The 57,671-nt window shown below is 61.7% G+C and carries 44 protein-coding genes, 1 tRNA gene and 1 pseudogene (1 of these 46 running past the window's edge); 30 read left to right on the top strand and 16 right to left on the bottom strand.

What is annotated here, in order from left to right; genetic code table 11:
* Positions 1–331 carry the beginning of an asparaginase gene (locus HMPREF2874_RS08340; RefSeq protein ID WP_070649929.1) on the bottom strand. Its footprint begins 779 nt before the window's first position, so only the first 331 of its 1,110 coding nucleotides appear in the window; the start codon lies at positions 329–331; its stop codon lies off the left edge, out of view.
* A gap of 583 nt (positions 332–914) precedes the next feature.
* Between HMPREF2874_RS08340 and HMPREF2874_RS09550 the strand changes: the two genes are divergently transcribed.
* The 3 genes from HMPREF2874_RS09550 (at position 915) to HMPREF2874_RS08325 (ending at position 3,872) form a co-directional block, all read left to right on the top strand.
* Positions 915–1,244: a hypothetical protein gene (locus tag HMPREF2874_RS09550; protein ID WP_070649928.1), complete on the top strand. Its 330-nt coding sequence runs from the start codon at positions 915–917 to the stop codon at positions 1,242–1,244.
* 150 nt (positions 1,245–1,394) lie between these two features.
* A complete protein-coding gene (purD, locus tag HMPREF2874_RS08330; protein WP_070649927.1) occupies positions 1,395–2,678 on the top strand; it encodes a phosphoribosylamine--glycine ligase in 1,284 nt (427 codons plus the stop codon).
* Between the two features lie 267 nt (positions 2,679–2,945).
* The gene (locus HMPREF2874_RS08325; RefSeq protein WP_049340964.1) at positions 2,946–3,872 is read left to right on the top strand and encodes a phosphoribosylaminoimidazolesuccinocarboxamide synthase; all 927 of its coding nucleotides are present in this window, start codon (positions 2,946–2,948) and stop codon (positions 3,870–3,872) included.
* A gap of 119 nt (positions 3,873–3,991) precedes the next feature.
* Here the strand turns inward: HMPREF2874_RS08325 and HMPREF2874_RS08320 are convergent, their stop codons facing one another.
* Together HMPREF2874_RS08320 and HMPREF2874_RS08315 are read right to left on the bottom strand one after the other, a co-directional pair.
* A complete protein-coding gene (locus HMPREF2874_RS08320; RefSeq protein ID WP_070649926.1) occupies positions 3,992–4,894 on the bottom strand; it encodes a FadR/GntR family transcriptional regulator in 903 nt (300 codons plus the stop codon).
* A 209-nt stretch (positions 4,895–5,103) separates the two neighbouring features.
* Complete coding sequence (locus HMPREF2874_RS08315; RefSeq protein WP_070649925.1) at positions 5,104–6,777, bottom strand: L-lactate permease; 1,674 nt, start codon at positions 6,775–6,777, stop codon at positions 5,104–5,106.
* An 805-nt stretch (positions 6,778–7,582) separates the two neighbouring features.
* Here HMPREF2874_RS08315 and HMPREF2874_RS08310 point away from each other — a divergent pair.
* The 3 genes from HMPREF2874_RS08310 to HMPREF2874_RS08300 are packed head-to-tail and all read left to right on the top strand — an operon-like array spanning position 7,583 to position 10,669.
* Positions 7,583–8,377, top strand: coding sequence for a (Fe-S)-binding protein (locus HMPREF2874_RS08310; RefSeq protein WP_049331619.1), 795 nt, complete (start codon positions 7,583–7,585; stop codon positions 8,375–8,377).
* 16 nt (positions 8,378–8,393) lie between these two features.
* Entirely contained in the window at positions 8,394–10,022 is a 1,629-nt protein-coding gene (locus HMPREF2874_RS08305) for a LutB/LldF family L-lactate oxidation iron-sulfur protein (protein WP_049343183.1), read from the top strand.
* The gene (locus HMPREF2874_RS08300; protein ID WP_049331623.1) at positions 10,022–10,669 is read left to right on the top strand and encodes a LutC/YkgG family protein; all 648 of its coding nucleotides are present in this window, start codon (positions 10,022–10,024) and stop codon (positions 10,667–10,669) included. Before HMPREF2874_RS08305 ends, HMPREF2874_RS08300 begins: the two co-directional genes overlap by 1 nt.
* Positions 10,670–11,084: 415 nt before the next feature.
* Here HMPREF2874_RS08300 and HMPREF2874_RS08295 read toward each other — a convergent pair whose 3' ends face one another.
* Positions 11,085–12,644, bottom strand: coding sequence for a molybdopterin-dependent oxidoreductase (locus HMPREF2874_RS08295; protein ID WP_049347398.1), 1,560 nt, complete (start codon positions 12,642–12,644; stop codon positions 11,085–11,087).
* A 590-nt stretch (positions 12,645–13,234) separates the two neighbouring features.
* Entirely contained in the window at positions 13,235–14,737 is a 1,503-nt protein-coding gene (locus tag HMPREF2874_RS08290) for a cation:proton antiporter domain-containing protein (RefSeq protein ID WP_070649924.1), read from the bottom strand.
* Positions 14,738–15,039: 302 nt separating this feature from the next.
* Here HMPREF2874_RS08290 and HMPREF2874_RS08285 point away from each other — a divergent pair, with 302 nt between their 5' ends.
* A complete protein-coding gene (locus HMPREF2874_RS08285; RefSeq protein ID WP_070649923.1) occupies positions 15,040–16,173 on the top strand; it encodes a hypothetical protein in 1,134 nt (377 codons plus the stop codon).
* Between the two features lie 136 nt (positions 16,174–16,309).
* On the opposite strand, the gene HMPREF2874_RS08280 is transcribed toward HMPREF2874_RS08285, so the two are convergent.
* From HMPREF2874_RS08280 to HMPREF2874_RS08260, 5 genes are all read right to left on the bottom strand, one after another.
* Positions 16,310–16,383: transfer RNA gene (locus HMPREF2874_RS08280), tRNA-Pro, on the bottom strand.
* Between the two features lie 128 nt (positions 16,384–16,511).
* Positions 16,512–18,374 carry an ABC transporter ATP-binding protein gene (locus tag HMPREF2874_RS08275; protein WP_070649922.1) on the bottom strand — a complete coding sequence of 621 codons (1,863 nt, stop codon included), beginning with the start codon at positions 18,372–18,374 and terminating at the stop codon, positions 16,512–16,514.
* A complete protein-coding gene (locus HMPREF2874_RS08270; RefSeq protein ID WP_070649921.1) occupies positions 18,374–20,428 on the bottom strand; it encodes an ABC transporter ATP-binding protein in 2,055 nt (684 codons plus the stop codon). The genes HMPREF2874_RS08275 and HMPREF2874_RS08270 overlap by 1 nt, the downstream gene beginning before the upstream one ends.
* Positions 20,428–21,441 (bottom strand): metallophosphoesterase, encoded by a 1,014-nt coding sequence (locus HMPREF2874_RS08265; protein WP_070650023.1) that lies wholly within the window; start codon positions 21,439–21,441, stop codon positions 20,428–20,430. The genes HMPREF2874_RS08270 and HMPREF2874_RS08265 overlap by 1 nt, the downstream gene beginning before the upstream one ends.
* A 26-nt stretch (positions 21,442–21,467) precedes the next feature.
* Positions 21,468–23,624 (bottom strand): transglycosylase domain-containing protein, encoded by a 2,157-nt coding sequence (locus tag HMPREF2874_RS08260; protein ID WP_049331635.1) that lies wholly within the window; start codon positions 23,622–23,624, stop codon positions 21,468–21,470.
* 188 nt (positions 23,625–23,812) lie between these two features.
* On the opposite strand from HMPREF2874_RS08260, the gene HMPREF2874_RS08255 reads away from it, so the two are divergent.
* The 3 genes from HMPREF2874_RS08255 (at position 23,813) to HMPREF2874_RS08245 (ending at position 25,905) form a co-directional block, all read left to right on the top strand.
* On the top strand, positions 23,813–24,016 hold the full coding sequence (locus HMPREF2874_RS08255; RefSeq protein WP_049331637.1) for a hypothetical protein: 204 nt from the start codon (positions 23,813–23,815) through the stop codon (positions 24,014–24,016).
* A 217-nt stretch (positions 24,017–24,233) separates the two neighbouring features.
* Positions 24,234–24,716 (top strand): RidA family protein, encoded by a 483-nt coding sequence (locus HMPREF2874_RS08250; protein WP_049343191.1) that lies wholly within the window; start codon positions 24,234–24,236, stop codon positions 24,714–24,716.
* Positions 24,709–25,905 (top strand): NUDIX hydrolase, encoded by a 1,197-nt coding sequence (locus HMPREF2874_RS08245; protein ID WP_070649920.1) that lies wholly within the window; start codon positions 24,709–24,711, stop codon positions 25,903–25,905. The genes HMPREF2874_RS08250 and HMPREF2874_RS08245 overlap by 8 nt, the downstream gene beginning before the upstream one ends.
* A gap of 233 nt (positions 25,906–26,138) precedes the next feature.
* Here HMPREF2874_RS08245 and HMPREF2874_RS08240 read toward each other — a convergent pair whose 3' ends face one another.
* A complete protein-coding gene (locus tag HMPREF2874_RS08240) occupies positions 26,139–26,816 on the bottom strand; it encodes a Crp/Fnr family transcriptional regulator (protein WP_005504653.1) in 678 nt (225 codons plus the stop codon).
* Between the two features lie 327 nt (positions 26,817–27,143).
* Between HMPREF2874_RS08240 and HMPREF2874_RS08235 the strand changes: the two genes are divergently transcribed.
* Positions 27,144–28,319, top strand: a complete 1,176-nt coding sequence (locus tag HMPREF2874_RS08235) for a MarP family serine protease (RefSeq protein WP_070649919.1) — start codon at positions 27,144–27,146, stop codon at positions 28,317–28,319.
* Positions 28,320–28,511: 192 nt separating this feature from the next.
* On the opposite strand, the gene aroQ is transcribed toward HMPREF2874_RS08235, so the two are convergent.
* Entirely contained in the window at positions 28,512–28,952 is a 441-nt protein-coding gene (gene aroQ, locus HMPREF2874_RS08230) for a type II 3-dehydroquinate dehydratase (RefSeq protein ID WP_049343193.1), read from the bottom strand.
* A 141-nt stretch (positions 28,953–29,093) separates the two neighbouring features.
* Here aroQ and nth point away from each other — a divergent pair, with 141 nt between their 5' ends.
* Together nth and HMPREF2874_RS08220 are read left to right on the top strand one after the other, a co-directional pair.
* The gene (nth, locus tag HMPREF2874_RS08225) at positions 29,094–30,020 is read left to right on the top strand and encodes an endonuclease III (RefSeq protein ID WP_049343194.1); all 927 of its coding nucleotides are present in this window, start codon (positions 29,094–29,096) and stop codon (positions 30,018–30,020) included.
* 110 nt (positions 30,021–30,130) lie between these two features.
* Positions 30,131–30,886: an NUDIX hydrolase gene (locus tag HMPREF2874_RS08220; RefSeq protein ID WP_049343195.1), complete on the top strand. Its 756-nt coding sequence runs from the start codon at positions 30,131–30,133 to the stop codon at positions 30,884–30,886.
* A 97-nt stretch (positions 30,887–30,983) separates the two neighbouring features.
* Here the strand turns inward: HMPREF2874_RS08220 and HMPREF2874_RS08215 are convergent, their stop codons facing one another.
* Complete coding sequence (locus tag HMPREF2874_RS08215) at positions 30,984–33,014, bottom strand: bifunctional 3'-5' exonuclease/DNA polymerase (protein WP_070649918.1); 2,031 nt, start codon at positions 33,012–33,014, stop codon at positions 30,984–30,986.
* Between the two features lie 525 nt (positions 33,015–33,539).
* Here HMPREF2874_RS08215 and HMPREF2874_RS08210 point away from each other — a divergent pair.
* The 5 genes from HMPREF2874_RS08210 to HMPREF2874_RS08190 all read left to right on the top strand — a co-directional run bounded on the left by HMPREF2874_RS08210 (position 33,540) and on the right by HMPREF2874_RS08190 (position 38,025).
* Positions 33,540–35,036: a TadA family conjugal transfer-associated ATPase gene (locus HMPREF2874_RS08210; RefSeq protein WP_141754246.1), complete on the top strand. Its 1,497-nt coding sequence runs from the start codon at positions 33,540–33,542 to the stop codon at positions 35,034–35,036.
* The gene (locus HMPREF2874_RS08205; protein WP_049346975.1) at positions 35,033–36,241 is read left to right on the top strand and encodes a type II secretion system F family protein; all 1,209 of its coding nucleotides are present in this window, start codon (positions 35,033–35,035) and stop codon (positions 36,239–36,241) included. Before HMPREF2874_RS08210 ends, HMPREF2874_RS08205 begins: the two co-directional genes overlap by 4 nt.
* Before the next feature lie 87 nt (positions 36,242–36,328).
* Positions 36,329–37,018 carry a DUF4244 domain-containing protein gene (locus HMPREF2874_RS09075; protein WP_049343198.1) on the top strand — a complete coding sequence of 230 codons (690 nt, stop codon included), beginning with the start codon at positions 36,329–36,331 and terminating at the stop codon, positions 37,016–37,018.
* Between the two features lie 79 nt (positions 37,019–37,097).
* Positions 37,098–37,565, top strand: a complete 468-nt coding sequence (locus HMPREF2874_RS08195) for a TadE family type IV pilus minor pilin (protein WP_070649916.1) — start codon at positions 37,098–37,100, stop codon at positions 37,563–37,565.
* Positions 37,513–38,025, top strand: a complete 513-nt coding sequence (locus HMPREF2874_RS08190) for an Rv3654c family TadE-like protein (RefSeq protein WP_083309875.1) — start codon at positions 37,513–37,515, stop codon at positions 38,023–38,025. Before HMPREF2874_RS08195 ends, HMPREF2874_RS08190 begins: the two co-directional genes overlap by 53 nt.
* A 29-nt stretch (positions 38,026–38,054) precedes the next feature.
* Here HMPREF2874_RS08190 and HMPREF2874_RS08185 read toward each other — a convergent pair whose 3' ends face one another.
* Entirely contained in the window at positions 38,055–40,802 is a 2,748-nt protein-coding gene (locus HMPREF2874_RS08185) for a DEAD/DEAH box helicase (protein WP_083309874.1), read from the bottom strand.
* Positions 40,803–40,969: 167 nt separating this feature from the next.
* On the opposite strand from HMPREF2874_RS08185, the gene HMPREF2874_RS08180 reads away from it, so the two are divergent.
* From HMPREF2874_RS08180 to HMPREF2874_RS09545, 7 genes and pseudogenes are all read left to right on the top strand, one after another.
* A complete protein-coding gene (locus HMPREF2874_RS08180) occupies positions 40,970–41,881 on the top strand; it encodes an oxygen-dependent tRNA uridine(34) hydroxylase TrhO (RefSeq protein ID WP_049331667.1) in 912 nt (303 codons plus the stop codon).
* Positions 41,881–42,378 carry a GyrI-like domain-containing protein gene (locus HMPREF2874_RS08175; RefSeq protein WP_049331670.1) on the top strand — a complete coding sequence of 166 codons (498 nt, stop codon included), beginning with the start codon at positions 41,881–41,883 and terminating at the stop codon, positions 42,376–42,378. Before HMPREF2874_RS08180 ends, HMPREF2874_RS08175 begins: the two co-directional genes overlap by 1 nt.
* 306 nt (positions 42,379–42,684) lie before the next feature.
* Positions 42,685–43,785, top strand: a complete 1,101-nt coding sequence (locus HMPREF2874_RS08170; protein WP_070649915.1) for an LLM class flavin-dependent oxidoreductase — start codon at positions 42,685–42,687, stop codon at positions 43,783–43,785.
* An 871-nt stretch (positions 43,786–44,656) separates the two neighbouring features.
* On the top strand, positions 44,657–45,610 hold the full coding sequence (locus HMPREF2874_RS08165) for a hypothetical protein (protein ID WP_070542851.1): 954 nt from the start codon (positions 44,657–44,659) through the stop codon (positions 45,608–45,610).
* A gap of 792 nt (positions 45,611–46,402) precedes the next feature.
* Complete coding sequence (locus HMPREF2874_RS08160) at positions 46,403–46,762, top strand: Cd(II)/Pb(II)-sensing metalloregulatory transcriptional regulator CmtR (RefSeq protein WP_049331677.1); 360 nt, start codon at positions 46,403–46,405, stop codon at positions 46,760–46,762.
* A complete protein-coding gene (locus HMPREF2874_RS08155) occupies positions 46,759–47,403 on the top strand; it encodes a cation diffusion facilitator family transporter (RefSeq protein ID WP_049331681.1) in 645 nt (214 codons plus the stop codon). The genes HMPREF2874_RS08160 and HMPREF2874_RS08155 overlap by 4 nt, the downstream gene beginning before the upstream one ends.
* Positions 47,404–47,441: 38 nt before the next feature.
* A pseudogene (locus HMPREF2874_RS09545) lies at positions 47,442–47,528 on the top strand (luciferase); the annotation flags it as partial.
* Positions 47,529–47,775: 247 nt separating this feature from the next.
* On the opposite strand, the gene HMPREF2874_RS08145 reads toward HMPREF2874_RS09545, so the two are convergent.
* Together HMPREF2874_RS08145 and HMPREF2874_RS08140 are read right to left on the bottom strand one after the other, a co-directional pair.
* Positions 47,776–48,324 carry a pyrimidine dimer DNA glycosylase/endonuclease V gene (locus HMPREF2874_RS08145; RefSeq protein WP_049343205.1) on the bottom strand — a complete coding sequence of 183 codons (549 nt, stop codon included), beginning with the start codon at positions 48,322–48,324 and terminating at the stop codon, positions 47,776–47,778.
* 2 nt (positions 48,325–48,326) lie between these two features.
* Entirely contained in the window at positions 48,327–50,087 is a 1,761-nt protein-coding gene (locus tag HMPREF2874_RS08140) for a DUF7059 domain-containing protein (RefSeq protein WP_246823800.1), read from the bottom strand.
* Between the two features lie 99 nt (positions 50,088–50,186).
* Here HMPREF2874_RS08140 and HMPREF2874_RS08135 point away from each other — a divergent pair, with 99 nt between their 5' ends.
* The 5 genes from HMPREF2874_RS08135 to HMPREF2874_RS09245 all read left to right on the top strand — a co-directional run.
* Positions 50,187–50,633 (top strand): pyridoxamine 5'-phosphate oxidase family protein, encoded by a 447-nt coding sequence (locus tag HMPREF2874_RS08135; protein WP_049343207.1) that lies wholly within the window; start codon positions 50,187–50,189, stop codon positions 50,631–50,633.
* 303 nt (positions 50,634–50,936) lie between these two features.
* Positions 50,937–53,753 (top strand): type I DNA topoisomerase, encoded by a 2,817-nt coding sequence (topA, locus tag HMPREF2874_RS08130; protein ID WP_049346902.1) that lies wholly within the window; start codon positions 50,937–50,939, stop codon positions 53,751–53,753.
* 264 nt (positions 53,754–54,017) lie between these two features.
* A complete protein-coding gene (locus tag HMPREF2874_RS09250; protein WP_141754245.1) occupies positions 54,018–54,893 on the top strand; it encodes a hypothetical protein in 876 nt (291 codons plus the stop codon).
* A gap of 318 nt (positions 54,894–55,211) precedes the next feature.
* Positions 55,212–56,183: a Ppx/GppA phosphatase family protein gene (locus tag HMPREF2874_RS08125; RefSeq protein WP_070649913.1), complete on the top strand. Its 972-nt coding sequence runs from the start codon at positions 55,212–55,214 to the stop codon at positions 56,181–56,183.
* A 197-nt stretch (positions 56,184–56,380) separates the two neighbouring features.
* On the top strand, positions 56,381–57,671 hold a 1,291-nt coding region (locus tag HMPREF2874_RS09245), incomplete at its 3' end, for a hypothetical protein (RefSeq protein ID WP_168165164.1).

The raw sequence follows: 57,671 nt of genomic DNA, 5'->3' as shown, positions 1-57,671 counted from the left end.
CCTGGGTGAGTACGTCCTGTACAGCGCGCATCTGCTCGAAGGTGCCGCGGTGCGAGCCGCAGGCGATGGCGACCTGGGAGCCGCGCAGGGGTGCGCCCGCTTTCATGGATCCGATGGCCTGCAGCGGTTTGGCGGCGGAGCGCAGGTAGAAGGGTTCGTGAATGTCGCCGAGGGCAAGCTGCACATCGCCGTCGGGGCCTAGCAGGATGAGGCGGCCGCGGTGGCGTGCCTCAATGAAGTTGTTGCGGGTGAGCTGCGCGAGTTCTACGTCGAAGGCGCTGCTGTGGTCGGTGGTGTGAGTGGTTGCCTGTGGGGTGGTGCTGTTGGTCATTCTTCTAGTTTAAACTGGGTGCGCGGCTTGACCCTATTTGTGTCTGGTGGCGCGGAGCTAGGGTGGGCTGGCGCGGTCGAGGGAGAGCCGTGTGAAGAGATTCACGTTTACTGCGAGTTGAAGTTATGAGTAACTCATTTTTATAATTGAAGGGTGCTCAAGCGCAACGGGTAAGACTAAGGTAAGTGAGCGAGGCACAGCCCGCACGAACCGAAAAACCCAGCACCGCATAGGACCGACCACGATTGACGCCCGACGAACCATTCCGGCGCCTCGACGTACCGCCTCATGAATATGGCGATGACCAAGGCAGCGGCAGATGAGCAAAACCCCACCCCGTCAATCGATGAGCTATGAGTGTATCCACGGTTCACCATCTCTGACATGCCCCAATATGCAGTCTGAGAACGGGCGTATGTATCCAGTTAGGAAATTGATGCGGTCCCGGGGTCCTATATCTAGGCGAAACTAGCCAGGCACAACTAGTCAGGCGCGTCCCGGTACGAGTATGCATCCTTAATGCCCCTTACCCCTCAACTCACTCTTGATTGGTGAGCGGCAAACCATGTAAAGGAGTACATCCATGGCAAAGCAAAACAACACCTCCGCACAGAACACCTCCCACAAGGGCGGCGTGGGCGCAGATTCCGAATTCCACGCAAAGTTCTTCCCCATCCTGGCTCGCGTTGCTTCTGTGACCGCAGTGCTCATGTACGTCTTCTACTTCCCGCAGATTATCGGTAACCTGAACGGTCACAAGGGTGACTGGATCCAGCCCCTGGTCGCTGCCGTGAACTGCACCCTGTGGGTTCTGTACGGTCTGTGGCGCCCCAAGAAGGATGTTCCGATTATCATTGCGAACGCTCCCGGTATTCTTTTCGGCGGCCTGGCTTCTATTACCGCCCTCATCTAAGGCTTTAGCTTGATTCGGTAGCTTCGGTTACCGCGCTGTGCGGCTCTTCTCTAGCGTGCATTCTTGCGAATGTGCCGCTACATGAGAAGAGCCGCATTTTTAGTGAGCCCAGCTCACATTTTTAGAGTGATACCGGGTACCCTGAATAGCATGAAGGTTTTGGTACTGGGCCCCGGCGGCCGCGAACACGCAATTATTCGAGCGCTTCTGCGCGATCCTGAGGTGACTGAGGTACACAGCGCCCCCGGCAACGCCGGTATTGCTCAGGATGTTCCCGTCCACGCAATTGATGCGAATGATCCCGCCCAGGCAACTGCCCTGGCACGCGAACTGAACGCCGACCTGGTCGTTATTGGCCCGGAGGCGCCGCTGGTCGCAGGTGTTTCTGACGCACTGCGTGAGGCGGGTTTTGACGTTTTCGGCCCCTCCGCGGCTGCCGCTCAGCTGGAGGGTTCCAAGGCCTTCGCGAAGAAGGTCATGGAAGAGGCCTCCGTACCGACCGCGCGTGCCCACGAGGCACGCACCCTCCCCGAGGCTGAGGCCGCCCTGGACGAGTTCGGCTCCCCCTACGTGGTCAAGGATGACGGCCTGGCTGCCGGTAAGGGCGTTGTGGTGACCGAGGACCGCGCCGTAGCGGTTGAGCACGCGCGCGCCTGCTTCGAGGCCGGCGGCTCCGTAGTCATCGAGGAATACCTGGATGGCCCCGAGGTGTCCCTCTTCGTCATCTCCGACGGTAAGAACGTTCTGCCGCTGTCCCCGGCCCAGGACTTCAAGCGCATTTTCGACAACGACGAGGGCCCGAACACCGGTGGTATGGGCGCCTACACCCCGCTTCCCTGGCTGCCCGAGGGCTTCGTGCAGGAGGTCGTGGAGAAGGTTGCCCGCCCGACCGTAGCGCGCATGGCTGAGCGCGGCACCCCGTTCGTGGGCGTGCTCTTCTGCGGCCTGGCTGTGACCAACCGCGGCGTGCGCGTTATCGAGTTCAACGCCCGCTTTGGCGACCCCGAAACCCAGGCGGTTCTGGCGCGTCTGCGCACCCCGCTGGGTCAGCTGCTGCGCGCGGCTGCTCGCGGCGAGATTTCTGAGAGTACCGAGCTGGATTGGGATCCCCGCACCGCGGTTGACGTGGTTATGGCTGCTGAGAACTACCCGGACACTCCCCGCAAGGGTGACGCTATCTCCGGCCTGGATAAGGCGAACGCCCTGGAGGGCGTGCACGTGATTCACGCGGGCACCGTGGTTTCCGGCGAGGAAATCCACACCGCCGGCGGCCGCGTGCTGGCCGTCGTGGCGCTCGGTGAGAACCTGGGCGCCGCCCGCGACGCCGCCTACGAGGGTGTTCGCGCTATCTCTTGGGCTGGCGCGCAGTACCGCACCGATATTGCGCTGAAGGCCGTGGAGAACCGCATCCACATTCCCGCCCCGCGCGACTAAAACCTAAGGTGACCGGCTTCCCCGCTTGAGGGTGGGGGAGCCGGTCGCTTCTTTGCCACTCGCTTCTTTATTCCTCGCCGCCTCAGCTTTTCCCGGGTTCATTTCCTCAGCTCGGGGTGCTGTCGGCGGCGACCGGGGCAGGTTGGGCTCTCAAGATTGTGCCGTATTGATGACTGATGGCACTATCGGGAGCCGCGCCTGTCGCGGTATTGTAATTACACAGACTTTTTGCATCCACATCACACCACCTCATCAGGAGAAATTCTCATGACTTCTCGTTCTAACCCCGTGGAAATTCCGGGCTGGACTCACATTTATTCCGGTAAGGTCCGCGACCTGTACGTTCCGAATGAGGAACGTTTTGACGCTACCGGCTTGACCGTCAATGATGACGCTGAGCTCCGTGCCGGTTCGGTCATGGTTGTTGCCTCGGACCGTATTAGCGCTTTTGACCGTATTCTGCCCACCGAGATCCCGGATAAGGGCAAGATTCTGACTCAGATGTCCCTGTGGTGGTTTGAACAGCTTAAGCAGGTTCCGAACCACGTGCTGTCCACTGACGTTCCGGATGTTGTGGCTGGTCGCGCGATGATTTGCCGCTCCCTGAACATGTTCCCGGTGGAATGCATTGTGCGCGGTTACCTGACCGGTTCGGGTTTGGCTGTGTACAACGAGACCGGTGAGATTGCTGGTGTGAAGCTGCCTGCGGGCTTGGTGGATGGTTCCCGCCTGGAGACCCCGATTTTCACTCCGACCGGTAAGGCTGAGGTGGGTGAGCATGATGAGCTGGTGACCCGTGAGGAGCTGTACGCTGAGGTGGGTCAGCCGGTGGGCGAGCGCCTGGAGGAGCTGAGCCTGAGCCTGTACACCACTGCGGAGAAGATTGCTCGCGAGCAGGGCATTATTCTGGCGGATACCAAGATGGAGTTCGGTACTGATTCGTACCGCGGCGAGATTACTCTGGGTGATGAGGTGCTGACCCCGGATTCTTCGCGTTTCTGGGACGCTCAGCAGTACGAGCCGGGTCATGCCCAGCCGAGCTTTGATAAGCAGTATGTGCGTGACTGGCTACGTTCCCCGGAGGCGGGTTGGGACGGTTCGGATAACGTGCCGCACCTGCCTGAGGAGGTTGTGGAGAAGACTCGTGCCCGTTACGTTGAGGCGTATGAGCGTCTGACCGGCACGAAGTTCTAAACTCAATATTTCGGGCCGAAATAAGTCTTTGAGATAGCTAAAGGGCGGTGCCCCGGAAGGTCATTCTTCCGGGGCACCGCCCTTTAGCTATATGGGTTTATGCGGTTGAGGGGCGAAGCCTAGCCGGCGTGAACGTCTTCATCGTGTACGTTCTCGTGGCACAAATCCTCGTGCAGAATATCCCGCGCCGGATGCTGCCGCGCCCGCTCCTCCGCAGCACGATCAGACAGCGAATAGAACCACGTAATATGCTCGCACACCCGCTCATAGGCGGCCTGCTCATCGTGCGAAGTGATCGCCTCAATAATGCCGTAATGCTGCTCCTGCAACGTGCGCTTGACCGCCTCCCAATCCTTCAGGAAAGGAACCGCCTCCTGCACATAACTCATCGTTGCCATGTGCAGGGAGTCAATGACCGTATCAAGCACAATATTGCCGCCGAGCTTCGACAGTTCATAGTGAAAACGCGTATCGCAGAAATGGAAACGCTCATCACTAATCTGCTCATCCATCTCCGTAAGGTGCACGCGCGCCCGCTCCAACGCCGCTTCACGCTCCGGGGAATCCGGTGCAACCGCCGCCGCACGGGCGGCAGGGCCTTCCAGCAGCAGGCGGGTTGAGACAACGTCCTTCACCGGCAGGCTACGGGTCGCAATGTGCATGCGCAGCGCCCAGCTGAGCGCATCCGAAGGCTCCGAAATGATGATTGCACCCGACTTCGGGCCCGAACCCGTGCTCGAGCGAATCAGACCCAGCGCATTTAGAACCCGCAGCCCCTCACGCACCGAGGGGCGGGAAATGCCGTACCGCGCCGCCAGCTCACGCTCGGAGGGGAGCTTATCGCCCACGCGTAGCTCACCCAGACGCAGGCGACGCTCAAAAGTCTCCAGAACGATGCTGTAGCTGCGGTCCTTCAGTATTGGTTCATGAGCGTGGAGCCGCGCAGGCTGAACCGGCTTGGACGCTGTCGCATCGGATGGGGAGGCACCGGGCCGAAGGTCATCCTGAGAAGTCTGCGGCATGAAATCTCCTAATAACGAGGGGGAGTATGGAAGAGCGGAAGCTCCGAGCGGCTGAAGCGAAGTGAAGGGAAGCCGAGGGACAAAGAAAGCGGGGCGGCAGAACCGAGAAGGTTCGCCGCCCCGCCGTGGCCACCGGAAAATACCGGGGCGAATGTCCTACGGCCCTTGAGGCTTTCACCTCAAGAACTCTCTAAGGGGTGAGCCTCAGATTAGGGAACCAGGAAGGACAGAACGTTGGTCTGCAGGAAGACCAGGACGCAGACGAACAGGAGCATAGCGAAGGACCAGGGGAGGACAGCCTTGAGGATGTCGGATTCCTTGCCTTCCATGTCCACGGAGGTAGCAGCAATAGCCAGCGACTGCGGGGAGATCATCTTACCGACCACACCACCGGTGGTGTTAGCAGCCAGCATGAGCTCGGGGGTTGCGCCGTGGATACCTGCGTGCTGCAGGTTCTCAGCAGCAGACACCTGCAGCTTGGAGAACAGTGCGTTCGCACTGGTGTCCGAACCGGTCACAGCGGTACCGATCCAGCCCAGAGCCGGTGCGAGGAACGCGTAGACGGTGCCCAGGCCTGCCAGGAAGGTACCCATAGCAATGGTCTGACCAGAGAAGTTCATGACGTATGCCAGTGCCAGAACCGAAGCAATGGTCAGGATGGACCAACGCATGCGGTAGACAACGGAACCGAACTCGGTGAAGATTGCCGGGAACTTGAAGGCGTAGCGGCCCTTCTCGTTGAAGAAGAAGTAGACCACAGCAACAACCAGACCGGAGATGATCAGCAGGGTGCCGGGGTTGGACATCCACGCGAAGTTGTAGACTGCATCCTTGACGGGCTTGCCGTCAGCGGTGACGAGGCGGGAGCTCAGAGCCTGGATGTCGATCTTGAGGACGAAGCTCTTCAGCCATGCCTTCAGGCCAGCGTGCAGGTTAGCAACACCGAAGATTGCAACGACGATGACGTAGGGCAGCAGTGCCATCCAGACGCGAACGGCGGGCAGAGCTTCCTTCTCTTCAGCCTGTGCGGGCAGGCCGTAGCGTTCACGAACGCCCTCGACGCCGCGCGGCTTCCAGAACTGCAGGAAGATAACAGCAACACCCATGGAGACGATGCAAGCAACAACGTCGGTCAGGTTGAACGCGGGGGTAGCAGCGGTGACCCACTGGGTAATTGCGAAGGAAACACCGATGATCAGTGCGGGCAGCCAAGCGTCCTTCAGGCCCTTCATACCGTCGAGGATGACGAGCAGGATGAGCGGAACGAGCATTGCCAGGAACGGAGCCTGGTGACCAACGATGGTTGCGATAACGTGTGCGTCCTTGCCGCCGACGTCAGCTGCGGTGGTAATCGGGACAGCAACTGCGCCGAATGCCACGGGTGCGGTGTTAGCGAGCAGAACGGTAATAGCAGCCTTGAGGGGCTTAACGCCCAGGGCGAGAATCATGGTTGCGGTAATTGCAACGGGAGCGCCGAAGCCAGCCAGTGCCTCGAGCAGACCGCCGAAGCAGAATGCGATGAGGATAGCCTGGATGCGCAGGTCGCCGCCGCCGAGGCGGTCGAAGACGCGGCGCAGGTCTTCAAAGCGGCCGGAGAGAACGGTGAGCTGGTAGAACCAGATTGCACCGAGGATAACCCAGCAGATGACCAGGCCGTAGATGCCACCGCGGACGGCGCTCAGACCGGCGAGGTCAGCGGGCATGTGGAAGCCCAGGACTGCTACGAGGATGGATGCTGCCAGTGCCACGAGTGCGGACCAGTGAGCGCGTGCCTTAACGCCCAGTAGCATCACAAAGAAGGTGAGGAGGGGAATGGTTGCCACGAGCGCGCTGAGGCCGAGGCTACCTCCCACTGCATTGGTTACAGCGGTATAAGTTTCCACTGGAACTCCTTTGGTTCAGGGTGTGTCTTGTGTATGGTCTGACCATTTAACGGTGCGTGAGCGAACGGATCTTTGTTCTCTCGCGGGGGATGTGGTCAGACCATTCATCGCATGTATAAAACCATACCCGACGTATTGCTGTTTCACCAAAAGCACACAGCTTCGTTACGGGTCGTCGAGCGGGTCGGGCTCGAAATTTTTCTGTGAATTTGCCGCTATATTGCGGCGCTGATAGTTAATTCCAGGTTCTGACACACAACTCGCGAGACCGACCTAAGGGTACCCATTTCTGTACGTCAGGGAATCGAATGTGACGCGGGAAAAATGCACACCGATTGTTGGTTTCGTGAAAAATAATGCCTCTAAAACATTGAAAGAAAGGGGGTTTGTGCCTATTTTCCGCGAATTCTCACATTGCATATCTGCGTTTGATGAGCGTTCAAATACGCTCCGGCGAGATGCTCTGATTCGCGATTCAAGAAGAGATGGGGTCACATATACCGGAAGGTAAGAAAGTGTACCTTAGAGTCAGGATGACCTAACCCTTTATTTAACAAGGAAAGTATGCCCTATTCCGAGTAGAGAAAAGAAACGTAACAGTGTTAAATAGCAAGGACTAGATAAGACATCACCACGGTTTCTGATCCCACCGCATCCCACCTCCACTTGGGGCGTGCACCGTCTGTTCGTGCTTATGGGTATCCCACCAACGGCCCGGCAAAGTACGCAGAACAATGCTCCGCCTGCCCCAGACGCAGGCGGTGAGACCGAGAAACTCTGAATACAGAGGAAAGGACGGCAAGTCATGCGTATTGCACTCTTCTCCACGTGCATTGTTGACGGCATGTACCCCCGCGTAGCTCGCGCCACCGTCGAAATTCTTGAGCGCCTGGGCCACGAGGTTGTCTTCCCCCCGAACCAGACCTGTTGCTCCCAGATGCACGTCAACTCGGGTTACTTCGATGACGGCTACGAAATTATCAAGAACCACGTCGAGGCCTTCGACTCCTGGGACTGGGATGTGGCCGTTGCCCCCTCGGGTTCCTGCGTTGCCTCCCTGCGCGACCAGCAGGCTATGGTAGCCCGCAGCCGCGGCGATGAGGCCCTGGCTCTGAAGGCTGAGCAGATTGCCTCTCGCACCTTCGAGCTCTCCCAGCTGCTGATTGACGTCCTCGGCATCACTAACGCAGCCGAGCAGCTCGGCTCCTACTTCCCCGAGCACGTCACCTACCACAGCTCCTGCCACGGTATGCGTCTGCTCCGCCTGGGCACCCGCCAGCAGGACCTGGTCCGCACCGTTGAGGGTATCAAGTACACCCAGATTGAGGGCATGGACCAGTGCTGCGGCTTCGGCGGTACCTTCTCCTTCAAGAACCCCGATGTTTCCGGCGCCATGGTCAACGACAAGGCCGACAACGTCGAGGCAACCGGCGCATCCATCTGCACCGGTGGTGACTGCTCCTGCCTCATGAACATCGGTGGTGCGCTCTCGCGCCGCGGCTCCGACGTGAAGACCATTCACTTCGCTGAGATCCTCGCCTCCACCAAGGAAAACCCGCTCAAGATTGACTCGAAGAACATCGAGCTCTCAATCGCCTAAGGAAAGACAAGACCTCATGACCGCTATTCAGCTTGGTATGCCCAAGGTCGTTCATTACGGCGAGGGCAACATTTTCGAAGAAATCCCCTTCCCCAAGTACGCCAAGGAAGAGCTCAAGAACGAGCAGCTGCGCTCCAACCTGCGCTTCGTGACCCACGCGATTCGTAACAAGCGCGCCCGCGTCACCGCAGAGCTGCCCGACTGGCAGGAGCTGCGCAACACCGGTGAGAGCGTCAAGAACTACGTTCTGGCAAACCTCCCCGAGCTGCTCGAGCAGTTCGAGCGCAACTTCACCGCTGCCGGTGGCCACGTGCACTGGGCCCGCAACGCCTCCGAGGCAAACCAGATCGCCCTGGACCTGATCCGCGAGCAGGGCGTGGACGAAATCATCAAGATCAAGTCCATGGCAACCGCAGAGACCGGTCTGAACGAGTTCCTCGAGGAAAACGGCATTAACGCCATCGAGACCGACCTCGCCGAGGAAATCGTGCAGCTGGGCCACGACCGCCCCTCCCACATTCTGGTGCCCGCAATTCACCGCAACCGCCGCGAGATTCGCGACATCTTCCTGCGCGAGATTGAGGGTATCAACCCGGACATCACCGATGAGCCTGCAGAACTGGCAGAGGCATCCCGTAACCGCCTGCGCAACAAGTTCCTGAACACCACCGTGGCAGTCTCCGGCACTAACTTCGGCATCGCCGAGACCGGTACCCTGACCATCGTGGAGTCCGAGGGTAACGGCCGTATGTGCCTCACCCTGCCCGACACCCTGATTACCTTCATGGGTATCGAGAAGATTCTGCCCACCTTCCAGGACTACGAGGCCTTCCTGCAGCTGCTGCCCCGTTCCTCCACCGGTGAGCGCATGAACCCCTACACCTCCATGTGGACCGGCGTCACCCCCGGTGACGGCCCGCAGAACATGCACGTCATCCTCATCGACAACGGTCGTACCGCCGTTCTGGCCGACGAGGTTGGCCGCCAGGCTCTGCGTTGCATCCGTTGCTCCGCCTGCATGAACGTGTGCCCCGTGTACGAGCGCGCCGGCGGTCACGCCTACGGCTCCACCTACCCGGGCCCCATCGGCGCGATTCTGTCCCCGCAGCTCTCCGGTATCGAGGCTGCGCACAACAACTCGCTGCCCTACGCATCCTCGCTCTGCGGTGCGTGCTTCGAGGTTTGCCCCGTGAAGATTAACTTCCCCGAGGTTCTCGTGCACCTGCGCGCCAAGGATGTCGAGTCCAAGCACGCCGTTCGCGAGTTCGAGGGTAACAAGAAGGCTCCCTTCTCGCAGATGGACGCCATGATGCTCGGCGCGAAGAAGCTCTTCACCTCCGGCAAGATGATGTCGGTCGCGGAGCGCGGTCTGCCCATGTCCCGCCTCATCGCCGGTCGCAAGCACAAGATCACCGCTGTTCCCGGTATCGTCGGCGGTTGGACCGAGTACCGCGACATCCCCGAGCCTCCCAAGGAATCCTTCCGCAACTGGTGGAAGAAGGAGAAGGGTAAGACCGCGGCACGCGATAACGCACCGCGCGTTGACATTCAGGCACTCATCGAGGCCAACAAGGGTAAGGCAGCTGAAGCGGCTGCAAACGCTAAGGCTGCTCAGGAAGCCCGCGAAGCTAAGGAGAACAACTAATGTCCTCTGCTAAGGAAGATATCCTCGCACGCATCCGCTCCTCTCTCGAGGGCGTAGGCCCCGCACCGGAGCCGGTTCGTAACTACCGTCGCGTCAGCGAGCTGACCGAGGAGCAGACCATCGACATGCTCGTCGGCCGTCTGATCGACTACAAGGCTAACGTCTTCTTCGCCACCCCGGAGAACATCTCCGAGGTTATCGCGGAGCGCCTGGGTGAGAAGTCCACCTACGTGGTGCCCGAGGGCCTGGATAAGAAGTGGCTGCCCGCCGATACCGCCGAGCGTAAGCACGTCACCGACTCCGGTAGCACCCTCAAGCCCGGTTGCCTGAGCCTGAAGGAACTGGACGCCGTGGACGCCGTGGTGACCGGTTCGACCGTCTCTTGCGCAGAGACCGGTACCATCTTCTTGAACACCAACCCGGAGGAAGGCCGCCGCGCCATCACCCTGGTGCCCGACCACCACATCTGTGTGGTCCCGCGTTCCACCGTGGTGGAGCTGGTGCCCGAGGCGATTGAGCGTATCACCTACACCCGCCCGGTGACCATGATCTCCGGCCCCTCCGCAACCAGCGATATTGAGCTGATTCGCGTGGAGGGTGTGCACGGCCCCCGTACCCTGGACGTCATCATCTACGACGCCAAGTAAGCGGAACCTCTAGATAAGGAACCGCCTAGCAGGCTTTCAAAGCCCGCTAGGCGGTTCCTTACGTTTATGCCTATCCCTTCATCGCACGATATATCTCAGGCCGTCAGCGGAGAATCTATGGCGTTTTAGGAGTGCTCGAGTCAGCGCTACGGCGCTCCGGCCGAGGCTCCTGCTGAGAGAATACCTCCTGTACAGGCGCTCCTGCATAGACGCTTCTGCGCGAAATATCCGGTGCGGGAACGGCCGCCGAGTTGTTCGCGGGTTCCCCGGGGATCGACAGCTGGGCTATGCGCGGCGCGGGACGCAAAACAAGGGCGGGGGAAGATTGCTCTTCCCCCGCCCAGGGTGTGTGCTCCTCAGAGCCGGGTCCGCCAGATACACACGGACCGAATGGCCTGAGAGGATGCGCTACGAATTAGGCACGTGCGTCGAAGTGCTGCAGACCGGAGTCCTCACGGCTACCGCCCTGGCCGTCGCCAACGTCGCGGTAATCGTTAATCCACTCGATCTTCTTGACCCACTTCACCATCTTGTAGCCGTGCATGGAGTCAGCACGCAGACGGAGCGGGCCACCGTAAACGTCGGGCAGCGGCTTGTCGTTCATGCCCCATGCCAGGATGGTTTCGTCTTCCATTGCCATGGAGACGTCCAGGCACTCGTAGTAGGGTTCGGTCGGGCGGCCGTCGTAGGTGTGGCCCACGTGGCCGAAGGAGGTGACCATGACGTAGCGAGCTTCGTCGGTCTTCTCTACCAGTGCGAGGACATCGCGCAGGCGCACGCCCTCCCACTTAGCAATACCGGTCCAACCCTGCATACAGGTGTGCATGGTGATGTTGACTTCCTTGCCGAGCTTCTTCAGGTCGTCGATGCTCAGGGACTTCGGCTCCTTGACCAGGCCGCCAATTTCGAGGCGGTAGTCAACGAACTCCTGCTCCTTCAAGCGGTTCCACTCGGTGCTCTCACGCTCTGTCGGGGGACGAGTGTTGACCCAGTGGAAGGGGGAGATGTCAGCATCGGTGAAGGTCTTCTTCTGAACCTGACGCGAGGAGATGCGATCCAGCAGGACGTTACGAATCGGCTGGGTCAGACCCCAAATGAAGGTCTGGGTGAATCGCAGGTCGCGCAGGGACCAGTAGGAAGCCAGGAGCCACAGGGCCACAGCGAAGACGATGCCGCCAATCAGCATGGTCACTGCCTGTGCGAACTGAGCAGCGTCAATCTCGTTGTAGGGCTTGTTCAGCATCATGTGGGCGATGTTGTACTGCGGGTGAACAACGAACACCAGAGCCACGTGGATGACGGTGAACACGCAGTAGAAGGCCATACCCAGGAAGTGGATGGAACGGGCGGTCTGGCGGTTACGGAACAGGCGCACGTAGCCGGGGAAGCGACCGCAGAAGGCCGGGCTCATAATCGGGCCGGTTGCAATCATCAGCGGTGCGACGATGAACACCACGGTGAAGTACATAATCTGCTGCAGAGCATCGTAGGGCTGGAAGTGCTCAATCGAAGGGATATGCAGGCCAGCGTAAATCTGGATGGACTCCCAAGCCTGGGGAATGATGTCCCAGCTGGTGGGGACGATGCGGCGCCACTGACCGGTCAGGAACAGCAGGCCCACGTAAATCAGGCCGTTAGCAATCCAGATGAAGGTGACCAGGGCGTGCCATGCGCGGCCCAGACCAATCTGGCCCTTGCCGGGCAGAGAGATGAGCGGCGACAGGGAACGCTGATCGTCACGGGCAGTAAATGCGCCGGGGGTGGTAGGGACCTTGTCCTTGGTGAACTTAATCCACTCGGAACCCGGGGTGCAGTGGTTGTTCCAGTACAGACGGGGGTGAGAGGCGAGAACTTCCCAACCTGAACGAATCAGGAAGCCCATCATAATGAAGTTAATAAAGTGGGTAATTCGGAGCCAGGCCGGGAAGTCCAGCTCCACGCCACCGGTACTCGCGGTAAGGAGTAGATGGTGCATGATGTTTCCTTCGGAAGTGACTGTGTGTGCAGACAATCGTTAGGATTCAGTGCGAGGCCTAGAGGTGCTATCTAAGGAGAGTAAACTCTCTCGCTCATATATTCCTCCTCATCATTGAGAGCCTTCGGGGGTATAACGGGTGCTATATCTCCGGCAAGAGCACACCCCGTGTGAGAGGGTGCGCACCAGCTCCTGCCAAGGCAGAAGCGGCTCTGCGTATGTAGTTGTTTTATGTGTGTTTAGGGACCGAGCCCTGTGTACTTTCAATTTTATAAGACAGGCTGTCACCCGCAAAAGCTAAGACACGTCATGTCTCGTAATATTTGCGTGAAAAATCCGAATTTAATGAAAAAAGGGCTCCGAAGGCAGGAATAAACAGGGTTCTCAAGGGTAGCTGTCCACTAAAGAGCATCCTGGAAAGTTTACTTCAGTGCCTGGAGTGCAAAAACTTGAGGGAATAGAGGTATTATGCAAGGAATAGCGAGTGTTTGGGTTTTATAGACAAAAACCACATAGAGTGGATGTAACCTTATACTCAGCGCGATGGGCGCAGAGTAGGAATACAGCCACTCTATGCGGTCGGGAGGAACCTAGTCTGAGAGATTGCGTGAAGAATCTCGAGAAGAGGAGCGCGCAACCGCACGCTTCTTCGCGGTAGCGCGGGTGGGGGCACCCTCCTCATCGCGGCTCTGCGCCGTGCCCTCGGCGCGGACCGTCGGGATGAGCCCGGTTGTCAGCTTCACTTGCGCGTTACGCTGAGCCTTCTTTGCGTTCATCTGCTCCTTACGGCTCGGCGGTTCCGAGGCGGAATCCGAATCACCCAAAGCGCGACGAATGGACAGTGCAAGCAGAGGGAAGAGCAGAACCGTTAGGGCGCCACCTGCCACCAGCAGCGAGGACGTGGACTCCTCCAGAAGACCCGAACTGGTCGCAACTTCCGTCACCGCCACGATAATGGGCAGACCGGCTGCAGAATAGAGAGCCATCTGGGCCTTCTGGCTCTTCGAGGTCAGGCCCGAACGGGTATCCACCAGCATATCGGCCAGGAACACCGGTACGCCGCGGCAGAGCAGAATACCCAGAACCACCGCGACCAGGCCCAACGGATTCGAAGCCACTGCGGAAACACTGATGCTCATGCCGCTCACCACGAAGAAGAGCGGAATAGTGAAGGCAAAACCCACCGTCTCCAGACGGCGCGTAATCAGGTGCAGAGCCGCGGGAGGAGTCAGCGAACGCAGGATAATGCCCGCCGCAAAGGCGCCCAGCACCGCATCCAGATCAAAGAGAGCGGTGCACATGATAAGGGTCGCGAGCAGGAACATCGCAAGACGCAGAATCGTCTGGCCGGTCGTATTGGCTTCAGCCGCAATAATCTGGCGCAGACCCGGCAGGTGCGCAAACAGGCGATGCGGAATCAGAGCCGTCACCAGAGCCACGACCATGAATGCCAGTAGCACCACAAACGCCATGCCCGGCGATCGCGAAGAAAGCAGCAGAGAAATAGCAAAAATCGGTAGAAGCTCACCCACCGCTCCGTGCACCAGCACCGCATTGCCAACCGCCGTGCCGGCCGCACCGTGCGACTTCAGCATCGGCAAGAGGGTGCCGAGCGCCGTGGAGCTCAGCGCCACGCCTACCGCGACATAGGTATTCATCTCGTGAGAGAAACCGGTGATCAGCGCTGCGCCCAACATGCCCAAGCCAAAACACACACCCCAGGTCACCAGCGCGGTAGAGCCCTGGCGGCTACGCAGGGAGGAAACGTTAATCTCAAAGCCCGCAATGAGGAAAAGCATACCCAGGCCCAGCTCCTTCAGCAGGGGGATGCCGCCCTCGGTACCGGCCAAATGTAGCACGTTCGGGCCGATGAGCATGCCAAAAATGAGCAGGAACACCACATCGGGGATGCGCTTGCCCGTCAGCCGCGAAAGCACAGGAGAAATTAACGCGACCAGCGTAATCCAAAAAATGGAAATGAACTGGGCGTTACTCTCAGCGGATGCCGCGTCGCTCAGGGTAGTTCCCGAAGCGAGCACAGTACCGGAAACCTCCGGGGCCACCGTTAAAAGGGATGGCAGAGTGGGAAACATAGAACCTCATATGCAGACTAAAGAATATAGTGGGCGGTGTCCGGGAACGCCATTAAAGAACCTACCTATACTACATACTTCACACCGTCGTTCCTATTCGAGAGCCTCTCACCTCGTCACTCCGTGGGATATCGGCAGACCGACACGCAAGTCGATGCACAAGAAGCATCGGGCAACGTGACGAGGGCTCCATCGGTCGCGCCCCGGCTCGCACAGCAATCGACGCTACACTTAACACCTGTGCCGGAGGCATCGCCACCCGGTGCGCACTCACCACACCGAACCACCCGAAAGAGCGACACATGGCAGCACGAACCACAGCGCCCACCACCTCCGGCGGCTCCACCCTGCGTGCCGCCTCCCTCGGCGGAACGCGACGCGACCTCGGACTCGACCTGGCCCGCGCCTACGCCGTGCTCACCCTGCTCATCGCCTTCGGGTACTGGCTGCAACTTATCCCCGTCTCGTGGAGGTTCTGGGTGCCGCAACTGGTCACCCCCGCCGAGCCGCTCTTCGCCGCCATCCTTGGAGCCGCGGCCTGGCACTACGCGCGTACCGCAAGCTTCCCGCAGCTCTTCGCCGGGACCATCGTGCGTTTCCTCGCCCTGCTCGTGCTGGGCGTCGCCGTCGTGCAGGGCGCGGCCTACGTTCCGCTACCGGGCGTGACCACGCCCGCCCAGGGCTTCGCATACTCGCTGCCCTTCGATATGCTCATTCCCCTGGCAATCCTGACCCTGCTGACCCTGGCCGTCGTGTACCTGCCGCTCTGGGTCCTCGCCGTGCTGACCATTGCCGCGAGCCCGTACCTCTCCTGGACCCACGACATTCTCCTCGAAGCCGCAGTGCGGGCCGATGCGTGGAGCGCCGGTGCCTTTCCCTTCCTCAAAGCCAACGGTCTGAACCTTACCGCCAGCGCCCAGCTGCTCTGGGTCATGTGCCTGGGTATTCTGCTGGTGCGCCTCTACACGAGCCTGGGGGCCAAGATCGCGGTGCCCGTCGTGCTCGCAGTGCTGGCGCTCTCCGTCTACCGCGTCTTCAACCCCTACACCGGGCTCGGCGTGCTGGATGCGCCCCACGTGCAGCTGACCCTCAGTCTGGCCGCCACGCTCTACTTCTGGGCCGAATGTGCGCGACTACTTTCCGCACAGGCGGGTGCCCTCACCCCCGTTGCCCGCCTCGGGCAGATGTCGCTGAGCGCCTCCATCGTGCTGAGCGCGCTCATTATCTACGCCGGCCCCACCATCAAGGCCTTTACCGTGGGTGAGCACTACATCGCCACGGGAGGTTGGGGCACCGCCGTGTACTGGACCGCCTTCCTGATTCTGGGCATCATCATCGCGGTGGGATTCTGCGCACTCTGGGCCCGCATGGCGCGCTCCCTGGCCGGCCGCGGCCCCCTGGAGGCAATCCTCGCCCTTATCTCCGGGCGCGGCTAGAAACATAGCGTGAACGACGACCCCCTATCTGCGTACCGCGGGTAGGGGGTCGTCTGTATATGCCCAGAATCTGCGCGGGAAGAATACCGCAGATACGACAAAGCCCCGGTCATGAAACCATGACCGGGGCTATCTGTCGGGATGACAGGATTTGAACCTGCGACCTCGTCGTCCCGAACGACGCGCGCTACCAAGCTGCGCCACATCCCGAGGTTAACCTATCGGCGAATACCGTAGGCAACTCACCTAGGATAACCCAAAAAAATACGGAACGCAAACAGAGCAACCAAAAAATCGCTCGACCCGTGCTAGAGGCTGAAGCAAGCCTCGGAGCCGGGTTATTCGCCTTCCTCCGGCGCCCGGTTCAGCTCATCCCAGGAGGCGTACATCGCCGCGAAGCGACCACCGGCGGCAATCAGCTGCTGCGGGGAGCCATCCTCCACCACGGCGCCATCCCGAATCACCAGCACGCGGTCGGCGCTGAGCACCGTTGAGAGGCGATGGGCAATCACCAGGGCCGTGCGCCCCCTCAACAGTGTGTGCAGGGCCTTCTGCACGGCGCGTTCGCTCGGAATATCCAGCGAGGCGGTCGCCTCGTCAAGAATCAGCAGGCGCGGATCGGCAAGGAAAACGCGGGCAAAGGACACCAGTTGACGCTGGCCCGCGGACAGGGAGATACCGCCGCGGCCCAAAAGCGAGTCGTAGCCATCGCGTAGCCGCTCAATGAACGCATCGGCGCCCACCGCCTTCGCGGCCGCCTTCACCTGCTCATCGCTCGCCTGCGGGTTACCCATGCGGATGTTCTCCAGGATGCTTGTGGAGAACAGGAACACCTCCTGCGTCAGCATAAGCACCTCGCGGCGTAGCTGCGCATCGGTCAGGTCGCGCACATCCATGCCGTCGATGCGCACAGCACCCGAGGACACGTCGTAGAATCGCGCCACGAGCTTGGCAATCGTCGACTTGCCGGCACCTGTCGGACCCACCAGAGCCACCGTCGTACCCGGTTCGATGCGCAGGCTCGTCTTCTGCAGGGCGTGGCGTTCACTCGTGTAGCCGAAGACCGCATTATCCAACTCCACCAGGGCGCCGCGTGCCGAGTCTTCAGGCGAAGAAACCGCAGGACCGGTCTTCTCGAGAACGGGAGAAACGGGATTCTCGGGATCGGCAACCTCGGGCTTCTCCGCGAGGAAGGCAGACAGCTTCTCCAATGCCGACATCGCGGACTGGAACATGTTGTAAAACTCCGAAAGCTGCATGACCGGCTCAAACACGCGCCGCGCGTAAATCACCAGCGCCAGCAGGGTACCGACCTGCATATCGCCGCCGAGCACCGCGTAACCGCCCAGCACCAGGGCCGCCGCGATAAACACATCACCCAGAAGGATCAGCACGGGGGAGTAGATGCCGAAGACCTTAACCGAGTCCATGACCCGCACACGGTAGCTTTCGGCCGTCTGCGCATACTCTGAACGGAGCTTCGCCTCCGCACCAAAAGCCTTGACCGCGCGGATACCGGCAAAAGTCTCGACAAAACGGCTCGTCAGGCGCGCCGAATCGGTGCGCATACGGCGGTACACCGGGGTAGCCCGGCGCTGGAACCAGCGCGTCAGATAGTAAATCGGTACACCCATGAACATCATCAGCAGGCCGATTCGCCAGTCCAGCGCAAAAATAGCCGCCGCAGAAATAACCATCGACAGCAGGGTGATGGCCAGCTGGCTGATGCCGCTGTCCAGGAAGGAACGCACCGTATCGATATCGTTGGTCAGGCGCGAAATAACCTTACCCGAGGTGTATTTCTCGTGGAAAGAAACGCTCAGCGACTGGGCGTGCGCAAAGACTCGCTTGCGCAGGTACACCACCACGCCCAGCGAAACCCGCACCGTGCAGGCCACGTTAAGCCAGCTGCAGAGAGCGCCCACCGCAACTGTCACCGCGAAGAGCACCACGAGAACCGTCAGCGGCCCCGAATCCCCCTGACGCAGGGGCGCGATGGCGCTGTCCAGCACGCGGGCAATCAGCAACGGCTGAACCGCCGAGGCAATCGTGACCACAAAAACCGACAGAATTGACACGATGAGCGCCACGCGATGCGGACGCAGGGAGTGGCTCAGCAGGGCGAGGGAGCGCCTCCTCGTCTCGGCTCGTTCCTCGGGGCTGGCTTCCCGCCCGGAAGGCACCGGGAAATGGGCTGGCATTAGCCCTCCTCCATGGTCATCAGCCGGCGGTACTGCTCCGAAGATTCCATCAGCTCGGCGTGGGTACCCTCTGCCGTGATCGTGCCGTCAACCATCAGCAGCACGCGGTCCGCTAGAGCCACCGTCGAGGGGCGGTGCGCCGTTAGCAGGGTCGTGGCGCCGCCCAGGCCCTCCAGGCCCTCGCGCAGACCGTTAATGATGCGCTCCTCGGTGTCAACATCCAGCGCAGAGAACGGGTCATCCAACAGCAACACGGAGGGGCGCTTCGCCAGGGCACGCGCCAGGGACAGGCGCTGACGCTGGCCACCCGAAAGGCTCAGACCCTCCTCGCCGATAATCGTGTCCAGCCCCTGCGGCAGCTCGTAGGCGAACTCGCAGGCAGCCAGCTTCAGCGCGGTGTTCAGAGTTGCCTCCAGCTCGTCGCTGCCGGGGTAATCCTCGTCGGAGGTGCCGCCCTCGTACTGGTCGGCCACGCCCATCAGCACGTTCTCGCGCACCGAACCGGAGAACAGGACCGCCTCCTCAAAAACGAACGCGGTCTGCGCGCGTACCTGCTCCACCGAAAGATCCGCCATATCGTGCGAGCCCAGGCGGAGCGAGCCGGAGGTCGGCTCGTAGAAGCGAGGCACCAGCGAGAGCACCGTGGACTTGCCGCTACCGGTGGCGCCCACCAGAGCCAGAATCTCACCCGGGAACGCCTTGAACGTCACGTCGTGCAGCACGTCAGCCCGCGGAAGCTGCGCGCCGTGCTCCAGCGAAGAATCAGCCGCCGGATTGGGCGCGGGGGCGGACTCCTCGTAGCTGAAGGAAACCTGGTTAAAGGCCACCGATACGGCGCCACCGCTGGGGTACTGCATGCTTTCCTTTCCGGAGCGTGCCGCTCCAGAGGCGTCAGAAGGAAGAGAAGAAAGAGAAGAGCGCTGCGCGGAATCCTGAGCGTTCGCGGGGTTCGGGGAGTACTCGTCGGCCTTCGCCGGGTCTATCAGCCGCACAATCTCAAAGCCGGGCTCATCCATGACCTCGTTATGACGTTCAAGAGCCACCTTATAGCTCAGGTACGCGGACATGAGCGAGGTCGAACGAATCACGTGGCTCAGCACGGTCGTCTGCACCGCAAAATAGGCGGTCATCGCGCCCAGACTCAGCGCGCCGTTGGCGACCTGCGAAGCGCCAAGAGCCAGCGCGACCGCCGTGGAGACACCCACAATCAGGGTCTGGTTCAGCGCCACGCGGGCCACGAGCATCGATCTGCCGTACTCGCGTTCCTGCAGAACATCCACGGCCTGGGAGTAGTCGCGAATCTGCTCGGGGGAGCGTCCCAGCGCCTTAATCACGCGGATGCCGCGCACCGACTCCTCGATGCGGGTCGAAAGGTCACCGGTCAGCTGCTGAATCTCGTGGGAGACCCGGTAGTACTTGCGCGTGAAGTTCACCAGCGACAGCACCAGCACCGGCACCGTCACCACGAAGACCAGCGCCAGCAGGGGCGATGACTGCAGCATGTAGAAGGCGCCGCCCAGGAACATGACGATCACCGTCAGCAGCTGTACGATGCCGAAGGAAAGCCAGCGGCGTATCGTGCCCAAATCGCTCATCGAACGCGTCAGCAGCTGGCCGGAAGGCCAACGGTCCAGCAGCGCAATTGGCGCGCTGAGCAGCCGATCGAAGAAGTTCATGCGCATGGACATCTCAATGGTGGAGGTCGGATCCACCAGCAGCCAGCGTCGCCAGTACGCGAAGGATGCATGCGCAATGGCTAGGACCAGCACCAGGCCGCCCGCCGCCCAGATGGCGCTCTCAGTGGCGCTGTGCGAGAGGTGATCCACAATCATCTGGAGCACCTGCGGAATCGAAATTTCCAGCACGCCGGCCCCGAAGGCCACCAGCAGGCCCACGCTCCAGCGCAGGCGAATCGGGCGCGCGTAGGCGGCCAGGGTGCGCGGGGCATGCTGACCGTGCGCGTAGTCGATGGGGGCGGGAATCGGTTCGGGCGCCGTCTCGAGGAATGGGTTGCGGCGTTGCTTTCCTGTGTGCGTTGTTGAAGCCTCGGACATTAGCGGCGACCACCCGCCGTGCCGGCGGGCTCACCGGCGTCGCGTGCCGTCAGGGTCACGAGCACTGCCTCGGGCGGGCAGAATAGGCGCACCGGCGCAAAGCGGGAGGTGCCCAGGCCTGCGGAAACCTGCACCGGGATGCCGGACTGCTCGCTCACGCCCTTGGCGCGCGAGGCAGGCAAATCGCAATTGCTGACAAGCGCCCGACCGCCCGGCAGACAGACCTGACCGCCATGTGTATGACCGGCAAAAATAGCCTGTGCGCCGTCCTGCACGAAGCGGTGCAGAGTGCGCATGTAGGGGGCGTGAGCCACGCCGATGCGCACGCTCGGCTCGGTGCTCTCGTCGAAGGCACCGGGGGCGAAACCTGGATGCTTATCGTAGCGCAGGTGCGGGTCATCCACGCCCGAGAACTCCAGGCGCAGACCGTTTAGCTTCAGCGTATCGTAGCGGTTGACCAGGCCGGTCCACCCGCGCGATTCGAACGCCTCGTGCATCTGCTCTATGGGCAGGGCCACGCGCGAACCCTCCTCAATCGTCTGAGGGGTGCGCGGCTGCCACAGGTAGCGTGCCGGATTCTTGAAAATGGGCGCGAAATAGCAATTCGAGCCGGGCACAAACACGCCGGGGAAATCCATCAGCGGGTCGAGCGCCTCCAACAGCGGCTCCATACCGCCCACGTGAGAGAGATTGTCGCCCGTGTTCATGACCAGATCCGGCTCGAGTGCGGCCAGCGAGTGCATAAACTCGGTCTTCTTCCGCTGCCCCGGAATCATGTGCATGTCCGAGATGTGCAGAATCCTGAAGTCGGGGCTACCGGCGGGCAGCACCGGCAGGGACTCGGTGCGGAGCTGAAAATTGTTCAGCTCAACAAAGTGCCCGTATGCCGCCGTGGCGGCCCCCAAGGCTGCAGTGGCGGCTACCGCCCCCGCAACCTTCTTCAGGAGCGGGGAGGAGCCGCGTGCGTCGGGGACCGCCACGGGGACGCGGGCGTTGACTGCGTTTTCACACATCATCAATCGCCTTTCAAACCTCAGCCTTAGCTGGGGTTGGAGTTATAAGACAGAACCTTATCGCTGGGGATGGTGAAGTCCTTCGTATCGTACTTCGGGGCGATGGCCTTCATGAAGGTCTGCCACTGGGCACCAGCGTAGGTTGCACCATCCACGTAGTTCAGCACGCGACCGTTAATGCCCACACCGTTCAGAGAGCGGAAACCGAGGTTGTTCGAACCAACCCACGATGCGGTGGCCAGGCCGCGGGTGTAACCCACCTGCCAGGTCTGCGAGGAGTTATCGTTCGTACCGGTCTTCGCAGCCGAACCGTTCGGCAGGCCGATACCGCGCTGAGAAGCAGAACCGCCAGGCTGGATAACGCCCTTCAGAACCCAGCTGACACCGTTTGCGATATCCGGGTCCAGAACCTGCTCGCACTGATTCTGGTATTCCTTCATGGTGTCGCCGTTGTTCTTTAGGATTTTATCAACGGGGCGCGGGGTGCAGTACTTACCTTCGGAAGCGAAGATCGCGTACATCGAAGCGCTGGTCAGCGGGGAGATACCGTACTTGGTACCACCAATGTTGGTACCCAGGTCGGGGATGCTGTGCAGCGGCTCGCCGGTACCGTCCAGCGCGTGCATCTTGATGGACAGGTCGTGCACATCGCACAGGTCCAGCTGGGAGAGCATGCCGTACAGGTACGAGTTCAGCGACTGGCGGATACCGTACGCCGCGGTGTTGTAGCCTAGGCCACCGTTGAACGCGTTCTTGTAGGACCAGCCGTTTGCCTGGCCGGTGTAGTAGTACTTGCCGCCGTCGTAGCAACGGGCGTTCCAGCCGAAGCTGGTGGGCCAGAACAGCTGGGTACCGTTCACGGTACCGTTAGCACCGCGGCCGGAAATCAGCCACTGAGCCAGAATAATCGGCTTGAAGGTCGAACCGGGCTGGAAGCCGCTGGTACCGCCGTAGGCCGCGTCAACGTTGTAGTTGTACTCGGTCTTGGAGTGGTCGTTCGCGTCGGCGGGGGTACCGAGCTCGGTGTTCTGAGCCATGGCAATCACGCGACCGGTACCCGGCTCGACACTGGTCAGCGCGGAGTTCACGTCGTTCCAGTTGGTGGCGGCCGGCTGGGTGGAGTCCACAGCCTGCTTGGCCACGGTCTGAGCCTCGGGGTTCAGGGTGGTCACAATCTTCAGACCGCCGCGCTTAATCGCGGTGTTGCGCAGCTCGGCGGTAGCGCCCAAGCTTTCGTCCTGCAGCAGGTAGTTCACCACGTAGCGGCAGAAGAAGGCCTTATCGCCGCTCAGGGAGCAACCCTGCGACTTGGGGTGGACGTCGAGCTTAATATCGCTGGCGATAGCCTCGCTGTATTCCTTATCGGAAATCTTGCCGTCGCGCAGCATGGTGCCAAGCACCACGTCGCGGCGTTCACGGGCGAGTTCGGGGTTCACGGTCGGGTCGTACACGTTCGGTGCCTGCACCAGACCGGCAAGAAGCGCGGACTGGGCCACGTTCAGGTCCTTAGCGGAGATGCCCCAGTAGTACTGTGCGGCAGCTTCGACACCGTAGTTGGAACCACCCAGGTTCACGATGTTCAGGTAGCCCTCAAGGATTTCATCCTTGGACTTGTTCTGCTCCATCGAAATCGCAAGCTTCATCTCGCGAATCTTTGCAGCGTACGTCTTGTTACCGTTGAGGGTCGCGGTAGCGTCCTCACCGCGGGACACCGCGGCGTCCACGATCAGGTTGTTGACGTACTGCTGGGTCAGGGTGGAAGCACCCTGGCGGCGGCCGCTATTGGAGTTAACGATGTTGTTGAGGAACGCACGGCCAATACCGATCGCGGAGACCGCACCGTGCTTGTAGAAGTCGCGGTCCTCAACCGAAACGATGGCGTCCTTCATGTGCTGAGAAATCTGGTCCAGCTTGACCGGGTCGCGGTTCTCGTCGAAGAAGGTCGCGATTTCGGTGGTGCCGTCCGCAGCGTAAATCGTCGAGGGACGCGAGAAGGGACCTTCCGCAATATCTTCGGGGAGGTCCTGGAACCATGACATCGATGCGTTCGCGACCATGCCGGCACTCACGGCCGGAGGCACGACAATGATTGCCGCGAGGAAACCGGCAATCACGCTGAACGCGAGGAACTGCAAAAAATCTCCCGGGCGGCGACGCGCACGGGTTTTCTTAGATGAAGCCATTCATTCAGTTTAACCCATGAAGCTGTGAGAGGAAGCCCTCTCTGGAGAGAACCTCGGTTGAGGCGCTCACTCGGGTTTTCCGACCGCTAGATAGCCGCCGGAGACGCGGAAAGGGAGGCGCAGCACGTGAAAAACACAATGTGACAATCCCTTTTACAAGTAGGGCCCCGAAAGCTAGGCTAGAGGGTATGAAGAAATGGGAATACGCAACTGTACCGCTGATGATCCACACGACCAAGGCAATCCTCGATAACTGGGGCGAGGACGGCTGGGAGCTCGTCACCGTGCTCCCCGGTGCCTCCGCACCCGCCGGCGCAGCCCCCGCATCGAACATGGTCGCGCCCACTCAGGGTAACCCCATCGCCTACTTTAAGCGCGAGAAGGCCGACTAAACGTCGCCCCTCCGGCGGCTCCCCCAGCTATCTTCGCTCCGCGCCGAAAACGTGGCTGCAATTGGGAATAGCTGAGGCGGGCCGCCGGTTAGCCGTTTAACCCTTCGAAAAGTGAAGGGTACACCGCGGACCCGTGGAAAGAACTGTATAACGGCACGCAACGCACACATCTCATCACCGTCCGGGTGTGAACACCCGCAATCCTTCTGGAGTAATCATGACTGAATCTCGCATCGAAGCCCGCATCCGCGAACTCGGCTACGAGCTGCCCGTCGCACCCGCCCCCGTCGCCGCCTACGTTCCCGCGGTGACCTCCGGCTCCTACGTGTACACCTCCGGCCAACTGCCCTTCGTCGACGGCGTTCTGCCCGCCACCGGTAAGGTCTCCGGCTCCGGTGAAGAGGGCTTCGTGAACCCTGAGGATGCGAAGAAGTACGCGGGCATCAGCGTGCTGAACGCCCTGGCCACCGTTAAGTCCGTGATTGGTGACCTGGACCGCGTTCAGCGCGTCGTAAAGGTTGTGGGCTTCGTGGCCTCCGAGGTGAACTTCACCGCTCAGCCGGCCGTAATCAACGGTGCCTCCGAGCTGCTCGGCGAGATTTTCGGCGAGGCTGGCCAGCACGCCCGTTCCGCCGTGGGCGTGCCCGTGCTGCCCCTGGATTCGCCCGTCGAGGTCGAGATTATTGTTGAATATGTCTAATCAGCTGTACACCGGCGCACTGCCGCTGTCGGCTATCCGCGCGGCCCAGGCGCAGCGCGCCTCTCAGGAAGGTCGCCAGGTTGAGACTCCCGGCGGCGCCCACGACGTGAAGACGCTGCCCCTGCCAGTGCAGGAGCGCCGATTCGGCACTGCGGAGGTACCTGCCGAGCCCGAACGTCCCCGCATGTTCACGGGCCGCAACTCCTCGCCCGCACCCCGCACCGAGGCCATTCAGCGCCTCTACGTGATCCCGGAGTTCATGCGGGCCGCCGCGGAAAGCTGGTGCGAAGAGGGTAACGAGGGAACCCCCGGTTGCACGATGCGCCAGGCGGCCTCCGTCATCTTTGTGCGCGACGGCGACAACGGTTTGGAGACCATCTTGACCTACCGCCCGGGCACTTCACCGCTGGGCGTGGTGGCCTTCCCCGGCGGTACCGCGCTCCCCGGTGACGACGAATCCGCCTCCTGGGTGGGCCCCGGCGCCGAATACTGGCAGAAGCAATTTCACTACTCCGACGTGACGAAAGCACGCCGCAGCGTCATGGCCGCCGTGCGCGAATCCTTCGAGGAGACGGGTATTCTGCTTGCCGGCGAGGATGAACAGGACGTCGTGGAACGCTCCAGCACCCCCGAGCTGATGACCTGGCGCGAGGCAGTGGCCGATCAGGACAAGAGCTTCGCGCACTTCCTGTCTTCGAGCGGGCTCAGTATTCGCGCTGACCTGCTGCGCCCCGTGGCGCGCTGGCAGTCCCCGGACTTCTTCCTCAAGCGCTACGACATCGCCTACTTCACCACCGCTCTGCCGGTGGGGCAGGACCCGAAGCTGTTGCTCGGCAAGGGCGTGTGGGGTGATTGGCTGAACGTGCGTGAGCTTCTGGAAGCGCGCGATACGAGCGAGCTGGGCGACCGCATCGGCCAGCCCAATACTGTGGGTCGCCGCCTGGAAGAGCTCGTGACCCCCGGCGTCATGTGCATGCTGGAGTCTCTCGCGAGGGCCCAAACCTCGGTGGCGTGGCTGTCGAAGCGCCGCCGCATCGAGGTGCGCAAGGCCGTGCTCGTGAGCCATAACGGCGCTTGCATGCTCTCCTTCACCGAGGTGGAGCCTCCCGCTCCGACCGGGCCGGTCTTCACCGGAGGCCTGGGCGCGGTGCCCCAGACCGGAAGCGAGCTGGACGGACGCGTCGCATAGCCTCGGGCCTGCGCACGCTGGGCATGCACACTCTCAGACCGACCGTTACCGAGGCCCAAGTTGCCTCGGCCGCACCGCTCAACGCGCAAATTAACGGCAGGAGCCGCCTCCCCATGCAAAGGAGGCGGCTCCTGCCGTATTCAAAGCGTGACGTCGCGGCACTCATCCTGCCTGGCAGGGCCGGGATGAAAGACCGCAAGGTCGAAGAATGATAGCGGTTATGCCGCTACCGCCTAGCGGGAACGCTGGCGCAGGCGGGGCAGATCGAGGATGACCACGGCGCGTGCTTCCAGACGAATCCAGCCGCGGGAAACAAACTCGGCCAGAGCCTTGTTCACGGTCTCGCGGGATGCGCCAACCAGCTGTGCCAGCTCTTCCTGGGTCAGCTCGTGTGCAACGAGCACACCGTCGGTTGCGGGGCGGCCGAAGCGGTCGGCCAAATCCAGCAGAGCCTTGGCCAGGCGGCCGGGAACATCGGAGAAGACCAGATCAGCCAGGGCCTCGTTAGCGTGGCGTAGGCGACGAGCCAGGGTCTTGATAACCTGGTCGGAAATCGAGGGGTCGAGCTGCTGGGCACGTTTGAAGGACTCGTGCTTAATAGCTGCCAGGCGGGTCTCAGAAACAGCCACCGCGTTGGTCGAACGGGGCGAAGGATCGAAGAGAGCCATCTCGCCGAACACATCGCCGGGGCCCATGATGGCGACCATGTTCTCGCGGCCATCGGCGGCGGTGCGACCCAGCTTCACCTTGCCGGAGAGCACGGCAAAGAGCTGATCGTCCTGGTCACCCTCGTAGAAGAGGACGGCGTTACGGGAGAGGTCAATCTCCTGAATGTCATCGGTCAGCAGGGCAAATGCTGCGTCGTCAAGGTTCGCAAAAAGAGGGGTGCGACGGAGGATCTCGAGATCCATGAAGTTCTCCTAGATATGAGGTGAAGAGCCGAAGCCCGTGATGTGCAGTGAGTGAGCCTGAACCTATGTAAAGTATCTCACAACTGAAGTGTGAGACGGCTCAAGCGGGTGTGACATATTCAACTGATAAGAGCGTACCCTAAAATTTTGGTTTAAGCACTCAGAATCCGGAGCTTTACAACAAAAGTTTTTCATTCCCGGCAAATTCTAAGGTTTAGCACAGCTTATGGGTCTACTATCGGTCCATTGGGTGTGCCCACCGACGGGCCGCATATCGTAGGTGCATCCCTGATCATTTCTACCCACCCCCAAGGAGGCCCCGTCAAAATGGCTGACATTAACCCCCTTGATATCGTCATCCCCATTCTTCTACTGCTCTACTTCCTCGCCGGAATCCGTAGCGGCTTCTTCACGACCCTCGGCACCTTCCTTGGCCTCGGCCTGGGCGTTTGCGCCGCTGCCTGGCTCGTGCCCCTGGCCGTCGCCTCCGTCGGGACCCAGTGGAGCCTCATTACCGCGGTTGGCGTGCTCATCCTCTGCCTGACCATCGGGCAGTGGCTGGGCATCGTCGCCGGACGTACCATCCGGAAGGTCACCGACGTTACCCCGCTGAAGGGCATCGAACGATTCTTCGGCGGCGTGCTCAACCTCGCCGCCTGCGCCCTCGTGCTGGTCGTGCTGACCATTTCGATGCGCACCGTGCCCATCCCGCAGCTGAACACTGCGCTCAGCCAGTCCAAGACCCTGACCTGGATGGTCACCAGCACCCCCGACGCCCTTAAAGACCAGATCGACTCGGTCCGTAACAACGTGCTCGCCTCCACCTCCATTCCCGAGGTCAGCGAGCTCATCGCCCCCGAAGCATCCGCCCCGACCCAGAGCGTTGAGTCCGATGCGCTTGACGCTGCCAGCGCCTCCGTCGTGGAGATCCTGGGAGCCGCAGAGCAGTGCGGCTACACCTCCACCGGATCCGGCTTCGTGGCCGACACGGGCCTGGTCGTCACCAACGCCCACGTGGTCGCCGGCGTGACTTCCCCGGTCGTGCAGGACTCCCGCGGACGCACCTGGCCCGGCACCGTGGTCTACATGGATAGCGAACAGGACCTCGCGTTCATCAGCGTGCCGAAGTTTCCCCTGAAGCCGCTTACCATCGGTAAGAACGCCTCCGCGGGTAGCCTCGTGACCTTCATGGGCTACCCCAAGGGCGGCCCGTTCAAGGCGCTGCCCGCCACCGTGCAGGGCATCGGCAACACCCAGACCATCGACGCCGACACCGGCCGAGCCAACGCCATGCGCCAGGTCTATCAGCTGGCAGCCGACGTTCAGCACGGCAACTCCGGTGGTCCCGTCCTCGACGAGAACGGCAACGTGGTTGGCGTGATTTTCGGTAAGGCAACCACCGGCCAGACCGGCTACGCCATCACCGCGACCACCCTCAAGCAGGCCCTGGCCGAGGGCGGTAACAACACCGCCGCCGTCTCCACTGGATCCTGCCGTAAGTAGCTAGTATCGAGCCGCGGAACAGCGGCACAACAGATCAGGCTCCCGCCCTCGCACGAGGAACGGGAGCCTGAACTATTTCACGAACGGGGGAGGGCAAGTTACTCAGCGAGATGCTGCGATGCTATTCCGCCAAATGCTGCACTGGGCTATTCCGCCAGATGCTGCGCTGCTATTCCGCCAGATGCTGCGCTGCTATTCCGCCAGATGCTGCGCCAGGAAATCTACCGCCATGACGTAACCGTAAGCGCCGGCACCGGCAATCACCGCGGTGGCCTGCGGGGATACGAAGGAACGGTGACGGAACTCCTCACGGCGGTGAACGTTCGACAGGTGCACCTCAACCACCGGAAGCTCCGCCGCCTCCAGAGCGTCGTGAAGCGCCACGGAGGTATGCGTGTACGCCGCCGGATTGATAATGATGGCGGCCCCGCGCGTGCGGGCACGCTGAATCTCGTCCACCAGAACACCCTCGTGGTTGGACTGCATGAATTCAACGTCGAAACCGTGGGCGGCGGCACGCTCACGCACTGAACGCTCAATATCGTGCAGGGTCGTGTAGCCGTACACCTCGGGGCGGCGCTGCCCGAGCAGGTTCAAGTTCGGGCCGTTAAGCACAAAAATCGTATCTGACATAGAACCAGTGTGGCACAGCAGGCACCCGCACAGTACGAGCCAACGCGAACTGCCCAGAAAATGACGCGGTATAGAAGACGGGGGGCCAACTACGGTGAACCTCGCTACCGTCCGCACCCCAAAGCCCGGTACCCTCACGCTATGACCGAGAACGCCACCCACCCCGCAACGGCCGCACAGAACACCCCGGCCCAAGACACTGCGGCAGACAACACCGAATCACTCCTGCAGATTCGCGTCGTCCCAGAGTTCAAAGCCGCCGCGGCCGCACGCCGGCTCAAGGCCCGCGCACCCGAAAGCCACCTCTCCACGGTGCGCCGCGCCCGCAAAATCAACCGTATCCTGGGTGAAACCTACCCCTACGCGGTCGCCGAACTCGACTTCGACACCCCCTTCGAGCTACTCATCGCCACCGTGCTCTCGGCGCAGACCACCGACGTGCGCGTCAACTCCGTGACCGGTGCGCTCTTCGCCCGCTACCCGGATGCCACCGCGCTCGCCTCCGCACGCTACGAGGAGGTCGAGCCCTACATCCAGTCCCTCGGCTTCTACCGCGCCAAGGCACGCTCCATCGTGAACCTCTCGCGCCAGCTCGTCGAGGAGCACGGCGGGCAGGTGCCCTCCACCCTCGAGGAGCTCGTCAAGCTCGCCGGAGTCGGCCGCAAAACCGCAAATGTGGTGCTCGGCAACGCCTTCGGCGTGCCCGGACTGACCGTCGACACGCACTTTGGCCGCCTGGCCCGCCGCATGGGATTCACCACCGCCGAGGCCCCCGAAGCGGTCGAAAAGGACGTTGCAGAGCTCATCGAACGCAAGGACTGGACCATCTTCTCGCACCGCATGGTCTACCACGGCCGCCGCATCTGCCACGCCAAGAAGCCCGCCTGCGGCGTATGCCCGGTTGCAGATCTCTGCCCCTCTTACGGCATCGGCGAGACCAACGAGCAGAAGGCCCGCAAGCTCATGAAATACGAAATGGCCCCCGGCCGCGAGGACCTGCACCTTCGCTTTCTGCAGGGCGCAACCCGCCGCCAGCTACAGGCCGAGGGGTACCCGCTCAGCGCCTAGCCGGCCCCTGCCGTACACTGGTGAAATCGCCGTAGACGGCCCGCACGGATAGCGCGAGCCATGGACGAGCACAACCCCACGCCTGCATACGATGCGGAGAGCAGCCAACTATGACCGTGACCAGCGGAACCGAGCACCCTGCCCGTGACCTTCTCGAGGCCCTCGCCAGCGGCGGGGTCGAATTTGACGTGGACGCCCTGCTACGCAGCGCCCCCGCCAGCCCCCTGAGCAAGGAGGCCGCCGTGCTGATTCTCTTCGGCGTGCTCGATGACTCGCCCTCCACGGGCGAATTCGAAGGATGCCCCGAGAACGTGGGTGCCGACCTGGACATGCTTCTGCTCGTGCGCGCCGCAACACTGCGCGCGCACGCCGGTCAGCCCGCCTTCCCCGGCGGGAAAATCGACCCCGAAGACTACGCGCTCGCCGAGTCCACGGGCGAACCGGTCGCACACATCGCCGCACTGCGCGAGGCCGTGGAGGAGACCGGCCTGGACCCCGCCGGCGTGCAGGTCCTCGGTCAGCTACGCACCCTGCCGCTTCCCATCAGCGACTTCATGGTCACCCCCGTCATCGGTTGGTGGAACAGCCCCGTGCCTGTCAGCGTGGTCGACCGCAACGAATCGGCCCTCATCGCGCGGGTTCCGGTGCGCGATCTGCTCAACCCCGCCAACCGGCACACCGCCTACATCAAACGCGGCCGCACCTCGCACCGCACCCCCGCCTTCGATGTGCGCATGCCCGGCGGTGAGGAGTTCACGGTGTGGGGATTCACCGCGATTTTGCTGGACCGCATCTTCGACTCGCTTGGCTGGACCGTGCCTTGGAACCGCAACGATCTACGTCCGGCACCCGGGTACGAGCCCTAAATCTACCGGCCGTATGGCGTGCCGGCCAGCCGGTGGAGCCAGCCGGTGGAAACGAACGCGGCCCCACCCCGCGGCGGCCCGCACAGCCCGCCGCGGGTTATTTACCTTCGGAGTAATCGTGCACGTGGTGCACCGAGACGGGAAAATCCACCGGGACCCTGCCGAAAAGCAGACGCGCCGCCTCCGCCGCACACTCGCGCACGATGCGAGCCACGCGCTCGGCCTCCAGCTCCGGACCGCACAGCAGCAGCTCATCGTGCAGAAAATAGACGATGCGGGTGCGCATGGGCATGCCGAAAATCGTCTCCGTCAGCAGGCGGGTGCGCACCGAACCCATCCAGCACAGCGCCCACTCCGCGGCGGTTCCCTGAACAATAAAGTTGCGGGTCATGCGGCCGTGAGCACGCGCGGTCGACACCGCACGCGATTCGGCCGCCGGCGAGGAACGATCCGCCACAATCTCGCGAAAACGATCGCTCACCGGCGGTGAAGTGCGCCCCAGAAAAGTCGTCACCTGACCGCCCGCCTCACCGATGCGCGCCGCCCGCTCCGTGAACTCCATGGCCTGCGGGAAGAGGGCCGCAACGTGCGGAAGAAGCGCCCCAATCTCGCCGCTGCGTCCGCCGTACATGATGGCGAGCATGCCCACCTTGGCGTGGGCGCGCTCCGTCAGACCCACGCCCTTGAGACGCGCCAACTCCGCGATGCCGGCGTACAGGTCGGCGCCTCGTCCGGCCGATGCGAGCGCCTCATCCCGGCTGAGGGCCGCCAGGATGCGCGGCTCAATCTGCGAGCCGTCCGTCACCGTCAGAATCTGCCCCTCCGGGGCCTGAATTGCCTGCCGAATCTCGGCGGGAAGCTGCAGGGCACCGCCGCCCGAAGCGCCCCAGCGCCCGGTCGCGGCCCCGCCCACCTCGAGGTGCGGGCGGAAAGCGCCCTCAGAAACCCAGGTGTCGGACCACGTCCAGCCGTTGGCGGTCCAGATGCGGTACAGCTTCTTGTAGCGCAGAATCGGTTCAATGAGGGCCTGCCGCTTCTGCCGCTGCGAGGGCACGGCCTTCGCCCAGCTCTTGAGCTCCCAGGACCGGGTCGACGTCACCGAGGCACCCGCCGACTGCAGGGCGTGCAGAAGCTCCTGCGGTGAGTCGGGGTTAAGCGTGGGCATGAACAGCATACGCTGGATCTCTTCGACCAGCTCCTGCATCTTTTGTGGGCGTTGGCCGGGCTCGGGCCGGGGGCCCAGTAGTTCCTGCAGGTGTTCGTGGTGAGCCCTCACGTTAAAGGGGATGCCGTAGTACCCGATTTCGGCAGCGACGAGGGCGCCCGCCGATTCGGCCGCCGCCAGCAATCGCAGACGTTCGGGATGCTTCGAGGAGCTGATGGCCCGCGCCTGGGCCAGCCATTCGCCCATGAGGGCGCGCACGACGGGGTGTTCCGGCAAAAGACGGACGGGCCCGGCCGAAAGCTGTGCCTCGAAGGGCTCGTGAGGCGCTGGCTCAAGAAGATCGTGGGTCCCCGAGGCCTGCGCGGGATTCTTTGCGGAAGCACCGGCTGAACCGGCGTTCTTCTGAGCGGCACCGCTCAGGAAATCCGCGCCGAATAGTTCCTCCTGCCCCTGAATTTGGCGGGCCACCGGCAGGTATCCCTGGGGCTCTAGAGCCTCGGTGAGCTCCGAGAGGTCCAGCTCGGTTTCGTAGCTGACAAAGCGGCTGGGATGCGTGGCTGCGGTCCGCAGAATACGCTGCACGAGCCGCAGATCGTAGCACTGGTGCACGCGCACCCCGCGCCGCAATAGCAGGGGTGCGATGTGACGGGTATCGGCCCAGATCCAGCGCGGGGGTCGGCGGTCCGGGGACCGCTCGGCCCTCCGCTCAACCTCGCGCACGTAGGCCGCCAGGTTCGCGGCGCTGACCCGGTCTGCGCGCAGAATCTGCGGAATGAAGGAAGGGTCGGCCAGCTGCTCGGCGGTGGGGTCTTCGTAGTGGAAAGCTCCCCAGGACGTCACCGGGCTCTCCGCCCGTCCGCGCGCGGGCACGCCCGCCGCAATGCGGGCGGTGACGGGCTGATTCGCGGTGCCGGTGCGGGCCGTGATGTCCGCACCGGTGGCGGGGCTGAGGAGGATGTACATAGTTCCATTATCGGTGACGACCGGGTGCGGGCCGTGACGGGGCGTCGAGCCTGTGGATAGTAGGAGCGGCTGAGCGGCTGAAGGGGTTGTGCGAGGCTGGGGGCGCTGTGCGAGGCCGGGATGCCGTGTGAGACAGGGGTGCTGTGCGAAGCGGGGGCGGGTCTTGAAGCGGGTGAGTTTTGGAGTAAGCGAGTTTTGGGGCGGACGACTTTGGGGCTGTGCGGTTTTCGCGTTTCGTCATAAAGCCGTCGGAACGGAGGCTGAGCGGCCAAAACGAGGCGAAAACGCCCTGTGGATAACGGATTTTTCGGGGTTTAAGCCGGAATTATCCACAGAACGATTGTTCTATATTTGGGGGTTTTCCTCACGTGGTGTGATGAACCCATGAAGAATACCGACCAGCTACAGAACCCGCAGCGCACCCTACTCGCTGACTCGCCGCGCGTGAGGGCGCAGATTCCTCCGCGGGAGTCGGAACAGGGCCTTGCCCCCACACCGCCAGCTGGGGCGCCTCACGGGGTGCCTATGCCTAGCGGGGTGTCTGCCGGGGCGAGTGTTTCCGCGCTGATGGTGCCCGAAGACTACCGGGCCCGCGCCGTGGCCGTACAGGCGAGGGAGCGCATCCTGCGTTCCCCGGAATGGAGCTCCCTCGCGCTCGACGGAGCCGCGGCCTTTAATGGGCCCTCATCAGCACAGCCCTTCTTCGAGTCGCCGTTGCGTCCTCTCCTCGAGGGGGTCGTGGAGGAGGTTATCGCCGAGATAGACGGAGCCCCGCCGCCCGGTGCGCTCCCGGGGTCGCCCCGGGTAGCCCCGGGGATTCTGCACCGTTTTATGCCCCGGGTCCTCTCGGGTACCCTATCCCTACGGAGAAAGCCGGGGAAGCTACCGGGCGTTTTTACTGCACATCCCGCAGGTCCGCGCGCCGCCGAACGGGGGACCGCCCCGTGGAGCTACCCCAGCGTCGAACACGTACCCGTCGACCGAGAACTGGCTCTGCGCTACCTGGGGTCTGAGCTCTACGGGTTTGGCGCGCTCGATTTGCTCCTCGAAGCGGGGGAAAAACTCGGCGCCGCCATCACCGACATCTACGTGAACTCACCCTGCGATATTTGGGCGGGCCTCGGTGGTGAGGTTCGCCCCGTCGCCCTGAGCCTCGGCAACGAGCAGCGAGTGCGTGCCCTGGCCGAGCGCCTTATTCGCCGCCGCGGTGGGCAACTGGATACCGCGCACCCGGCTGCCGACGTCAGCGATGAGGTGGGTCGACGCATCCACGCCATCATTCCGCCCCTGAGCGAGCGCACCCGCCTGTCCATCCGATTGCCGGCAAGGGAACGCCCTGGCCTAAACCGCCTCGTCAGCGTCGGATTGTGTGATGCCGCAACCGCCGACTACCTGCGTCGCATGGTGGCCGAGCGCCGTGGATTCGTCATTAGCGGCGGTACGGGAACCGGTAAGACGACGCTCCTCAACGCCCTGCTGGGGCTGTGTGAACCGGCCGAGCGCATCGTCATTCTGGAGGACACCCCGGAGCTCGCCCCCGAACACGAGCAGGTCGTTGCCCTTAGAACCCGAGCCGCGAATTCAGAGGGGGCGGGCGCTATCGGCCTGGGCGAACTCATCGTGCAAGCCCTGCGCATGGGCCCGGACCGCCTGGTTGTGGGGGAGTGCCGCGGGGCGGAGGTGGTGCACCTGCTGACCGCCATGAATACCGGTCACCGCGGTGCCGGGACCACGCTGCACGCCAATAGTGCCGAGGCGGTGCCTCGCCGGCTGATTGCCCTGGGCGCGCTCGCGGGCCTGGATTATAGAACGGTTGCTCTGCATACGGTGACGGCTTTTGAGCGCATTATTCACCTCGAGCAGCAGGGCGGCCGCCGCCGCATTGAGGGCGTGTATAGCCTGCACGTTGAGGGGCCCGAAGAGCGGTTGCGGGTGCGGAGGATTCCCATTAATCCGGAGCCCGGTCGAGGGGTAGCCCCGTCGGAGTCAGCCGGAGGCGTCCGGGAAAGGGGGAGAACATGAGGGCCGCACGAACCGCCTCGCTGAACCTGCGGGAGCGCTGGGAGAATCGCCGCCCCGGCGCGGCGGATGCCGAAGAGATGCGCGTGTGGCCGCTCGTGTTGCGTTCCCTGGCCCTCAACCTGCGATCGGGAATGAGTCTGCACGAGGCGGTGCAATCCCTCTCGTACCCCGAAGAGCACCCACGGATCGGTGAAGATATTCGCCGGTTTATCCGGGCTCTGGAGACCGCCGCGGCCTGGGGACTATCGCCGCATCTGGCTTGCGAACAGGTTCTTGACGAGGACGAACGCAGCCTGAGACCTCACAGCCGAGAACGCCTGCGCGACCTGTCCCTCAGCCTGCGCATGAGCGAAAACGCCGGAGCGCCCCTGGCCACCAGTCTGGAGCGGGCCGCCGAGCACGCCGAGGAACGTATCGATGCGCTCCTGGGACGGCAGAGCGCGCTGGCGGCGCCTCGAGCTACCGGTCGAATCCTCTCGTGGCTACCGCTCATCGGGCTGGGACTGGGAATGTTGATGGGCAGCGATCCGCTGGGCGTGCTTACCGGCTCGGTGGCCGGTGCCCTCGCGGGCTTGCTCGGATTCGCCCTGGCTTTTATCGGGCGAGGATGGACGGCCCGGCTGGTGCGCCGGGCCGAGGAGGAGAGTGAGGGCAGGAGCTCCCCGGCCGCTCAGCCCGTCCGACTCGGTGGGCACCTCGCGAGGGAACCGACCGGTCGTGAGGCTCGACGCTTCGGCTCTTTGGGGCACGCGTCTTTGGGGCACACGGAAGCCTGCGCTCCACCCGGAGTGGACACGGCTCTCATGTTGGAGCTGCTCGCCGCGCAGCTGAGGGCCGGGCTCTCGCCACTTTCGGCCCTGACGGCTCTCGCCGAGGCCCTGAACAGCGGGCAACTGCGAGCGATATGCCGCCGACTGCAGATGGGAGCCACCTGGGAGGCGGCCTGGGCCGGAACCGCCACGGGAAGCTGGGGTCCGCTGAGGGACGCACTCGCCCCGGCCTACACCGCCGGTAGCCCGAGCGCGCCCCTGCTCAGGGCCCTCGCCGACGCGCAACGCCTGAGTGAGCGTCGCGCCGCGGAGCGGGCCGCCGGAAAACTTTCGGTTGCCCTGGTCGTACCCCTCGGACTCTGCTCCCTACCGGCATTCATCTGCCTGGGCATCGTGCCCATCCTCATTTCGCTCCTGCCGACCCTCACCGGGTAGGCCCCGCGGGAACGATCCCACATTCTCGCGCCGAGTTGAACGAACCGCTCGGTGCGCAATCCCAAATACCTTGAGAAAGGAAGACCAATGACGAACATTCTGACCCCCACCTACCCCGAACGACGTGGAGAGAATGAAACCGACCGCTACGAGGCGGAGGCTGCCCAGACTATCCTCGGGCCCGTGCCGCTCTCGGTTGCCATCGCCACGACCCTCAAACAATTGCGCGAGGAATGTGCGGACCTCTTCGACGGGGATGAATTGCCCGATACGAAGGCCCCCAAGATTACCCTGCCCGGCGCCTCGAGCGAGGCCCCGATGGGGCTCCCGCAGGAGCTGGCTCAGAGCGAAGAACGCGTTCTGAATATTGCCCGTGCCCTGGCCGAGGGATGCACCCTAGACTCTTGTGGCCCCACCTGCTGCGCGCTGGGTTGCGCACTTGACGAAGGCGAAGAACGTAGCTCGCGCGCTGCGGGAGATGGGACTGAGCCCGCTGAACCGACCGGGTGTTACGGGACTTCATGCGGGGACGAACCGCTCGTGCGCTCCACCGCTCTCGGTGCCGCGGAGCGTGAAACGCACGAAGCCGAACGTTACGCCCCCGCCGGTGACGTGGAGGAGGGCGCATCCACCGCGGAGTACGGAATCGTCATGCTTGCGGCGGTCGGTTTCGCGGGGCTGCTGGTGGTCATCCTCAAATCGGACGAGGTGCGTTCAATGCTCCTGGACATCGTGCGTAACGCCCTCTCGATTGCGGGAAACACGGGCCTGATATAGGGCTATAAGATATTGGGCCAGGCCTAATTGTGACCGGTAGAAACACCTGGAATATCAGCACAGAAAGGAGGAATAAAGAATGACCGTTCGTGTCATTTTAGGTCGTATTGTGGGTAGGTCTCGGAGGCACAACCCTCGGCCCGAGGAACTGGGCGCCGTAACCGCCGAGTTCGCGGTGGCCCTGCCCGCCGTGACCGCGGTGCTCGCCCTCTGCCTGGGGGCAGCCTCCACCGGCGTGGCCCAGGTAAAGCTGGAAGAATCGGCCCGGGCGGCGGCCCGTGCAGCCGCCCGGGGCGACTCGGAAGCCGAGATTCGTGCGGTCGTCGAACGCATCGACCCGGCGCAGAGCGTGCAGGTGAGCGCGGCGAACGGGGAGCCTGGTGAGGCCTCGCAGGTGCAGGTCGTGGTGACCCGCCCCGCTCCCGGCGTTATCGGCGCCACGACGGGATGGACCCTGCGAGCCGAGGCTCACGCCCGACAGGAAGGAGACATCGATGAACCGGAAGAACCGGGAGGGCACAGCGCCGACTCTGGCGAACCCGGCTAGGGCGGGCGACCCGGTATCCGCGGGGTCCCGGGAGGAGGGCAGCGGCACAGTTCTCGCGTTGGGCATCGTGGCCGTTCTGCTGATTATGACGGTGACGGTGGCCGGACTCATCGGGGTGGTTTCCGCCAATCGACGAGCCTCCTCCGCGGCCGATCTCAGCGCCCTGGCCGCGGCGGACGCCTACAGGGGTCTTGCCTCCGGAGACCCCTGCGAGGTGGCCAAGGAATGGGCCGTCAAGAACGGCGCCCGGCTGGAGGCGTGCATCTTCCCGGACCGACCCGAAACCGTGGAGGTGACGGTCGCAGTGCCGGTCAGCGGCCCGATGAGCGTGCTGGGCCCGGCGAGAGCGCGAGCCCGGGCGGGAGCCGCGCACCCGCTGGGGGAGCACGCCCCGGAAGTCCCCGAGGTTGAGGACCCTCCCGAGGAGATGCCCGCGGAGGAAGCGCCACCGACGGATTGAGCTTCGGGAGTCTAGCCCTCGACGGCTTTCTAATCCCTGGCGACTATCCCGGGAGTCGCCCCCTCTTCCGTATCGGTGCTTCCGTCGATGCTCTTCAGCATGGCCCTCAGCAGGGCCATCGCGCCGGCCTTGCTGAGGGGCTCGTTGCGGTTACCGCACTTGGGCGAGTGTACGCAGGAGGGGCACCCCTGCTCGCATCCGCAGCTTTCGATGGCCTCGAGGGTGGCGCTCAGCCACCGCCGAACCGCGCCGAAGCCGCGCTCGCTGATGCCCGCACCGCCCTGCGCGGCATCGTAAACGAAGATCGTGGGCTGGCCGGTATCAACGTGGTAGAGCGTGGAGAGCCCTCCCAGATCCCAACGATCGCTGGTGGCGATGAGGGGCAGCAGGCCGATGGCGGCGTGCTCGGCGGCATGCAGGGTGCCCGGGCCGTCCTCTTCGGTCACTCCGGCCCCGAAGAGGTAGCTGGGCTCGAACGTGAACCAGACGGCTTCGGTGATGAGCACCTCCGGGGGCATGGGCATGGGCTCGTTACCCAGGTGCTCACCGCCGTAGACCGAGAAACGTTTGTAGCCGGTCACCTGGTTGGTGACCTGAACCTGGCCGCGGTGCATCGTGAGGACGGTGTCGGAACTTTCGCCGGGGCCTACGCTGCGGGCCTCCTCGAAGCGTACGCGCGCCCGCTCGGCGAGCACTCGCACCTCGGTGGTTTCGATAGCTCGCGTGTAGAAGTCCGGGTTGGCGCGGCTGAGCAGAATCACGCGCTCGTCCTCGCTGAGGGATTCGACCACGTAGAGAACGTTCTGGTGAATATATACCGCTCCGGGGTGCCCCTGACTCATGGCGTGTGCGGCGTCCATGGTGCCGACGAGCGTACCCTCCTGCCCGTCGATGAGCTGGTAGGGGCCACCACCGGTTCCGCGGATGTCGACCAGGTCGGCGGCAGACTCGGCGTGCGTCCAGAACCAGCCGTCGGCGCGGCGGCGCAGGTACCCCTGCTGCACCAGGCGATCCAGGAGCGCCTCGGTGTGCGGGCCGAAAAGGTTCAGCTCCTCAACGCGGATGGGGGCCTCCTGGGCGGCCGCACAGAGCTGAGGGGAGAGCACATAGGGGTTGGTTGGGTCGAAAACGGTGGCTTCAACGTCCTGCCCAAAAATCGCCTCCGGGTGGTGCACCAGGTAGGTATCGAGCGGGTTGTCGTCGGCGATGAGAACGGCGAGCGCGTCCTGGCCGCCTCGTCCGGCTCTGCCGATGCGCTGGGTAAAGGATGCGCGGGTGCCGGGCCAGCCGGCCACGATGACCGCGTCCAGCCCGGAAATGTCGATACCCAGCTCCAGTGCGGAGGTGCTGGCCAGGCCCAGCAGCTCGCCGTTGCGGAGCCTGCGTTCGAGTTCGCGGCGCTCTTCGGGGGTGTATCCTGCCCGGTACGCGGCGACACGGTGGGCGAGGCCGGGCTCAACTTCGTCGAGGTAGCGTTGGGTCTTCTGTGAGAGGACCTCCACGCTGCGACGGGAGCCCGCAAAGACCAGCGAGCGGGTGCGCGATAGCACCAGGTCGGTGAGCATCTGCGCACCCTGCTCGATGGGGGAGAGGCGGCGCGGGGCATTCTGTTCGGCTTCGGATTTGAGGGCCTCCTGCTGGGTGCTGCGGGCACCGGCGGCCAGGCGGTCGGTTGCTGCGGGCGGGAGTAGCTCGGGTTCCCAGAGCACCACCGCAGTCTCGCCGCGGGCAGCCGTGGATTCGGTGATGGCGGTGACCGCCCGCTGCGGCACGCCAATGAGCTTGGCGAAGGACTCGACCGGGTTGGAGCTGGTGGCCGAGGCGCCGTAGAACACGGGCACGCTGCGGTAAAGGGCGCAGACGCGCCGTAGACGGCGCATCAGATTGGCGATGTGCGCGCCGAAGACCCCTCGATAGCTGTGGGCCTCGTCGAGCACCACGTAGCGCAGCCCGCGCAGGAAGGAGGCCCACTGCCGGTGGTTGCTCAGAATCGAGTAGTTGAGCATGTCCGGGGTGGTGAGGATGAAGTTGGCGTGCTCGCGAATCCAGCGGCGTTCGCCGGTGGGGGTGTCCCCGTCGTAGCTGGCCGGGTAAAGCCCGGGAAGATTGTAGGAGGTGAGGGCGGTGAGTTGGTCTGCGGAGAGTGCCTTCGCCGGAGAAATATAAAGAATATTCGCTCTATTATTGAGGTTCTCAGCCCCGGAATACGCGGAAGTTGAGCTCACCGGTTCGCCGCACGAAGCTCGGTAAACGGCGTCCAGCGTGGGCATCAGGTAGCTCAGGGTCTTGCCCGATGCCGTGCCCGTGGCAACGATAACGTGCCCGCCGCTACCCGGTCCCTCCGCGTGCGCGCGACCCGGCGCGGACATCTGGTCGCCGGGCGAAGCTGTGGGGTGCCCGCTCCGCCAGCCGTAGCGGGCGGCGCTCGCCTCCAGGGCGGCGTCAAGACCGGCGTGGGCCGCCTGCGCGGCGGCGACCTGGTGAGCGTATGGCTCCGAAATGCCGAGAGATTCGAAGGCCTCCACCACGCGCGGATGCATCCACTGCGGCCAGGGGGCGTGCTCCGCCTCGCGGGCCGGGATGGCGTGCACGTGGGTGATCTGCTCGGGCAGAGCGGAGGCGGGCGACAGCTCGGGGAGGAGGGCGCTCAGAGCCTGCTGGGTGGTGCCCGGAAGGTCGCCGAGGCGGCGGGGCACGCCGGGTGCCGCCGGTGGGCCCGAACGGTCTACGTTCGCGGATTGGGGGTCTGCGGGGTGATGAGCTGCGTGCTGGGGCATGGCTTCAATTGTAGGTCTCGGCTCGCGCGCGAACTCCCTCGTTCGTTACGGGCCCATCCGTCTTCGGTCGGAGGCGTTCCGGGGCATCGGGCGTATTTCTGTGCCGAGGGTTCGCACGCATCAAGGATTCTGTATGTATTGAGGGTATTGCACGTTAAAATAGTTTCGTGGCTCAAAATAAGATTATTCTGTATTACCAGTTCGCCCCCATCGCCGACCCGCAGGCGGTCATGCTCTGGCAGCGTGCCCTCTGCGAGAAGCTCGGCCTGCGCGGGCGCATCCTGATTTCCAAGCACGGCATTAACGGCACCCTCGGCGGCGAGATTAACGCGGTCAAGGCGTACACCAAGGAAACCCGCAAGTACCCCGGCTTCAAGAACATGGAGTTCAAGTGGTCCGAGGGTGGTGCGGAGGACTTCCCTCGCCTGTCCGTGAAAGCTCGCGACGAGATTGTGGCTTTCGGCGCTCCCGACGAGCTGCAGGTGGACGAGACCGGCGTCGTTGGCGGCGGCGTGCACCTGAAGCCCGAAGAGGTCAACAAGCTCGTTGAAGAGCGCGGCGACGAGGTGGTCTTCTTTGACGGCCGTAATGCCTTCGAAGCGAAGATTGGCAAGTTCAAGAACGCCATTGTCCCCGACGTGCGCACCACCCACGACTTCATTCGCGAGATTGAGTCCGGCAAGTATGACGACATTAAGGACAAGCCGGTCGTCACCTACTGCACCGGCGGCATCCGCTGCGAGATTCTCTCCGCGCTCATGAAGAACCGCGGCTTCAAGGAGATCTATCAGATCGACGGCGGCATCGTGCGCTACGGCGAGAAGTACGGCGATAAGGAACTGTGGGAAGGCTCGCTCTACGTCTTCGACAAGCGCATGCACATGGAGTTCACCCCCGACACCGTCACCATCGGCAAGTGCGAACAGTGCGGCGCGCCCTCGAATAAGTTCGAGAACTGCTCCAACGAGAACTGCCGTGAGCTGGTTCTGCTCTGCCCCGAGTGCGCAGCTGATGATGCGAAGCGCCACTGCGTGCCCGAGTGCTCGGTGGACCGCGAAGCCGCCGAGGTGAGGGCCTAATGGCCTCCGCCAAGGAGAACGCGGTTCAGATTTCAGAGCCCCGCGTTGAGGAACACCCGGCGATGGTCGTTGCCGGCGTTTCGCGGGTGTTTTCCCTGGATGAGGACTTCTCCCCGCTGTGGGATGAGCTGAATCAGAAGGCCTCCCCGGCAATGCTGGACGTTCTGAATGTGACCCAGTACCTGGGCGTGTGCACTCAGCCGAACCCGAAGGGGCAGGTCCGCTACACCGCGGGTTTCCTGGTTTCGGAGCCGGCGAGCGCGGCGAAGCTAGGTCTGGGCGTGCTGGAGTTGCCTGCGAGCACCTATGCGGTGGTTGAGGTGACCGGCCCGATTTCGGAGTCCATTCCGGCTGGCTTTGCGAGCTTTGAGGAGGCGTTCTTCGCGAAGAATCCGCAGTACCGCCCGGTTGGTGGCCTGGAGGTTTACGGCCGCGGCGATATGCAGGCGGCTGATTACCGTATGGAACTGTGGGTTCCGCTGGCGAAGCGTTCCTAATGTAGCTTGTTTCTGCGGTTATAGTTGCAGTTTTGGCTGTTGAATAGAAGGGCCCGGTGGTGCGATGTGTTCGTGCCGCCGGGCTTTTTGTGCCCTTTTTCAGCTATATTTTGCGCCAGCATTTTGTGGCGGTATGCGTGCCTCGTGTGGGTGAGGCGTGCGGGTGGTGTGTGCGGCGAAAGGGGAGCGGTGCTCTGTGTGTAATACTCCGAAACAAAATACTTGACATGTAAAGTATCTGGGTTTAGATTTAAACCACCAGCCCGGCACTACAAGAGCCCGAGCGCAACCCGCAAAGGAAAAACCATGAGCACCCCCACCGCCTCCAACAGCCAGAGCACCCCGCAGCTCGACGAATCCATCCGCATCAGCCACCTCGAACCCAAGGCTGGCACCGAAAAGAAGCTCGGCTTCCTCTCCTTCGGCCACTGGGCTGAGGTCCCCGGCTCCCGCGTACCGAACGCCGCAGAATCCCTGCACCAGGCCATCGACCTGGCGGTAGGGGCCGAAGACATCGGCCTGGACGGCGCGTTCTTCCGCGTGCACCACTTCGACCAGCAGCAGGCAACCCCCTACCCGCTGCTCTCCGCCATCGCGGCGAAGACCGAACGCATCGAACTGGGCACCGGCGTGATTGATATGCGCTACGAAAACCCGCTCTACATGGCAGAACTTGCCGCCATGGCAGACCTCATCGCGGCGGGCCGACTGCAGCTCGGTGTCTCCCGTGGTTCGCCCGAATCCGTGATTCGCGGTTTTGAGAGCTTCGGCTACTACCCGGCAGAGGGTGAAAACGAGAGCGACATGGCGCGCCGTCACCTCGACATCTTCCTCAAGGCAATCGAGGGTGAGGGTATGGCACCCAGCGCTCGCGTTCCCGGCAAGTACGCCCCCGTCCAGCCGCAGTCGCCGGGCCTGCGTGACCGCATCTGGTGGGGCGCGGGCACCGATAGCACCGCCGTGTGGACCGCGCAGAAGGGCCTGAACCTCATGTCTTCGACTCTGATGCTTGAAGATAAGGGTATTCCCTTCGACCAGCAGCAGGCGCAGCAGATTCGCCTCTTCCGCTCCGAGTGGGTGAAGGCGGGTAACTCGGGTGTTCCGCGTGTTTCGGTCTCCCGCTCGGTGCTGCCGGTGATTGATGAGACCTCAGCGCGCTACTTCGGTCGCCGCGCCGCGGAGGATTCACAGGATTACACCGGCATTATCGACAACAGCTTCTCTCGCTTTGGCCGTAGCTACATTGGTGACCCGGCGGAGATTGCCGAGGAGCTCGCTCGTGACGAGGCGGTTCAGGCAGCGGACACCGTGCTGCTGACCGTACCGAACCAGCTGGGCGTGGACTTCAATCTGAAGATGCTGGATGCCATCGTCAAGGAAATCAAGCCCGCGCTGACCACCAAGTAAATATCATAAAATTATTGAATTTATTGGTTATTTTAGAAATATTTATTGGTAAATAAATAGGGTGCAGAACGGTGTAAAAACAGCATGCTGTCTGGGTGTATCGTCCACGTGTAAGTTTGCGCTTTATTCCCTAAACTAATTTTCATTATGAAGATCGCCCCCGGAGCTATGATTCCGGGGGCGATCTGTGTGCTATCGGGCTATTTGAATCCGCATGTGAGGGTTGAGAATATGTGGGGTCGGGGCACATCCTATCGAGGCGCATCCTAGGTGGAAGGTCTGTTGCCTTGCGTCCTGAACCTTTCAAAGGTGGGGGAGCGGGTTTTTCCCTGTGTTTCATAAAGTCGTCCGACTCGTTGATTTGACGGGGCAGGGCAGCACTTTCGAGTAATATTTGTGTTGGGTAGGCAAAGGTGATAAACGTCACGATAATAGTGGCGACTCTCTTCTTCTGCCTGAAGGTAAGTGTTGGCTTCGGGGGTGAAGAGTGTGGTTTTTTGTGGCTTTCTACAAGAATAAATACCCGGAAAAAGGGGTATTGCCTGTTGTGGGCTATATTAAAGCCACATATTTCTCCGCACTGAAAATAAATAATTCAAAGCATATAAATGCAATTTATTTAAAAATTTTATTTAATGCATCTCAATGCATTTTTATTATCTTTTGAATATGCCTAGTCTTAACACGCCACCCAGGATTTTCCAACGACGATGAACCGTCGTGAAAAGGGTAGATCGAGTGCTCATCCGGAAAGCCCGGAGATAAGAGCGTTCTTCCAGGTGGATACTTCTTCCTGTACCGACCCTTTCAGAGCATCTTCGGTAGCGCATCGTGAATTATCACTCAACATACGAGATAAGGACTAGTCCTCATGACTTCTGAAAAATCCTCTATCGAGGCTCAGCAGCCCGGTTTGAGCCGCCGCCAGTTGGCAGCCGGTGCAGCCTGGGCAACCCCCGTTATCGCCGCATCCGCTGTCGTTCCGGCATATGCTGCCAGCACCGGTGATACTGCCGGCAGCGAATACGGTCTCTTCGTGACCACCGCTTATAACGGTGGTTTTGTCGGTTATACCCACAGTGATGACGCTGGTTTTAACGGCCCCACCAGCCCCCAGGCATACTGGGCTAACGGTGGCACCTATACCCCGACCATGAATGTTACTTCTGAAGGCTGCTTCACCGATGGTATGGCAAAGGTTGGCGCGGGTAGCTACACTCCTGTGACCAACTCTGGTAGCGGTTCTAACGGTGGTTATGTTAGCTCGACCGGCTTCTGGTTCTCTGTACCCACCACTGCGGTGAAGACCGGTACCGGTTACGTCTCTGGTTCTAAGGCAGTTCTGAAGGCGGGTGCGCGTTTCAGCACCCTGGTGACCGTGGTCGTCCCGACTACCTCCAACTGGAAGTGGACTCTCAACAATATTGCCCTTCAGCGATCCGCTCAGAAGTGGACTAAGACTCTCACCGGCCGCATGGGCGATTTGAATGCTACCGCTCCGTACCTGGGTACCGCGAACGTGGCTGGCACCTGGAATGCTTCTGTGCCGACCATCAAGGATAACGGCGACGGCACCGCAACCTTTACCGGCACGATTACTTACACGACCAGCCGAGATTACACTCTGACTCAGACCGGTTCTAAGTACTACGGTCAGGTTGTTATTCTGCCCGGTGTGATTGAAGTTTACCCGGCATACGGTTTTAAGAGCTTCTCCCTGACCTCGCAGGTGGAATCGGCTACCATCACCTACTCGGGTGCTGAGGTGCCGAACGTTCAGCTGAATAACGAGCTACAGACCACCGCTACTATTCGTAGCTGCTAATCCCAGGGATAAGTCTTCTACATTAGGCAGTTGAGAGGAAGAAAACAGGGAATATATTGGCGCCGATGTTCGGCGCAGATGGTACATCAAGCGCTACGCGGACGACGGTATATGCACCGCTCCTGTAGAAGTTGCACCCTGTGGATGAGAGTGACCGCGCGGAGCATATCAGAGCAGGCAGACGGTGTTTGGTGCCCCGAATGTTGACACCCTGAATGAAATGGAAAAATGGGGGTGCGGAAGCTAGAGGAAGAATAAACCTCGCTCCGGGCTCATCACGCACCTTCAGAATCTGTCAGATCATGCGCAAACGTAATGGTTTTCAAGCCCTGTCACCTTCACACTCAGCCGATAGGGACCGGGGTAAAAACCTGTGTCATACGTGACGTACCACGGCGCTACCCGGTAGATACCCGGTGTAGAAGACAGCCCTCAGTCACATCGGTAAAGCCTCGCCCCCATAGCTTGGGAGCGGGGCTTTACCGCGCTTTAAAAGCTCTCGCAAGTGTTTTCAGATGCAGAAGTTCTAGAATCCCTCTGCCTAGAAATCCCTCTGTCTAAAAGTCCTTCGTCTTTTCCCAAGGCTCAATAGCGCCCGGAACCACCTCAAAGAGCGGATGCGCACACGCCGCCAGCTCGCCGCGTGCCGCCAGCGTGCCGCCGTCGCTTCCGTGATGGGCGGTGGTCGCTGATGAGCGCGAACTCTGCCGCCTCCCGAGGGCAAGGGCGCGGAGCACGTGCGGCAGCCCGCACAAGTGGACAATTGGTCAGTTATCACTGTATAGTCATCGTATGCTGACTATTGCTTCACACCTCGACGTCATGAACCGGCTCGGCCGCGCCATGGCCGACCCGACACGTTCCCGGATTCTGATGACCCTCCTCGGCGGCCCGAGCTATCCAGCCGTGCTCTCGCGCGAGCTGGAGCTGACCCGCTCGAACGTGTCCAACCACCTGACCTGCTTGCGCGATTGCGGAATCGTCGTTGCCGAGCCCGAGGGCCGCCAGACGCGCTACGAGATCGCCGACCCGCACCTCGCCGCGGCGCTGACGTCCCTGATCGACGTCACGCTCGCGGTGGACGAGGCCGCGCCGTGCATCGACCCGGCATGCTCGGTGTCGGGCTGCTGTGGAACGGCGGCGGGAGCATGAGTGAGACCCTGACCACCGCGCGCCGCGCGATGCTGCACCGGCGCGTCCGCTTCATCGTCGGCTTCACGATCACGTACAACGTAATCGAGGCAATCGTCGCAGTCTGGGCAGGCGTCCTCGCCTCGTCCGCGGCGCTCATTGGCTTCGGGCTCGACTCGGTTGTCGAGGTACTCTCGGCCGCGGCCGTCACCTGGCAGTTCACCCGCAAGGACCCTGAGCGGTGGGAAACGGTCACCGTCAAGGCCATCGGCATCGCGTTCTTCGCGCTGGCGGCCTACGTCTCGATCGACGCGGTGCTGGCCCTGGTCGGCCAGGAGGGCCCCGACCGCAGCCCGCTGGGTCTCGGTATCACCGCGCTGAGCCTGGTCGTCATGCCTCTGCTGGCGTGGATTGAGGTCCGCACCGGGCGGGAGCTGGGCTCCAAGAGCGTGATGGCCGACGCCAAGCAGCTCATCCTGTGCATCTACCTCTCCGGTGCAGTGTTCATCGGCCTCGTCCTCGACAGCCTGTTCGGCTGGTGGTGGGCTGACTCGGTCGCGGCGCTGGTCGTGGCGGTGCTCGCGGTGCGCGAAGGCCTGGAGGCCTGGCGCGGCGACGTCGAGTCGCCGTTCGAAGTGCTAGAGGACCTCGAAGACGACTGACCCGTCACCCGACGTTGAAGAGCCAGTGCTGCAACCCAGACATGCGCTACGAAAACCCGCTCTACATGGCTGAACTTGCCGCCATGGCCGATCTCATTGCGGCGGGTCGACTGCAGCTGGGTGTGGACTTCAACCTGAAGATGCTTGAGACAATCGTGAAGGAGATCAAGCCCGTGCTGACCACCAAGTAAAGACCATGAGGTGAAGGTCCTGGGGTAAAGACCCCGTGCCAAGCTGTTTCCAGCGCTCTGTAACGCGCTGAGATGTTTGTTCCCATACAGCTTGAGCCACACATACAGCGATGCCCCGGCAGGCACCCGCAAGGGTTCTGCCGGGGCATTACTATGCTCACGTTCTTAGAAATCCTTCTGTCTAAAAGTCCTTCGTCTTTTCCCAAGGCTCAATAGCGCCCGGAACCACCTCAAAGAGCGGATGCGCACACGCCGCCAGCTCGCCGCGTGCCGCCAGGCGCTCGCTCAACCGATGCTCCCACTCGGGGTCACGCCCAGCCACCTTGTGCTGCAGAAAGGCGAGCTCGTACTCCAGCTGACCCAAAGGAACGGGAATATGCGCGACCGAAGTGTACGGGTTTCCTGCCTTGTCGGCGCAGTTTTTACCTGTGCCGTTTTTAACTGCGCTATTTTTGTTTGTGCTATCTTTGCCCGCCTCATCTTCGCCCGCACCAATCAGTGCACGGTTGAACGAGTAGCCGCGGGCATCCGCCTCATCCGCCAACCCGCACAGGTAGGTGGCAACCGCCCCCAGCGGCTGCGGATGCGCGCGAAAACGAATCAGCTGCGGATGGTTCGTGTACCCGCGAGTCAGACCCCGCAGAACCTTCTGCGCCAGCAGGGTTTCACGCCAGCAGGCGACCAGGGCACGGCGGTCAAGCAAGGAGGGGTGCAGGGACCAAATGCGCACGCCTAGCCCTGCGCTTCTGCCGCATATACCTCAGCGGCATTTTCGTCAGCCGATGCTGCGCCCGCGTGCTCGTCGCTAAAGTGCAGGAAGCTCTTGAGCACCAGCTCGCGCACCGCGTGCAGCAGGGTGTCGCGCGGATGCTGTTCCTGCGTACCGCGCGCGGCGGCGGCCGCCTCGTCGTATTCGGGCCAGGAGAGCAGCATCGCCAGGGCCGCCACAATCTGGCCCACGGCAAGCTCGCCATCGCTCGCGGAAGTGAAACCCGCCGTCTCGGTGGAGAGCAGCTGGGTGCGGCACAGACCCGAACCGGCACGCAACAAAATGACGCTGGGATGCTCGGCACCGGGGCGGCCGTGGCGTTCCTCGGTGACGTCCTCGGCGACCTCCAGGTGCGCGGCGAGGAGCGCCTCATCGTCCATGGCGGCCAGGCGGTCGTAGCGGCGCACCGATTCGGTGAGGGCGCGGGCGATGGGCTGCTGAATCGGGTAGGTAATCTCCTCAAAACGCAGCAGGGGTGCGGCCAGGCCGGCGGTGGTGTCCTCGCTGGGGCGGCGCAGCCAAATCATGCCGAAGCCAATAGAATGAACGTTCCGGGATTCGAAGTCGTTTAGATACGCCAGGTAGGTCTGCTCGTAGTGCTTGCGGTCGCGGTTCTCGCTCGCATCCTTCAGCCAGGTCTCGGCGTAGGACTCGGGGCTCAGCGTCTCGCGCTGAATAATCCAGGCCTCGGCGTCGGCATCTTCAACCCAGGCGCGCACGCGCTCGTCCCAGGAACGCGGCTGCGAGGGGTCCTCGGAATCGCGAATAATCTCCCAGTTGCCTAGCATCTGCGCGCGGCCGCCGGGCACCAGAACCGAGGGCAGGCGGCGCACCATCGTGCTGACAATCTCGTCGCCGGGCAGGCCGCCGTCGCGGTAGGTGAACTGCTCCTCGGCGCTCTCACCGGCCACGCGCGGGGTAATCACGAACGGCGGGTTCGACACCACCAGGTCGAAGCGTTCACCGGCCACCGGGTCCAGCAGGGAACCCTCACGCAGGCTCACGCGATCCTGCGGGTTCTGCGGGTCAATATCAAGGGCGGGAGCGTTCAGCAGCAGGTTAAAACGGGTGAAGGCCAGGGCGCGCTCCGAAATATCGGTGGCGGTCACGTGACGCGCGTGAGCCAGCAGGTGGAAGGTCTGAATACCGCAGCCGGTACCCACATCCAGGGCACGCTCGACGGGGGTGCGCTCGGTAATCTGCGCCAGGGTCAGGGACGCGTGACCGATGCCGAGCACGTGATCCTTGCGGAGCACGCCGGGACGCTGATGCGCGCCCAGGTCCGCGGCCACATAAATCTCGGTGCCGTCGTCGGCGGCGTGCGGGCGCAGGTCAACGCTCGCGGTCCAGCGACCTGCCGCGTCGCGCTCAATCAGGGATGCCTCCGCGAAGTCCTGCAGGATCTCGCCGAAGACCTCTGCGGCCTCCGCCTCGGTCAGCGGGCGGGCCAGCAGGAAAAACGCCAGCAGGCGCGCCAGGTTCTTCTGTTCCGCACTGTACTCGCCGCGCAAAATCTGCTCGACACGCCAAATTCCGGGGACCACCTGGTCGCGGGCCATCGCATCCGCGGCGTTCGCGCCCAAAAGCTCCTGCACGGCGTCGTACGTGTAGTTCAGGGCAGTGAGGCGCTCGCGCAGGCGCACGAGGCGGGCGTAGTCGTCGCTGCGGGGCGCATCCGCAACAGCGGCGTACTCCGGGGCGAAGTCGGGGGCAGAAATACTCATGCACACCATTCTACGCACCGGGCCCACACCACCTTCCCGTTATCCACAGCGACCCGCCGCTACCCTGACGCGGGCCCAACATCGCATACACTGTAGAGCATGAGCAATCTCTACCCCGATGAAAGCATCAGCGCCGAGAAATGCTGGGAGCGCCTGCACGCGAACACCCTCGGCCGACTCGTCATGACCGACGGGCAGCACGTCGACGTGCTCCCCGTGCTCTACGCCGTGGCCAACCAGGAAATTTACATCCGCACCACCCGCGGCAATAAGTTCTCCTCCGTGGTGGTCAGCCGCCGCGTCGCCTTCGAAATCGACGAAACCCTCGAGGACGGCATCCGCTCGGTCATCGTGGTCGGCGTCGCCCACTGGCTCCCGCCCGAGATGACCCCGCAGATCGTGCGCACCTTCGACCTGCCGGACTCCGACACGCACGAAATGCAGTGGGTGCGCATCGTGCCGCAGACCGTGTACGGCCGCGAATACCCGCTGCTGCCCGCATACCTGGACGGCACCCACCCCGACTCTGATACCCTCACCAGCTAGCGGTTAGCGTCCACACCCCGGAAAACGCGGCCCCGCAGGATCCCCGGTGAGCACGTCAACGGGTGCCCCGTGCACCAATCAGTCCACCGGTACCGTATGATGGAGCGAGTACCCTGCGACCACCGCGTCTCAGCGCACACACGGTGCGGGGCGCAACCTCGACCCCCGCTCCGGGAGTCCAACACACTAATCGCTCAACGAAACACCTCACCCATCGTATTGAACCGCCCCGACCGCCCGGACCGGACGTTCGTGTGGGTTATGGTTGAATACGTAGCGACAACACATAGATAGAGGAGTGCCGTGCCCGCTCAGGCCAAGAATGGAAAAGCCCTGCTAATCGTGGAGTCCCCCTCCAAGGTCAAGACCATTAGCGGCTACCTCGGCGAGGACTACCTGGTCGACTCGTCCATGGGTCATATCCGTGACCTTCCGCAGCCCTCCGAGCTGCCCGAAAACCTCAAGAAGGGCCCCTACGGCAAGTTCGCGGTCGACGTTGAAGACGGCTTCGAACCCTACTATGTGGTCAACCCCGACAAAAAGAAGAAGGTTACCGAGCTCAAGCGCAAGCTCAAAGAAGTAGACGCGCTCTACCTGGCAACCGATGGTGACCGCGAGGGTGAGGCCATCGCGTGGCACCTGAAGGAAGTCCTCAAGCCCAAGGTGCCCGTCTACCGCATGACCTTCCCCGAAATCACCCGGGAAGCCATTCAGCGTGCCTTCGGCGAACTGCGCGACATCGACCTGCACCTGGTCGATGCGCAGGAGACCCGCCGCATCCTCGACCGTATCTACGGTTACGAAATTTCCCCCGTGCTCTGGCGCAAGGTCGGCCGCGGCCTCTCTGCAGGCCGCGTGCAGTCCGTCGCGACCCGCCTCGTGGTCGAGCGCGAACGCGAACGCATGGCCTTCGTCGCCGCCAACTACTGGGACCTGTCCGGCCGCTTCCTGAACGCGACCTCCGAGGGCTTCGACGCCAAGCTCGTCGCCGTGGACGGCAACCGCATCGCCACCGGCAAGGACTTCGCTGACGACGGCACCCTCAGCTCCTCCAAGGTCACCCACCTGAACGAGGAGGCGGCCCGCGCGCTCGCGGCCGCCCTGCAGTCAGCGGCGTTCTCGGTGCGTTCGGTCGAGACCAAGCCGTACAAGCGCCGCCCGGCAGCGCCGTTCACGACCTCCACCCTGCAGCAGGAAGCCGCGCGTAAGCTGCGCTTCTCCTCTCGCGTGACCATGCAGGTTGCGCAGCGCCTGTACGAGAACGGTTACATCACCTACATGCGCACCGATTCGGTTGCGCTGAGCGATCAGGCCGTCAAGGCCGCACGCCGCCAGGCCTCCGAGCTGTACGGCGCCGAGTTCGTGCCCTCCGCACCGCGCGTGTACACCTCCAAGAGCAAGAACGCGCAGGAAGCCCACGAGGCAATTCGTCCCGCGGGTGACACCTTCCGCACCCCGGACGCCGTGCGCGGCTCTCTGTCCAATGACGAGTTCCGCCTCTACGAGCTGATCTGGAAGCGTACCGTCGCCTCCCAGATGGCCGACGCGACCGGTTCCACCGCCTCCGTGCGCCTGGGCGCCGTGGCCTCCAACGGTCAGGACGCCGAGTTCGCCGCATCCGGCACCGTCATCACCTTCCGTGGCTTCCTCGCCGCATACGAGGAAGGCGTTGACGCATCCCGCGTGGCTGAACGTGAGGCGAAGGACGCTGAGAAGCGCCTGCCGAACCTGACCGCCGGCGAGGCTCTGACCGCAGAGGCGATTGAGCCCGCCGGTCACGAGACCCTGCCGCCCCCGCGCTACACCGAAGCCTCCCTCGTGAAGACCCTGGACGAGCTGGGCATTGGCCGTCCGTCCACCTACGCGGCGGTTATTTCGACCATCATGGACCGCGGATACGTGAACGTTCGTTCTGGTTCGCTGATTCCCTCCTGGACCGCGTTCTCCGTGGTGCGCCTGCTCGAATCCAGCTTCGGCCCCTACGTGAACTACGAGTTCACCGCCCAGATGGAGGAAGACCTCGACCGCATCGCGCGCGGTGAGGAGTCCCGCGTCGAGTGGTTGGACGAGTTCTACTTCGGCGGCGACTCCAAGCGCGGCCTAAAGCCCATCGTTGACAACCTCGGCGAAATTGACGCCCGCAGCATCAACTCCATCCCGATTGCGGACGGCATTGTGCTGCGCGTGGGCAAGTTCGGCCCCTACCTGGAGGCCGAAGGCACCCTCGACACCGAGACTGGCGAGCTGACCGAACCGGTCCGCGCGAATGTACCTGCCGACCTGGCACCGGACGAACTGACCGAAGCGAAGGCACGCGAACTGCTCGAACAGGGCAAGTCCGACGGCCGCGTGCTCGGCGTGGACCCGGTCTCCGGCAACCAGATTGTGGCTCGCGACGGTCGCTACGGCCCCTACGTTACCGAGGTGATCGAGGAGATGACCGAGGAGCAGATCCAGGCATACCTGGACGCGCAGCCGACCGAATACTACAAGAACGGTAAGCCCAAGCCGAAGAAGAAGCCGAAGCCCGCCAAGCCTCGTACCGCGTCCCTGTTCAAGTCCATGGACCTGGCGACCGTGACCCTGGAGCAGGCACTGCAGCTGATGAGTCTGCCGCGCGTGCTCGGTACCGACGCTGAGGGCGTGGAGATTACCGTGCAGAACGGCCGATTCGGCCCGTACCTGAAGAAGGGCACGGACTCCCGTTCGATTGGCAGCGAGGACGAGATCTTCACAATTACGCTGGAGCAGGCACTGGAGATTTACTCCCAGCCGAAGCAGCGCGGTCGTGCGGCGGCTAAGCCTCCGCTGGCTGAGCTAGGCGTGGACCCGGTCAGCGAGAAGAAGATCGTGGTGAAGGACGGCCGCTTTGGCCCGTACATCACCGACGGTATTACGAACATTACGGTTCCGCGTGCGGAGTCGGTCGAGTCGCTGACCCACGAGCGTGCGGTGCAGCTGCTGGCTGACAAGCGCGCGAAGGGCCCGGTCAAGCGTAAGACCGCCGCGAAGAAGACCACTACGGCTAAGAAGACGACTGCTAAGAAGACGACCGCAAAGTCTACTACCGCGAAGAAGACGACCACTCGTAAGACCGCGGCGAAGAAGACCGCCGAGTAGCTCTTCTACCTGAAGGCGCAGGATGCGTCCCGAACCCCTTAGCGGGGTGGGGCGCCTCCTGCGCCTTTTGCGTGCCCGGGCTTTTGGGTGTCCGGGGAACGTTTGTGCTCGGGATGTTCGGCGCATTTTTGTGCCCGCGCTGTGTTTTTAGGCTTGCACTGTGCTGATGCTGGGCATCCGCCCGGATTGTTTGCGGAGTGACCCTGTCCTATAAAACTTTAGTAAAATAGGATGTGTATATCTATCTAACCGTTAGGGGAGAGAATGGCAAACAATCAAGACTGGGTTCCTCTAAGTATTCGGAATGGTGACAGGGAAGAATTTTCTTTATCCAACACGATTCCAAATGCAACAAAGCCAATTATTACAGCTAGTATAAAAAATCTTGCACGATATATCTATCCAAAGTTTGATTTATTTTTTGCTAGATTGCGAGTTCCCATAGATTTTAGCATGCCTTTAGCGGATGTATTTTATTCATATATGGACTCTGATGAAAAATCTTATATGGATGGATTCGACTTTATTCTGCATTCGACTTCGTTAATATCTGAAGATTCTTATCCCTTTTATGAGTCCGTTGTGCAGGAAATCCACAACATTCAAGATATCTTGCGATACGCAAATGTGAACTGGAAAATTTCTATCTCTTCTGAAGATAAGCGACTATATCTGGAGCGCCGAGTTATACCTGCTGCCCAAGAGAGATATATTAAGCTCTCTGAGGCTGTCTCGAATCTTGCTGGAGAACACCTTAAAAAAAGTTGGAAAAATGCATATATGTACGACGGAAACTATAAAGAAGCGTGGGAGTATGCGCGCAAAGCCGTAGAATGTATGCTGACTCCTATTGTTGTCCCCAAAAATAAAAGGGCAACAATTTCAACGCTGATTCGAGATATGAATGCGAAGCCGGAAAAATGGGTATGTGCAATACCGGCCGGTAGTAATAAAGAATCTGTTGAAAAATTTATATCTTTAGTAAGGATGATGCCCTATGAGCCAGGACATCATGGTCAGGAACCTACTGAAATATCAGAGAAGGAAGCGCAGGTGCAGGTAACCCTTGCATTAACAATTTGCCAGATCCTGCATGACGGAGGCTTGGCTCTTAAGAGTGATGAAGAAAAATCAGGGTAGTTGAAAATCTAGTTAGTTGTTTGGGTTTGCCTGAAGGCGCAGGATGCGCCCCGAACCCCCCGCGTGGGGTGGGGCGCCTCCTGCGCCTTTTGCGCGCTCGGGAAAATGGATGCCCGGCGAACGTTTGTGCTCGGGGTCGGGGTGCCCAGCGCGTTTTTGTGCCCGCGCTGTGTTTTGGGCTCGCGCTGTGCTGATGCTGGGCATCCGCCCGGATTGTTTGCGGAGTGAGCCGCGCCTCTGAGAGACTGGGAGAGGCGTCGCACCTGCGGTACCGCACACAGACGATATCCCGCCGCGGGCGGGGGAGGGGAGCGCACCGTGCGCCTGGGAGTTCTGGATGTCGGGTCGAATACGGTCCACCTGCTACTGATTGACGGCAGCCCCGGGGCGCGCCCCGAACCGTACGCGTCGCACAAGATTCCGCTGCAGCTCGTGCAGTACCTCGACGCTGAGGGCAATATCTCACAGGAGGGTGCGGACGCACTGACCCGCTTCGTGACCAGCGCCCGCGACTTCGCTATCGAGAATGAGGCGGAGGACCTGCTGGCGTTCTCAACGAGCGCTATCCGTGAGGCGGGTAATGGTGCGGCGGTGCTGCAGCAGGTGCGTGAGCAGACCGGCGTGAGCCTGAACGGTATTTCGGGCGACCAAGAGGCGGCGATTACGTACTTTGCGGTGCGCCGCTGGCAGGGCTGGGGTGCGGGCCGCATCCTTGATTTTGATATTGGTGGCGGCTCTTTTGAGTTTTCGACGGGTACGAATGCGTTGCCGGATGCGGCGATGAGCGTGCCGTTGGGGGCGGGCCGTTTGACGCGTGAGTTTTTTGATGAGCAGCCGCCGAAGCCGAAGCAGGTGAAGCGTCTGCGTAAGTATGTGCGTGAGCAGATTGCCCCGGTGGCGGAGAATCTGTTGCGTTATGGTGCGCCGGATATGACGGTGGGTACGTCGAAGACGTTCCGTTCGTTGGCGCGTATTTGCGGTGCGGCGCCGTATTCGGCGGGCCCGCATGTGAAGCGTGAGATGCACCTGCAGGATTTGCGCCTGTGGACTCGTCGCATGGAGGCGATGACGGTGTCTGAGCGTGCTGACCTGCCGGGTGTTTCGAAGGCTCGTGCGGAGCAGATGCTGGCGGGCGCTATCGCTGCGGAGGCGGCGATGGAGGCGTTCGGTATTGAGACGATGCGCGTGTGCCCGTGGGCGCTGCGTGAGGGCCTGATCCTGAAGCGTATTGAGCACCTGGCGGAGGGTACGGGTACTCCGGTCAACCCGAAGACCCTCCTGGGTGTGTAACCCGGGCGTGACGTGGCCGAATAGCCGCAATGAACCCCGCAGGCTGGTGCGTAATGGGCACCCGCCTGCGGGGTTCAAGTTGTACTTTATTGTTTCGTGATAATCTGTGAACGTTGACGGCTGTACAGCGATGTAAAACGCGGCTGTCTAGGAAGTTTATCCACCAACAAAGTTGTCGAAAAGGAATAAAAGGAAACATGGACTTACTGCTATTGGCACATTTGTTTGCTGATGGGAATCAGGACGCTAAAGCATCGAGTGCGCCGCTGTGGGCGGCTTGGATTCCTGCTGTAATTGCTCTTCTTGGAACGCTCCTTGTTGCTTGGCGGAGTGGTCGGAAGACTGACAAGCAGATGGAACTGTCTAAACAAGCTACTCCACCAGAACTGACACGGTATAAAGAATGGCTTGAAATTTCTAAGACTTATAAGGAACTTGTTAATTTTGAAGATGTAGACGCACTCTCTAAGGTTTCGGATGAATATAAGGGAATTGAGGCTTCGCGAGAAGTAGCTTTCCAGCGCGCAGTTTGGGAGCGTAAAGTACTCTCCGCTTGCCCTGATCCTAATGGTCAAAAGCGTCTCTTAGATATCCCTCATGGGGTAGTAGTTAATGGCAATAAAGCCAATTTTACTCCAAGCTTTGAAATTGCTGGTCTGACTGTAATTGGAATATTTATTTCCCTGTTATTAATTCTGCTTGCGATCGCATTCGTATGCTTCCTTGTGGTTGATCTTTACGGTGTTATTTTTACAAAAGGTTTTAAGCTTGGCGAGTGGGATATTATATCCATAGTTGCGGATCCTTTATTAATTGCCTTTACCCTATGGGGGACAATATCTTTCACTAATATTATAGATGTAGTAATTCTGAATTTGACAGGGAAGTATTTTGCTGAGTATGGGTATCTTCGTATTGTTCAAGAGGGTTTATCAGCTGAAGAGTTTAAAGATATTTTAAAGAGCTCTTCTAATGGGAACAGTAACGCGCAAAGATGTATCTTCGCTCTATGGGATGAGAATTATCGCAATTTTGTATATTGTCCAGAGGCAGTGAATTCAAAATTTTCCTATATTTGGGTAGTGTTTAAATTTGGTCTTCCTTATTGGGTTGTAAATTGGGGGCATGAAGAACGTGGATACAACTACGGTGAATATAGGTTGGATATTTTTGATATCGATAAAGAAGAAGCTTCTAATAATTTAAATGCGCCTATTGAGAATAAGGAAACCTATAATAAGGCTAAAGGATCAAAGCAAATGATTCGTCGTAGATTCTCTAGGCCTGCTGGTTGTCGGAAGTTGAAAGTTGTCCGCCCCAATCGATGGGAATCTTTGCAAAGTAAAAAGGGTTTCAATGTTAGAGGTAAATATAAGGCGGAAATCTTTGGAATCAATAAAGAGGAAAGCTCTAATAAGTTGGATATATCTGTCAATGATAAGAAAACCTATAAAAAATTGATTCGTCGTAGATTCTCTAGGCCTGCTG

Origin of the sequence: Rothia sp. HMSC068F09 (assembly GCF_001812775.1) — a bacterium.
In the GTDB taxonomy this organism is placed as follows: Bacteria; Actinomycetota; Actinomycetes; order Actinomycetales; family Micrococcaceae; genus Rothia; species Rothia mucilaginosa_A.
This window is presented reverse-complemented; position numbering and strand designations above follow the sequence as displayed.

Excerpts from the sequence above, each read along its gene's own strand:
- HMPREF2874_RS08215 (WP_070649918.1), bottom strand. The coding sequence starts at position 33,014 with ATGTACATCCTCCTCAGCCCCGCCACCGGTGCGGACATCACGGCCCGC.
- HMPREF2874_RS08310 (WP_049331619.1), top strand. The coding sequence starts at position 7,583 with ATGCGTATTGCACTCTTCTCCACGTGCATTGTTGACGGCATGTACCCC.
- HMPREF2874_RS08235 (WP_070649919.1), top strand. The coding sequence starts at position 27,144 with ATGGCTGACATTAACCCCCTTGATATCGTCATCCCCATTCTTCTACTG.
- HMPREF2874_RS08195 (WP_070649916.1), top strand. The coding sequence starts at position 37,098 with ATGACCGTTCGTGTCATTTTAGGTCGTATTGTGGGTAGGTCTCGGAGG.
- purD (WP_070649927.1), top strand. The coding sequence starts at position 1,395 with ATGAAGGTTTTGGTACTGGGCCCCGGCGGCCGCGAACACGCAATTATT.
- HMPREF2874_RS08290 (WP_070649924.1), bottom strand. The coding sequence starts at position 14,737 with ATGTTTCCCACTCTGCCATCCCTTTTAACGGTGGCCCCGGAGGTTTCC.
- HMPREF2874_RS09075 (WP_049343198.1), top strand. The coding sequence starts at position 36,329 with ATGACGAACATTCTGACCCCCACCTACCCCGAACGACGTGGAGAGAAT.
- HMPREF2874_RS08255 (WP_049331637.1), top strand. The coding sequence starts at position 23,813 with ATGAAGAAATGGGAATACGCAACTGTACCGCTGATGATCCACACGACC.
- HMPREF2874_RS08165 (WP_070542851.1), top strand. The coding sequence starts at position 44,657 with ATGACTTCTGAAAAATCCTCTATCGAGGCTCAGCAGCCCGGTTTGAGC.
- HMPREF2874_RS08185 (WP_083309874.1), bottom strand. The coding sequence starts at position 40,802 with ATGCCCCAGCACGCAGCTCATCACCCCGCAGACCCCCAATCCGCGAAC.
- HMPREF2874_RS08155 (WP_049331681.1), top strand. The coding sequence starts at position 46,759 with ATGAGTGAGACCCTGACCACCGCGCGCCGCGCGATGCTGCACCGGCGC.
- HMPREF2874_RS08245 (WP_070649920.1), top strand. The coding sequence starts at position 24,709 with ATGTCTAATCAGCTGTACACCGGCGCACTGCCGCTGTCGGCTATCCGC.
- HMPREF2874_RS08135 (WP_049343207.1), top strand. The coding sequence starts at position 50,187 with ATGAGCAATCTCTACCCCGATGAAAGCATCAGCGCCGAGAAATGCTGG.
- HMPREF2874_RS08320 (WP_070649926.1), bottom strand. The coding sequence starts at position 4,894 with ATGCCGCAGACTTCTCAGGATGACCTTCGGCCCGGTGCCTCCCCATCC.
- HMPREF2874_RS08305 (WP_049343183.1), top strand. The coding sequence starts at position 8,394 with ATGACCGCTATTCAGCTTGGTATGCCCAAGGTCGTTCATTACGGCGAG.
- HMPREF2874_RS09550 (WP_070649928.1), top strand. The coding sequence starts at position 915 with ATGGCAAAGCAAAACAACACCTCCGCACAGAACACCTCCCACAAGGGC.
- nth (WP_049343194.1), top strand. The coding sequence starts at position 29,094 with ATGACCGAGAACGCCACCCACCCCGCAACGGCCGCACAGAACACCCCG.
- HMPREF2874_RS08300 (WP_049331623.1), top strand. The coding sequence starts at position 10,022 with ATGTCCTCTGCTAAGGAAGATATCCTCGCACGCATCCGCTCCTCTCTC.
- HMPREF2874_RS08170 (WP_070649915.1), top strand. The coding sequence starts at position 42,685 with ATGAGCACCCCCACCGCCTCCAACAGCCAGAGCACCCCGCAGCTCGAC.
- HMPREF2874_RS08220 (WP_049343195.1), top strand. The coding sequence starts at position 30,131 with ATGACCGTGACCAGCGGAACCGAGCACCCTGCCCGTGACCTTCTCGAG.
- HMPREF2874_RS08250 (WP_049343191.1), top strand. The coding sequence starts at position 24,234 with ATGACTGAATCTCGCATCGAAGCCCGCATCCGCGAACTCGGCTACGAG.
- HMPREF2874_RS08270 (WP_070649921.1), bottom strand. The coding sequence starts at position 20,428 with ATGTCCGAGGCTTCAACAACGCACACAGGAAAGCAACGCCGCAACCCA.
- HMPREF2874_RS08175 (WP_049331670.1), top strand. The coding sequence starts at position 41,881 with ATGGCCTCCGCCAAGGAGAACGCGGTTCAGATTTCAGAGCCCCGCGTT.
- HMPREF2874_RS08265 (WP_070650023.1), bottom strand. The coding sequence starts at position 21,441 with ATGTGTGAAAACGCAGTCAACGCCCGCGTCCCCGTGGCGGTCCCCGAC.
- HMPREF2874_RS08295 (WP_049347398.1), bottom strand. The coding sequence starts at position 12,644 with ATGCACCATCTACTCCTTACCGCGAGTACCGGTGGCGTGGAGCTGGAC.
- aroQ (WP_049343193.1), bottom strand. The coding sequence starts at position 28,952 with ATGTCAGATACGATTTTTGTGCTTAACGGCCCGAACTTGAACCTGCTC.
- HMPREF2874_RS08190 (WP_083309875.1), top strand. The coding sequence starts at position 37,513 with ATGAACCGGAAGAACCGGGAGGGCACAGCGCCGACTCTGGCGAACCCG.
- HMPREF2874_RS08210 (WP_141754246.1), top strand. The coding sequence starts at position 33,540 with ATGCCTAGCGGGGTGTCTGCCGGGGCGAGTGTTTCCGCGCTGATGGTG.
- HMPREF2874_RS08205 (WP_049346975.1), top strand. The coding sequence starts at position 35,033 with ATGAGGGCCGCACGAACCGCCTCGCTGAACCTGCGGGAGCGCTGGGAG.
- HMPREF2874_RS08275 (WP_070649922.1), bottom strand. The coding sequence starts at position 18,374 with ATGCCAGCCCATTTCCCGGTGCCTTCCGGGCGGGAAGCCAGCCCCGAG.
- HMPREF2874_RS08325 (WP_049340964.1), top strand. The coding sequence starts at position 2,946 with ATGACTTCTCGTTCTAACCCCGTGGAAATTCCGGGCTGGACTCACATT.
- HMPREF2874_RS08260 (WP_049331635.1), bottom strand. The coding sequence starts at position 23,624 with ATGGCTTCATCTAAGAAAACCCGTGCGCGTCGCCGCCCGGGAGATTTT.
- HMPREF2874_RS08285 (WP_070649923.1), top strand. The coding sequence starts at position 15,040 with ATGGCAGCACGAACCACAGCGCCCACCACCTCCGGCGGCTCCACCCTG.
- HMPREF2874_RS08140 (WP_246823800.1), bottom strand. The coding sequence starts at position 50,087 with ATGAGTATTTCTGCCCCCGACTTCGCCCCGGAGTACGCCGCTGTTGCG.
- HMPREF2874_RS08240 (WP_005504653.1), bottom strand. The coding sequence starts at position 26,816 with ATGGATCTCGAGATCCTCCGTCGCACCCCTCTTTTTGCGAACCTTGAC.
- HMPREF2874_RS08160 (WP_049331677.1), top strand. The coding sequence starts at position 46,403 with ATGCTGACTATTGCTTCACACCTCGACGTCATGAACCGGCTCGGCCGC.
- HMPREF2874_RS09250 (WP_141754245.1), top strand. The coding sequence starts at position 54,018 with ATGGCAAACAATCAAGACTGGGTTCCTCTAAGTATTCGGAATGGTGAC.